Origin of the sequence: Mycobacterium sp. MAC_080597_8934 (assembly GCF_000523975.1) — a bacterium.
Classification (GTDB): Bacteria; Actinomycetota; Actinomycetes; order Mycobacteriales; family Mycobacteriaceae; genus Mycobacterium; species Mycobacterium avium.
Map to the genome: position 1 here is coordinate 113228 of NZ_JAOS01000001.1, position 55566 is coordinate 168793.

Annotated in this window: 55 protein-coding genes, 1 tRNA gene and 3 pseudogenes (2 of these 59 only partly in view); 36 read left to right on the forward strand and 23 right to left on the reverse strand. The window is 70.5% G+C overall.

Annotated features, from left to right (window positions below):
* Together NF20_RS00550 and NF20_RS25820 are read left to right on the forward strand one after the other, a co-directional pair.
* Positions 1 to 333: the 3' end of a HemK2/MTQ2 family protein methyltransferase gene (locus NF20_RS00550; RefSeq protein ID WP_023900385.1), read on the forward strand. 357 nt of this gene lie to the left of the window's left edge; only the last 333 of its 690 coding nucleotides appear in the window; its start codon lies beyond the left edge, outside the window; the stop codon is at positions 331 to 333.
* Positions 330 to 575 (forward strand): CDGSH iron-sulfur domain-containing protein, encoded by a 246-nt coding sequence (locus tag NF20_RS25820; RefSeq protein WP_003873325.1) that lies wholly within the window; start codon positions 330 to 332, stop codon positions 573 to 575. Before NF20_RS00550 ends, NF20_RS25820 begins: the two co-directional genes overlap by 4 nt.
* Here NF20_RS25820 and NF20_RS00555 read toward each other — a convergent pair.
* From NF20_RS00555 to NF20_RS00580, 6 genes are read right to left on the reverse strand one after another with little or no spacing between them, the layout of a single operon-like run.
* The gene (locus tag NF20_RS00555; protein WP_023900384.1) at positions 511 to 1542 is read right to left on the reverse strand and encodes an iron-containing redox enzyme family protein; all 1032 of its coding nucleotides are present in this window, start codon (positions 1540 to 1542) and stop codon (positions 511 to 513) included. The genes NF20_RS25820 and NF20_RS00555 overlap by 65 nt on opposite strands.
* A 42-nt stretch (positions 1543 to 1584) precedes the next feature.
* Positions 1585 to 3795, reverse strand: coding sequence for a SpoIIE family protein phosphatase (locus NF20_RS00560; RefSeq protein WP_033717189.1), 2211 nt, complete (start codon positions 3793 to 3795; stop codon positions 1585 to 1587).
* Entirely contained in the window at positions 3792 to 4364 is a 573-nt protein-coding gene (locus NF20_RS00565) for a SpoIIE family protein phosphatase (RefSeq protein WP_023900383.1), read from the reverse strand. The genes NF20_RS00560 and NF20_RS00565 overlap by 4 nt, the downstream gene beginning before the upstream one ends.
* A gap of 46 nt (positions 4365 to 4410) precedes the next feature.
* On the reverse strand, positions 4411 to 4821 hold the full coding sequence (locus tag NF20_RS00570) for an anti-sigma regulatory factor (RefSeq protein WP_003877046.1): 411 nt from the start codon (positions 4819 to 4821) through the stop codon (positions 4411 to 4413).
* Complete coding sequence (locus NF20_RS00575; protein ID WP_003873320.1) at positions 4811 to 5200, reverse strand: STAS domain-containing protein; 390 nt, start codon at positions 5198 to 5200, stop codon at positions 4811 to 4813. Before NF20_RS00575 ends, NF20_RS00570 begins: the two co-directional genes overlap by 11 nt.
* 22 nt (positions 5201 to 5222) lie before the next feature.
* A complete protein-coding gene (locus NF20_RS00580; protein WP_003873319.1) occupies positions 5223 to 6125 on the reverse strand; it encodes an STAS domain-containing protein in 903 nt (300 codons plus the stop codon).
* A 170-nt stretch (positions 6126 to 6295) separates the two neighbouring features.
* On the opposite strand from NF20_RS00580, the gene NF20_RS00585 reads away from it, so the two are divergent.
* Entirely contained in the window at positions 6296 to 6664 is a 369-nt protein-coding gene (locus NF20_RS00585) for an STAS domain-containing protein (protein WP_003873318.1), read from the forward strand.
* Between the two features lie 32 nt (positions 6665 to 6696).
* On the forward strand, positions 6697 to 7218 hold the full coding sequence (locus tag NF20_RS00590; protein ID WP_003877049.1) for a DUF6328 family protein: 522 nt from the start codon (positions 6697 to 6699) through the stop codon (positions 7216 to 7218).
* A gap of 13 nt (positions 7219 to 7231) precedes the next feature.
* On the opposite strand, the gene NF20_RS00595 is transcribed toward NF20_RS00590, so the two are convergent.
* Entirely contained in the window at positions 7232 to 7942 is a 711-nt protein-coding gene (locus NF20_RS00595) for an HAD family hydrolase (RefSeq protein ID WP_050593710.1), read from the reverse strand.
* A 144-nt stretch (positions 7943 to 8086) separates the two neighbouring features.
* Here NF20_RS00595 and NF20_RS00600 point away from each other — a divergent pair, with 144 nt between their 5' ends.
* From NF20_RS00600 to NF20_RS00610, 3 genes are all read left to right on the forward strand, one after another.
* Positions 8087 to 8404, forward strand: coding sequence for a hypothetical protein (locus NF20_RS00600; protein WP_023900381.1), 318 nt, complete (start codon positions 8087 to 8089; stop codon positions 8402 to 8404).
* Between the two features lie 122 nt (positions 8405 to 8526).
* A complete protein-coding gene (locus tag NF20_RS00605) occupies positions 8527 to 8829 on the forward strand; it encodes a DUF4193 domain-containing protein (protein WP_003873314.1) in 303 nt (100 codons plus the stop codon).
* 102 nt (positions 8830 to 8931) lie between these two features.
* A complete protein-coding gene (locus tag NF20_RS00610) occupies positions 8932 to 9525 on the forward strand; it encodes a restriction endonuclease (RefSeq protein ID WP_023900380.1) in 594 nt (197 codons plus the stop codon).
* Between the two features lie 49 nt (positions 9526 to 9574).
* On the opposite strand, the gene NF20_RS00615 is transcribed toward NF20_RS00610, so the two are convergent.
* Positions 9575 to 10264: a GAF and ANTAR domain-containing protein gene (locus tag NF20_RS00615; RefSeq protein ID WP_009974685.1), complete on the reverse strand. Its 690-nt coding sequence runs from the start codon at positions 10262 to 10264 to the stop codon at positions 9575 to 9577.
* A 263-nt stretch (positions 10265 to 10527) separates the two neighbouring features.
* Between NF20_RS00615 and NF20_RS00620 the strand changes: the two genes are divergently transcribed.
* From NF20_RS00620 to NF20_RS00630, 3 genes are read left to right on the forward strand one after another with little or no spacing between them, the layout of a single operon-like run.
* Complete coding sequence (locus NF20_RS00620; RefSeq protein ID WP_003873311.1) at positions 10528 to 11088, forward strand: hypothetical protein; 561 nt, start codon at positions 10528 to 10530, stop codon at positions 11086 to 11088.
* Positions 11089 to 11106: 18 nt separating this feature from the next.
* Positions 11107 to 12432, forward strand: coding sequence for a Dyp-type peroxidase (locus NF20_RS00625; protein ID WP_023900379.1), 1326 nt, complete (start codon positions 11107 to 11109; stop codon positions 12430 to 12432).
* On the forward strand, positions 12429 to 13442 hold the full coding sequence (locus NF20_RS00630; protein WP_023900378.1) for a hypothetical protein: 1014 nt from the start codon (positions 12429 to 12431) through the stop codon (positions 13440 to 13442). Before NF20_RS00625 ends, NF20_RS00630 begins: the two co-directional genes overlap by 4 nt.
* A gap of 21 nt (positions 13443 to 13463) precedes the next feature.
* Here the strand turns inward: NF20_RS00630 and NF20_RS00635 are convergent.
* The 4 genes and pseudogenes from NF20_RS00635 to ponA2 form a co-directional block, all read right to left on the reverse strand.
* Positions 13464 to 13537 (reverse strand) — tRNA-Pro (locus NF20_RS00635).
* A gap of 61 nt (positions 13538 to 13598) precedes the next feature.
* Positions 13599 to 14701 (reverse strand): annotated as a pseudogene (locus tag NF20_RS00640) (PLP-dependent cysteine synthase family protein).
* Entirely contained in the window at positions 14698 to 15711 is a 1014-nt protein-coding gene (locus NF20_RS00645) for a metallophosphoesterase (RefSeq protein ID WP_023900376.1), read from the reverse strand. The pseudogene NF20_RS00640 and the gene NF20_RS00645 overlap by 4 nt, the downstream one beginning before the upstream one ends.
* A 57-nt stretch (positions 15712 to 15768) precedes the next feature.
* Complete coding sequence (gene ponA2, locus NF20_RS00650; RefSeq protein WP_010948847.1) at positions 15769 to 18198, reverse strand: transglycosylase/D,D-transpeptidase PonA2; 2430 nt, start codon at positions 18196 to 18198, stop codon at positions 15769 to 15771.
* A 363-nt stretch (positions 18199 to 18561) separates the two neighbouring features.
* Between ponA2 and NF20_RS00655 the strand changes: the two genes are divergently transcribed.
* Positions 18562 to 18912: a WhiB family transcriptional regulator gene (locus NF20_RS00655; RefSeq protein ID WP_009974690.1), complete on the forward strand. Its 351-nt coding sequence runs from the start codon at positions 18562 to 18564 to the stop codon at positions 18910 to 18912.
* A 62-nt stretch (positions 18913 to 18974) separates the two neighbouring features.
* Here the strand turns inward: NF20_RS00655 and NF20_RS00660 are convergent, their stop codons facing one another.
* Both NF20_RS00660 and NF20_RS00665 read right to left on the reverse strand, forming a co-directional pair.
* Positions 18975 to 20117 (reverse strand): ArsA family ATPase, encoded by a 1143-nt coding sequence (locus tag NF20_RS00660; protein ID WP_009974691.1) that lies wholly within the window; start codon positions 20115 to 20117, stop codon positions 18975 to 18977.
* Positions 20114 to 21136: an ArsA-related P-loop ATPase gene (locus NF20_RS00665; RefSeq protein ID WP_003873303.1), complete on the reverse strand. Its 1023-nt coding sequence runs from the start codon at positions 21134 to 21136 to the stop codon at positions 20114 to 20116. Before NF20_RS00665 ends, NF20_RS00660 begins: the two co-directional genes overlap by 4 nt.
* A gap of 67 nt (positions 21137 to 21203) precedes the next feature.
* On the opposite strand from NF20_RS00665, the gene NF20_RS27030 reads away from it, so the two are divergent.
* The 3 genes from NF20_RS27030 to NF20_RS00675 are packed head-to-tail and all read left to right on the forward strand — an operon-like array spanning position 21204 to position 22642.
* Positions 21204 to 21365, forward strand: coding sequence for a DUF4177 domain-containing protein (locus tag NF20_RS27030; RefSeq protein WP_003873302.1), 162 nt, complete (start codon positions 21204 to 21206; stop codon positions 21363 to 21365).
* Positions 21366 to 21842, forward strand: a complete 477-nt coding sequence (locus NF20_RS00670) for a RidA family protein (RefSeq protein WP_009974693.1) — start codon at positions 21366 to 21368, stop codon at positions 21840 to 21842.
* Positions 21839 to 22642, forward strand: a complete 804-nt coding sequence (locus tag NF20_RS00675; protein ID WP_023900375.1) for an MBL fold metallo-hydrolase — start codon at positions 21839 to 21841, stop codon at positions 22640 to 22642. Before NF20_RS00670 ends, NF20_RS00675 begins: the two co-directional genes overlap by 4 nt.
* Positions 22643 to 22886: 244 nt before the next feature.
* Here the strand turns inward: NF20_RS00675 and crp are convergent, their stop codons facing one another.
* Together crp and NF20_RS00685 are read right to left on the reverse strand one after the other, a co-directional pair.
* Positions 22887 to 23561: a cAMP-activated global transcriptional regulator CRP gene (gene crp, locus NF20_RS00680; protein WP_003877056.1), complete on the reverse strand. Its 675-nt coding sequence runs from the start codon at positions 23559 to 23561 to the stop codon at positions 22887 to 22889.
* A 104-nt stretch (positions 23562 to 23665) separates the two neighbouring features.
* Positions 23666 to 24061 (reverse strand): hypothetical protein, encoded by a 396-nt coding sequence (locus tag NF20_RS00685; protein WP_003873298.1) that lies wholly within the window; start codon positions 24059 to 24061, stop codon positions 23666 to 23668.
* A 173-nt stretch (positions 24062 to 24234) separates the two neighbouring features.
* Here NF20_RS00685 and nth point away from each other — a divergent pair, with 173 nt between their 5' ends.
* Genes nth through marP form a run of 4 tightly spaced genes read left to right on the forward strand, consistent with a single transcriptional unit; the run spans position 24235 to position 27661 of the window.
* Positions 24235 to 24915 carry an endonuclease III gene (nth, locus tag NF20_RS00690; RefSeq protein WP_031354274.1) on the forward strand — a complete coding sequence of 227 codons (681 nt, stop codon included), beginning with the start codon at positions 24235 to 24237 and terminating at the stop codon, positions 24913 to 24915.
* A gap of 24 nt (positions 24916 to 24939) precedes the next feature.
* Positions 24940 to 25608, forward strand: coding sequence for a TlpA family protein disulfide reductase (locus tag NF20_RS00695; protein ID WP_033711990.1), 669 nt, complete (start codon positions 24940 to 24942; stop codon positions 25606 to 25608).
* 29 nt (positions 25609 to 25637) lie between these two features.
* Complete coding sequence (locus tag NF20_RS00700; RefSeq protein ID WP_009974698.1) at positions 25638 to 26456, forward strand: NUDIX hydrolase; 819 nt, start codon at positions 25638 to 25640, stop codon at positions 26454 to 26456.
* 11 nt (positions 26457 to 26467) lie between these two features.
* Entirely contained in the window at positions 26468 to 27661 is a 1194-nt protein-coding gene (marP, locus tag NF20_RS00705; RefSeq protein WP_003877060.1) for an acid resistance serine protease MarP, read from the forward strand.
* Here the strand turns inward: marP and NF20_RS00710 are convergent.
* Together NF20_RS00710 and NF20_RS00715 are read right to left on the reverse strand one after the other, a co-directional pair.
* Complete coding sequence (locus tag NF20_RS00710; protein WP_033711988.1) at positions 27654 to 28619, reverse strand: alpha/beta fold hydrolase; 966 nt, start codon at positions 28617 to 28619, stop codon at positions 27654 to 27656. The two genes, marP and NF20_RS00710, sit on opposite strands and share 8 nt — an antisense overlap.
* Complete coding sequence (locus NF20_RS00715; protein WP_009974700.1) at positions 28620 to 29159, reverse strand: phage holin family protein; 540 nt, start codon at positions 29157 to 29159, stop codon at positions 28620 to 28622.
* 193 nt (positions 29160 to 29352) lie between these two features.
* On the opposite strand from NF20_RS00715, the gene NF20_RS00720 reads away from it, so the two are divergent.
* Positions 29353 to 30051: a S1 family peptidase gene (locus NF20_RS00720; protein WP_003873291.1), complete on the forward strand. Its 699-nt coding sequence runs from the start codon at positions 29353 to 29355 to the stop codon at positions 30049 to 30051.
* A gap of 91 nt (positions 30052 to 30142) precedes the next feature.
* Here NF20_RS00720 and acs read toward each other — a convergent pair whose 3' ends face one another.
* Positions 30143 to 32095: an acetate--CoA ligase gene (gene acs / locus NF20_RS00725; RefSeq protein WP_033712049.1), complete on the reverse strand. Its 1953-nt coding sequence runs from the start codon at positions 32093 to 32095 to the stop codon at positions 30143 to 30145.
* Positions 32096 to 32209: 114 nt separating this feature from the next.
* Here acs and NF20_RS00730 point away from each other — a divergent pair, with 114 nt between their 5' ends.
* The 6 genes from NF20_RS00730 (at position 32210) to NF20_RS00755 (ending at position 38649) form a co-directional block, all read left to right on the forward strand.
* On the forward strand, positions 32210 to 32752 hold the full coding sequence (locus NF20_RS00730; protein ID WP_003877064.1) for a DUF4232 domain-containing protein: 543 nt from the start codon (positions 32210 to 32212) through the stop codon (positions 32750 to 32752).
* A 93-nt stretch (positions 32753 to 32845) separates the two neighbouring features.
* A complete protein-coding gene (locus tag NF20_RS00735; protein WP_170937426.1) occupies positions 32846 to 34462 on the forward strand; it encodes a peptide ABC transporter substrate-binding protein in 1617 nt (538 codons plus the stop codon).
* A gap of 1 nt (position 34463) precedes the next feature.
* Complete coding sequence (locus NF20_RS00740) at positions 34464 to 35390, forward strand: ABC transporter permease (protein WP_023869864.1); 927 nt, start codon at positions 34464 to 34466, stop codon at positions 35388 to 35390.
* The gene (locus NF20_RS00745) at positions 35383 to 36258 is read left to right on the forward strand and encodes an ABC transporter permease (RefSeq protein ID WP_033711984.1); all 876 of its coding nucleotides are present in this window, start codon (positions 35383 to 35385) and stop codon (positions 36256 to 36258) included. The genes NF20_RS00740 and NF20_RS00745 overlap by 8 nt, the downstream gene beginning before the upstream one ends.
* Positions 36255 to 37901 (forward strand): dipeptide ABC transporter ATP-binding protein, encoded by a 1647-nt coding sequence (locus NF20_RS00750; RefSeq protein ID WP_033712047.1) that lies wholly within the window; start codon positions 36255 to 36257, stop codon positions 37899 to 37901. Before NF20_RS00745 ends, NF20_RS00750 begins: the two co-directional genes overlap by 4 nt.
* Positions 37891 to 38649 carry a hypothetical protein gene (locus tag NF20_RS00755; RefSeq protein ID WP_003877070.1) on the forward strand — a complete coding sequence of 253 codons (759 nt, stop codon included), beginning with the start codon at positions 37891 to 37893 and terminating at the stop codon, positions 38647 to 38649. Before NF20_RS00750 ends, NF20_RS00755 begins: the two co-directional genes overlap by 11 nt.
* A gap of 466 nt (positions 38650 to 39115) precedes the next feature.
* On the opposite strand, the gene NF20_RS00760 is transcribed toward NF20_RS00755, so the two are convergent.
* Positions 39116 to 39973, reverse strand: a complete 858-nt coding sequence (locus NF20_RS00760; RefSeq protein WP_003877071.1) for an HAD-IB family hydrolase — start codon at positions 39971 to 39973, stop codon at positions 39116 to 39118.
* 511 nt (positions 39974 to 40484) lie between these two features.
* On the opposite strand from NF20_RS00760, the gene ssd reads away from it, so the two are divergent.
* The 7 genes and pseudogenes from ssd (at position 40485) to NF20_RS00795 (ending at position 44983) form a co-directional block, all read left to right on the forward strand.
* Positions 40485 to 41537, forward strand: coding sequence for a septum site-determining protein Ssd (ssd, locus tag NF20_RS00765; protein ID WP_011723573.1), 1053 nt, complete (start codon positions 40485 to 40487; stop codon positions 41535 to 41537).
* Positions 41534 to 42709 (forward strand): TadA family conjugal transfer-associated ATPase, encoded by a 1176-nt coding sequence (locus tag NF20_RS00770; protein WP_003873281.1) that lies wholly within the window; start codon positions 41534 to 41536, stop codon positions 42707 to 42709. The genes ssd and NF20_RS00770 overlap by 4 nt, the downstream gene beginning before the upstream one ends.
* Positions 42706 to 43507, forward strand: a pseudogene (locus NF20_RS00775) (type II secretion system F family protein). The gene NF20_RS00770 and the pseudogene NF20_RS00775 overlap by 4 nt, the downstream one beginning before the upstream one ends.
* A gap of 7 nt (positions 43508 to 43514) precedes the next feature.
* Positions 43515 to 44113 (forward strand): annotated as a pseudogene (locus NF20_RS00780) (type II secretion system F family protein).
* 18 nt (positions 44114 to 44131) lie between these two features.
* A complete protein-coding gene (locus NF20_RS00785; protein WP_003873278.1) occupies positions 44132 to 44332 on the forward strand; it encodes a DUF4244 domain-containing protein in 201 nt (66 codons plus the stop codon).
* Complete coding sequence (locus NF20_RS00790) at positions 44329 to 44658, forward strand: TadE family type IV pilus minor pilin (protein WP_179151741.1); 330 nt, start codon at positions 44329 to 44331, stop codon at positions 44656 to 44658. Before NF20_RS00785 ends, NF20_RS00790 begins: the two co-directional genes overlap by 4 nt.
* Positions 44659 to 44689: 31 nt before the next feature.
* A complete protein-coding gene (locus NF20_RS00795) occupies positions 44690 to 44983 on the forward strand; it encodes an Rv3654c family TadE-like protein (protein ID WP_009974714.1) in 294 nt (97 codons plus the stop codon).
* On the opposite strand, the gene NF20_RS00800 is transcribed toward NF20_RS00795, so the two are convergent.
* Complete coding sequence (locus tag NF20_RS00800) at positions 44980 to 46017, reverse strand: PAS domain-containing protein (protein ID WP_003873275.1); 1038 nt, start codon at positions 46015 to 46017, stop codon at positions 44980 to 44982. The two genes, NF20_RS00795 and NF20_RS00800, sit on opposite strands and share 4 nt — an antisense overlap.
* A gap of 131 nt (positions 46018 to 46148) precedes the next feature.
* The gene (locus NF20_RS00805) at positions 46149 to 48479 is read right to left on the reverse strand and encodes a DEAD/DEAH box helicase (protein ID WP_033713038.1); all 2331 of its coding nucleotides are present in this window, start codon (positions 48477 to 48479) and stop codon (positions 46149 to 46151) included.
* Between the two features lie 248 nt (positions 48480 to 48727).
* Between NF20_RS00805 and cspA the strand changes: the two genes are divergently transcribed.
* From cspA to topA, 3 genes are all read left to right on the forward strand, one after another.
* Positions 48728 to 48931, forward strand: coding sequence for a cold shock protein CspA (gene cspA, locus NF20_RS00810; RefSeq protein WP_003419650.1), 204 nt, complete (start codon positions 48728 to 48730; stop codon positions 48929 to 48931).
* 188 nt (positions 48932 to 49119) lie between these two features.
* Positions 49120 to 49710, forward strand: a complete 591-nt coding sequence (locus NF20_RS00815) for a hypothetical protein (RefSeq protein WP_011723615.1) — start codon at positions 49120 to 49122, stop codon at positions 49708 to 49710.
* A 204-nt stretch (positions 49711 to 49914) separates the two neighbouring features.
* Entirely contained in the window at positions 49915 to 52713 is a 2799-nt protein-coding gene (gene topA / locus NF20_RS00820; RefSeq protein ID WP_033713039.1) for a type I DNA topoisomerase, read from the forward strand.
* On the opposite strand, the gene NF20_RS00825 is transcribed toward topA, so the two are convergent.
* Complete coding sequence (locus NF20_RS00825) at positions 52710 to 54371, reverse strand: adenylate/guanylate cyclase domain-containing protein (RefSeq protein WP_010948854.1); 1662 nt, start codon at positions 54369 to 54371, stop codon at positions 52710 to 52712. The genes topA and NF20_RS00825 overlap by 4 nt on opposite strands.
* A 98-nt stretch (positions 54372 to 54469) precedes the next feature.
* Here NF20_RS00825 and NF20_RS00830 point away from each other — a divergent pair, with 98 nt between their 5' ends.
* Positions 54470 to 55566 carry the 5' portion of a DNA polymerase III subunit delta' gene (locus NF20_RS00830; protein ID WP_003873269.1) on the forward strand. The gene runs 109 nt beyond the window's last position, so only the first 1097 of its 1206 coding nucleotides appear in the window; its start codon is at positions 54470 to 54472; its stop codon lies off the right edge, out of view.

The following is a 55566-nucleotide window of genomic DNA, read 5'->3' on the forward strand; positions in this document are numbered from 1 at the left end:
GTGCTGGACGAGCTCGGCCCCGTGACCGGGCCGTCGTGGGCGTGGAACGCGGGCCGGGACGGCCGGCTGGTCCTGGATCCGTTGTGCGAGTCGGCGCCGAAGCTGTTGCGCGACGGCGGATCGCTGCTGCTGGTGCACTCGGCGCTGGCCGGTGTGCAGCAGTCGCTGGATTCCCTGAAGTGGGCCGGAATGGATGCGAAAGTGATTGCCTCCAAGTGGATCCCGTTCGGTCCGGTGATGTTGTCGCGGGCGCACTGGCTGGAGGACGTCGGCCTGATCCCGCGCGGGCGCCGCGAAGAGGAGCTGATCGTGATCCGGGCGGAAAAGCGATGAGCCCCACCAGGGTTCAGGTGGTGCCCAACGGACCGGTGCTGGTCTCGGGGCCGGTGCGCATCGAGATGCCCGGCGGCGAGGTGGTCGAGTCGGACCGTTTCATGGTGGCGATCTGCACCTGTCGGCGCAGCCGCCGATATCCGTTGTGCGACACCAGCCATCGCCGATGCCGCCAGCTCAAGGACTCGGCCGGTCCAGCGGCCGCCGCAACGACGACCGACCCTGCTGCCACGACGCCATGATCGTGTCCGCCAGGCGGTCCTCGACCGCCGCGTGCGCGCGGATCCCGAAGACGACGTCGCGCTGCAGCTCCGGTTCGCGCGCCACCAGATCGCCGACCACATCGAGGCGCACCACCTGCTCGTGCACCGCATCCGCCTCCACGTGCTCGCTGTAGAACGTGATGCAGGCCGGCGGCGCCTGCATGCGCTGCAGGGCGCGCACCATGCGCGCCGATCCCGGCGGGGAGGTGATCTCGGTGGCGGCGAAGTGCCCGATCGCGGCGCCGCGCAGCGCGCGGTGCAACCCGAACAGCGACATGAGGTTGACCACCGCCAGCGACTCGGCGGGCACCGCGTCGATGTAACCCCAGTAGGTGGTGTCCAGGCCGGCGGCCGCCAGCAGATCGGCGAACAGCTGCTGGTGCAGGCGCGGGCCCTGGCCGGCGCCGTACTCGTCGAACTCGACCGCCACGAACGCCGCCTTGGCGGTGCCCGTCAGCCGGGGGATGGCCCACGCGTGCGGGTCGCCCTCCTTGAGGTGATACAGCGAGCGGTGCACGAAGTACTCGCACATCTGCTGCCAGCTGCCGCGGTCGCGCAGGTGATACGACGGGCCGGTGCCCTCGACGGGCTCGGCCGCGATCGCGTTCATCTCGTCGGCCGCCGTCCGGTCGGGGTCGATGGGTCCGACGTCGCGACGCACACCGGCCAAAAACACCCGTTCCAGCTCGGCGCGCAGCGCCAGCAGCGCCGGATTCCACTCCCATGCGGGGTCGACGCCGGTGAAGCCGCGGTAGTGCAGCTCGTAGCACATGGCCAGGGCCAGCTGCAGATCCAGCCCGTACGGGTCGGAGTCACGCACCGACGCGCCGATGCGCGCCAGGTGGTCGACGGACGGGGGCCCGGTCAGCGCGCAGCGGACGGCCGTCGACAGCGGCCCGTGCGCGGACGGCAGGACGGGTTGCGTCGGGATCGATGTGCGGGTCACGCCGGTGACTACCCGTTTCGGAAGCCGGTTAATCGAAGCCGGTCATTCGGCGGGCCGCAGGAACGTGATGTCGGCGACGGTGCCGGTGGCGCTGGTCCGCAGTTCCATGGCCTGGCTGAGCGCCTTCATCAGCGGCAACCCCCGCCCGCTGTTGACCGGATTGGCCGCCGGCGTCTTCCACGAACCGTAATCGGTGATGCGGGTGTGCACTTCGCCCTCGCCCAGGCGGGCGTCGAGCACCATGGTGCCGGCGACGAAACCCCGGTAGGCGTGCTCGACGCAGTTGGTGCAGGCCTCGTTGACCACCAGCACGATGTCGGCGGCCAACTCGCCGGTGATGCCGGCGGCGCCCAGCCAGTCCGCCAGTCGGTGCCGGATGCGGACCAATTGGTCTGCGGTGGCGGCGGTTTCGATGCGCAACGGTGACTGCTGATGCCGGTAGATCACCATCGCCACGTCGTCGTCGTAGCCCGCGGCCGGGGCCAGCTCGCGCAGCACCTCGTCGGCGACGGTGTCCAGGGGCAGCGTCATCGTCTGCGCCAAAACCTCTGCCGCACGGCCGATTCCGTCGTCAATCGGCTCGTGCTTGCGTTCCACCAGCCCGTCGGTGAACAGCATCAGGGTCGACCCGGGCGGCAGCAACCGGGTGGCCTGGGGGCGGGGGTCCTCGCGGCGCACGGCCAGCGGCACCGAGGCGGCGTCGGTCAACAGGGTCGTCGTCCCGGGCTCCGGTCCGGCCAGCACGGCCGGCATGTGCCCGGCGTTGCTGTACTGCAGCACGCCCGTCTCGGTGTCCAGGATCGCGAGAAAAACGGTGGTGCAGTAGGCATTCGGGATCAGCGACGCCGCCGAGTCGAGCTGATCGAGCAGCACCGCGGGCTCGGCGCCGTTGATCAGCAGCGCCCGCGCGGAACTGCGCAGCTGTCCCATGATCGCCGCGGCCGGCAGGCCGCGGCCCACGCAGTCGCCGACCACGATGCCGATCCGGTGGTCGCCGATCGGCAGCACGTCATACCAGTCGCCGCCGATCTCGAGCGGCGGCACCGCGGGCTCGTAGCGCACCGCGAATCCGGGTGGGGGCTGCACCGGCGGCAGCATGGCGCGCTGCAATGTCAGCGACGTCTCGCGGGCGTTCTCGAACTGGCGGACGTGCTGCAGGGCCAGGCTGAGGTGCCCGATCAGCACGGTGACCAGCAGCCGGTCCTCCCCGCTGACCCAGCGCGGGGTGCGCAACTCCAGCCACAACGCCAGGTCCCCGGCCCCGGAGAGCACCGCGACCAATCCCCGTGATTTGCCCGGGTTATCCGGGTGATCAACGGTTTTCGCCGTCAACGGCAGCTGATGGCGCGCCTCGGCGAAGGTGTCGCGCAGCCACGGATCCAGCTCGCGCCACGACGACGCCGCCGGCCGGCCGGCCACCTGGACCGCCGGGTCGCCGTCGCCGCTGGGCCAGGACACCGCGACCACCCGCTGCACGTCGATGGCCGCGCTGCACTCATCGAGGGTGATGGACAGCAGCTCGTCCACGCTCTTGGCCACCGCCACCGCGGTGGCCAGCCGCAGCACCGCGCTCTCCCGGGCGGCGAAGGCGCGCTCGGCCGTGACGTCGCGGATGGTGCCGACGTAGGCGTCGCGGTCGCTGCCGGAATCCTTGACCGCGTTGATGCTCACCTTCACCCAGGCCAGATGCCCGTCGGCATGGCGAATCGGTGTCTCGTACTCGGCGCTGCCGGTGCGCAGCACGACGCCGATCTGTTCGCTCGCGGTCTTGGGGTCGACCAGCCACGGGTGCGGCCACCGGTAGGGCAGGCCCTCGGCGGGGAACCCGAGGATCTCGATGAAGGCGTTGTTCACCTCGATCACCGAACCCTCGTGGTCGGCGACGAAGAACCCTTCCTGCAACGAATTCACTAGTGCGTTGCGGAATTTGTCGCGGTCGGCCAGCCCCTCGGCGCGGGCCCGCTGCTCGGCATAGCGCCGGTTGCCGTCGATGAATCCCCGGGTCGCGACGTCCAGCGGGACCAGCAGCTGCAGCAGGAACTCCAGCGCGATCGGCGCGTCGATGCGCACGTCCTGCGAGATCTCGAAGACCAGCCGGACGTGCTGCTCGATGATCTCGAGCAGGCTGATCTGCTCCTGCAGGGCGCGGCGGCCCAGCTCGTGCCCGACCGCCAGGCTGGCCTCGTCGCGGCTCGCCAGATAGGCACGCAGCGCACGGGCGTACTGATCGTGAAAGTCGTTGTCATCACTCATGTCGAGGCTCCCCGGTGCCGGGCGGCCAGCACCATGGCGTCGTCGGTCTCCTTGGCGTCCTTGCCCAGCAGGCCTTCGGCGATGGCGAGGGCGGGGGCGGCGAAGTCGATGTGGTCCAGGTAGTCGTCGATGATCCCGTCGGTGCGCATCACCAGCAGGTCGCCGGGCCGTATCGAAACAACTTGCGCCGGCCGGATTTCCGGTATCCGGTAGCCGACGATGCCCCCGGCCAGGCGTGCGCTGGACCGGACTTCGGTGCCGGTGGGCGCCTTGGCCACCAGATGCGCGGTGACGTTGCCGACCCCGGTCCAGGTCAGCGTGTTGGCCGCAAAGTCGATCCGCGCCAACGTCATTGCCACGCCCCGGGTGCCTTCCAACGCGCGATGGCAGAGCTGGATCAAGACTTCTATGGGTTCGGCGCCCGCGGCGGTCACCGTGTCGACGGCGCGCAGCGCGGCTTCCGCCGCGGGCGGCCCGTGACCGAGACCGTCCACCAGTGCGAACAGCGCCGCCTCGCCGTCGATGTCGACGGCGATACCGCGGTCGCCCGAGGTGTATTCGCTGGGCAAAGGCCTTCCAGCCCTTGCCCATTCGATGGGTCCGAACCGGCCGCTGTCACGCACGAGGGGGAACCCATTTCCACATTTCGATGACCGTTCCCTGGCCCAGGGTGGACTCGACCACCAGCCGGTCCATCAGGCGGCGGGCGCCCGGCAGGCCCATGCCCAGCCCGCGGCCCGTCGAGTAGCCGTCCTCCATCGCGCGTTCGATGTCGGCGATGCCGGGACCCTCGTCCTCGGCGCGCACCACCAGCGCCTTGCGGCCCTCCCGGTCGGCGACGGCGACCCGGACGGCGCCGCGGCCGGCGTAACTGGTGATGTTGCGGGCGATTTCGGAGATCGCCGTGGCGATCATCGTGACGTCGGTCAGGGAGAATCCTAAGTCAAGTGCGAGCTGGTGTCCGGCTTTGCGGGCTTCGACGATGTCGTCCGGGTTGTCGATGGCGACGACGATATCAGCCGCCACCGTCGCGCCCGATCGTCGGTTTCCGTTGCGCCAGTTGGCGATTCAGTAGCGCGATGCCCTCTTCCAGGTCCAGCGCGGTGTTCATGTCATCGAAGGCCAGGCCCAGCTGGACCATCGCGAAGGCGACCTCGGGCTGCAGCCCGACGATCACCGTGTCCGCGCCGCGCAGCCGGGTCATGTGCGCGATGGTGCGCAGCGACCGGGCCGCGAACGAATCCATCACGTCGATGGCGGTGACGTCGACGATGATGCCCTGCGCGCGGAACCGGCTGACCCGCTCCATCAGGTCATAGCGCAGCCGTTCGGCGTCGGAGTCGGACAGCGCCGCCTGCACCGAGGCGATGAGGATCGCACCCTGTTTCAGGATCGGTACGGGCATGGGGCGCTCGGGTTCCTAACCGTCACCCGGTTTGCTCGCCGGTACGAGTCACCTCGTAGCCCAGGAGCCGCTCGGCCTCCTCGATGCCGCCCTGCAGGTCACCGACGGCGTTCATCTTGGACAGATCCAGACCGATCGTCACCAGCGTCAGCGCGATCTCCGAGGACAGGCCGGTGATGATCACGCTGGCGCCCATCAGCCCCGATGCGTCCACCGTCTGCACCAGGTGGTTGGCCACCGTGGAGTCGATCGTCGGCACACCGGTGATGTCGATGACCACCACCTTGGCCCGGTTGGCGCGGATGGCCCGCAACAGCTGTTCGGTGACCTGGCGGGCGCGCTGCGAATCCAGCACGCCGATGATCGGCAGAATCAGCAGCTGCTCGCGCACCTGCAGCACCGGCGTTGACAGCTCGCGGATCGCCTCCTGCTGCTGGCGGATGATGCGCTCGCGTTCCTGCACGAACGACACGGCCACGGTGTTGGCGATCCGGTTGGCCGCCGGCTCGTAGGCGTCGAGCACCCGGTTCAGCATCTCGAACTCGGTCTGGTACTTCTCGAACAGCGAGCGGGCCAGCACGTCGCGCAGCAGCAGCACGATCCCGACCACCTCGTCGGTCTCCACGCCCCGCGGGATGATGCGTTCGGACAGGTCGCGCGCGTAGGCCTGCAGCGCCTCGACGCTACCGGTCTCGAGCACCTCGACGTAGTTGTCGTAGACGGCCGTCGCCTCGGAGAAGAGCTCCTCGGGCGTCATCGCGGTGAGCAACTCGGCCTCGGTGATGCGGCGGGCCCACTCCTCGCGCAGGATGGTCCGATTCTGCCGCAGGTGCTGAACCAGCTGCGGGAGCAGCCCCTCGCTGGAGATACCGACGGTCTGCGCTGCGGTGCCGGTACTGTTGAAATCCGACGGCGAATCTGACATATGGCCTCCCAAGGCCTTCCGAGCCGAGTCGCGCCCCGCGGTGCGCAGTTGCCTTTTGCGAGACTAGCCTGGCTTGTCGCGGGGCACGTGTAGAGGGCATATTCTTCTCGCAGTTCGCCAATCCAGGCTAGGGTTGAACCACGCCACGGTCCCGGGACAAAGGATTGCCATTGTCAGCTCCTGATTCGATTACCACGTTGGTTGAGGACCACGACGGGGTTTCCGTGGTCAGCGTCAGCGGAGAAATCGATTTGGTCACGGCTCCGGCCCTGGAACAGGCCATCGGCGCGGTCGTCGCGGACAGCCCGCCGGCGCTGGTCATCGACCTGTCCGCGGTGGAGTTCCTGGGCTCGGTCGGGCTGAAGATCCTGGCCGCCACCTACGAGAAGCTGGGCAAGGAAACCGGGTTCGGCGTGGTCGCCCGCGGCCCGGCCACCCGCAGGCCGATCCACTTGACCGGCCTGGACAAGACCTTCCCGCTGTATCCGACGCTCGACGACGCGTTGACCGCGGTGCGGGACGGCAAACTCAACGGCTGACCCCCGGCGTCGGTTGGCTGCTATGGATTCGGTTGGCTGACAACGTGTCTGGCGGAGACGTCGACGATCCGCAGGAAGACCAGCGGTGGGACCGCCGCGAACGCGGCGAGACCGAAGTGCAACGGCTGGACCGCAATTGGAACAGCCTGCTGCAGGAGCTGCGGGTGGTCCAGACCGGGGTGCAGCTGCTGACCGGCTTTTTGCTGACGCTGCCGTTCCAGCAGCGTTTCGACGTGCTGGGCCCGCCGATGCGGGTCGCCTACCTGGCCACCGTGGTGTTCTCGGTGTGCGCGACCGTGTTGCTGATCGCGCCGGTGGCCATGCACCGGATCCTGTTCCGCCGCCACCGGCTGCAGGTGCTGGTCTCGGCGGCGCACCGATGCGCCTACGCCGGGCTGGGCGCGCTCGGCCTGGCGCTGATCGGCGTGACCACCATCATCTTCGCCGCGGTGGCCGGGCGGAACGTGGGCCTGGTCGCCGGGGCGTGTGCGCTGCCGCTGTTCGTGCTGTTCTGGTTCGTGCTGCCGCTGCTGCTGCGCACCCGCGGCATGTGACGGCCGCGGGGGCTCAGCCGCCGCGCGCCAGCGCGGCGATCCGGGTGGACTCCAGGTGATCGAGCAGGTCCTGCGGGTCGGCGAAGACCGGGTCGGCGCCGGCCGCCCGCAGCTCGTCGCGGGCGATGCCGCCGCTGCACAGCCCGATGCACGCCAGCCCGGCGCCCCGCGCGGCGTGCGCATCCCAGACGGCGTCGCCGACGAACACGGCCTCCTCGGCGCGCACCCCGGCGCGGTCCAGGGCGACCCGCACGATGCCCGGCTCGGGTTTGGCGGTGTCGACATCGCGGGACGACGTGGTCGCGGCGATGACGTCGTCGCAGTCGAGCACCTTGCGCAGGATCTCCAGTTCGTCCTCGGGCGCCGAGCTGGCCAGCACCACCTGCAGTCCCAGGTCGGCGACCCGGCGCAGCAGGGCCCGCGCCCCCGGTAGCGGCTTGAGCAGCGGCGTCAGCTCCCGGTAGTAGCGGCTGTGCTTGTCGCGCAGCCGCTCCCCGACGTCGTCGGGCGCGTCGCCGGACAGCGTCCGCACCAGCGTGCTGCCGTCCATGCCGATGCAGCGGTGGATTTGCCAGGACGCGACGGCGATGTCCTCGTCGTCGAACGCGCGCTGCCAGGTGTGCACGTGCAGGTAGTTGGAGTCCACCAGGCTTCCGTCCACGTCGAACAGGACGGCGGGCGCACCCGCCCCGGCGCTCAGCGCAGGCTCCGCGGTGTCATGCATCCGGCATACCCGGCACGGGCGCGGCTGACACGCCGGCGTTTAGCTCCCCGGACGGCGGGTACGCACTGCGGAGATCCGCCCTGATGGCCCGAGTACCGTCGTGTCACGCGAATATCGCTGGCACACAATGATTCTCGACGAGGAATGACGTTGGACCACCGCAACAGCGACCCAGTCGATCACGCGCGCACCTTCCGCCAGCACGCCGGCGAAACCTTCACCTACGGCGCCAATGTGCCCGGATTGGCCGGTTCGGCGGTGGCGGTCGTCGCAATAACAGTCGGCGTGTTCGCCGTGGCGGCCGGACACCTGACCGGCGGCGCCATCGCCCTGATCGTGGCCGCGGTGGTGGGCGCGGTGAGCGCGGGCTGGCTGCTGCGCACCCACCGCAAGGTGCGCGACGCCGAACTGCGCTGGCACGCCGAGCATTCCGACCAGCCGCCACCCCCGCCCAGCAGCTGAGCGGCGCCGGGTGAAATTTCTGCGCCGAATCGGTGTAAGGCGTGCGCGGACGGGGTACTGCCTGCGCCACGGGTGAGGACAGCGAAAGTGCGTCAACCCGTTCCGAGCAGGAAGGAACTCCGATGGCGACCACCACTGACTACGACGCACGCCGCGTATCCGACAACGACACCCCGGACAAGTCCTCGCTGCGCGAGCTGGCACCCGCCCTGCACGGGGCCGGCACCACCGTCGTCGACGACGACCCCGACGACGTCCACTTCTTCGAACTCCCCGGCGCCGACCTGTCCGGCGAAGAGCTGTCGGTGACCGTGATCCCGCAGCGCGCCGACGAGTTCACCTGCTCGAGTTGCTTTTTGGTGCAGCACCGCAGCCGGTTGCGGCGCTCCGCCGCCGGGCTGCCGGTCTGCGCCGATTGCGCGTAACGCGCGGCGGCCCGCCGTGCCCGCCCCGGGCGGCTGCGCCGATTTGTCACACGGTTGCGCTACGTTTTCGGGCAAAGCCGGCCGCGTAGACGTTGAGGGGTCATGGACAAGGCACTCGGGGCGCTGCTCCTGTTGGGGCTGGGCGTGCCTTGGTATTTCACCCAACACGCCACCGGCAGCCTGCCCGCGGGTTGTGCGGCCGGGCTGGCCGGCCTGGCCGCGGCGGTCGGCGCGCTGTGGTGGCTTTCCCTGCAGCGGGACCGGTTGCGGGCCGATGCCCACCGCCGCCGCGACGTCAAACACGCCCGCGCGGGGTTGCGTGCCATCGACCGGATGTCCGGCGCGGAGTTCGAGGACTTCGTCGCGGCCCAGCTGCGCGTCGCCGGCTACGTCGTCACCCCGACGGCGGGCACGGGCGACTTCGGGGTGGACCTCATCGCCAAGAAGGACGGCGTCCGCATGGCGGTCCAATGCAAAAGGCTGGCGAAGGCCGTCGGGGTGGCCGCCGTGCAACAGGTCGTCGCCGGGGCACGCCAGCACGGCTGCGACCACACGGTGGTGGTGACCAATCAGACGTTCACCAAGGCGGCCCGCCGGTTGGCGATCACCCACCGCTGCCGGCTGGTGGGGCGGACCCAGCTGCGCAGCTGGACGCGGGTCGCACCCATCCCGGTGCGGGGTCCGCGGGTGTCGTGAACGCCGTTGCGCCACAAAGACTTACGCACTTTCCGGCACCCGGGAGGCCTCATCGTTGGGTGGTGTCGTCGATGACGCGGCGGGCGATGTCGCGCAGCGGGGTGTTCATGCTCTGCGAGAGTTTGATCAGCGTGTTGAACGCGGTTTCGTCGTCGAGCTCGTAGCGTTCCATCAGGATGCCCTTGGCCTGTCCGATCATGTCGCGGGTGCTCAGCGCCTCCTTGAACTGCTGGGTTCGCACCACGTTGCTCCACGCCAGCGAGCCCAGCGTGGCAAACAGGGCGGCCATCCGGCGGGAGTCGTCCGAGAAGGCGTGCGGGCGTTCGGCGTAGAAGTTCAGCGCCCCCATGCTCAGCTCACCGGCGTACATCGGCAGCGACAGGATGCTGCGGATCGGAGTGCGCGCCAGGGCGTCGGCCTGGTACTTGGGCCAGCGCGAGTCGGTCCGCAGGTCGTCGACCACCACGACCTTGCGAGTCCAGGCGGCATGCAGGCAGGGCCCTTCCAGATACCGTTGCTGGAACTCGTCGAGCAGCCGGGCGCAATCGTCGGTGACCGAGGGCGTGCTGACCTCGTTCTGCCGGCTCGTCACCGTGATCCCGGCCTCCTGGGCGCCCGGCACCCACCGGGCCGACGCGGCGGTCAGGTCGTCGAGCACCTGCGGAAAATCCGCGGTGTCCGCCGAGTAGATGGCGCGCAGAACGTCGTTCAGCAGGGTGAGATCGTCAAAATTGGTCACTGAGTGTCGCCCTCATGAGTTCGAGACCGGTGGCAGGCAATACCCGTGCCGTTTTGAGCAGCCTGCGGTCCCGCGAGGCAATCACGTGCAGTGTTTGACGGCGACGAATGTCAATGCTGTTTGCTCAGCATTACGGTGAGATCCACTATATCGCCCCGTGTTACGGGGATGTTCGCACCCGGCACCGGCCCGTCCGGCAATCCGCTTCCGCGGGCGGCGTCGAGTGGTAGCGTCCGGCGCACCGGCCCGACCTGGGAGCGACGATGGTGGCAACCGAACACGAGTGGAGCAAACCCGCGGCCCTGGCCATTCCCAGGGAGGGCTACTTCGAGCTCGAACGCGGTCGTTACGGGCCGCTGTATCCCCGCACCCCGGCCTGCTACGGCTTTTCCATCATCGCCAAGGTCAAGGAGGGCCGCGAGGAAGCCGTCCGCGCCTACGGCAAACAGATCGAAGAGGCCATCAAGGCCGATCCGCACGTGCTTGCCGCGCTGCGGCTCCACTACCTGCGCTGGTTGCTCTTCGACGTCGGATCGGGACTGCACTTCCAGTACCAGGGCATCTTCGACACGGACTTCGACAAGTACACCGAGGACGCGGTGCAGCTGTTCAGTCAGACCGGGATCACCACCGTCTTCACGAACCTCGAGGGGTTTCCCGAAGACTGGCGGGAGAACCCGGACGCCTTCGTCAAGTTCGTGCGTGAGCACCAGTGCCCGAGCTTTCTGGAGTACGGGGAGTATCCCTACGTCACCGCCGACGAGATCAAAAAGGCGTTACGGCTCAAGGCCGCCTTCCAGACCATGCTGGATCAGATGCAATGACGTCGGTCAGAGTCTGAGATGCTCGAGCTCGACGACATCCAGCACATCCTGCTGACCCGAACCCCGGCGCTGACCGGACGCTACGAGTTTCTCTCGTTCGACGATGCAACCGCCGGGCGGGCGTGGCTGTCCGCCCTCGTCGATGTCGTGCAGTCCGCGGCGTCGGTACGCGACGCCATGGACAGCGCCAAGCGATGGGTCACGCTGGGTTTCACCTGGAACGGCTTGCGGGCGCTCGGGGTTCCCGGGGACGCCCTTGCCAGCTTTCCGGAAGAGTTCCGGCAGGGCATGGCCGCCCGGGCGGACATTCTCGGGGACACCGGACGCAATCATCCCGACAACTGGGTGGGCGGATTGGCCGGCGCGGACCTGCACGCGATCGCGATTCTGTTCGCGCGAGACGACGCCGAACATGCCCGCGCCACCAACGCCCACGACGACCTGCTGAAAAGGTGCCGAGGTGTGCGCAGGTTGTCACACCTCGACCTGAACGCAACGCCTCCGTTCAACTACGCCCACGACCACTTCGGCTTCCGGGATCGCTTGTCGCAGCCGGTGATCGAAGGATCCGGCGAGGAACCCACCCCCGGCTCGGGTGCGCCGCTCAAGGCCGGGGAATTCATCCTCGGCTATCCCGATGAAGTCGGCCCGGTGGCCAATCAGCCCGAGCCGGAGGTGCTGTCGCGCAACGGAACATATGCGGCGTACCGCCGGCTGCGCGAACACGTGGCCGTCTTCCGCGACTACCTCCGTTCCGTGGCCGGCGCGGATGGGCAGGAGGAGTTGTTGGCGGCAAAACTCATGGGCCGCTGGCGTAGCGGTGCCCCCCTGGTGCTCGCCCCCGACGAAGACGATCCCGAGTTGGGCGCAGATCCGCTGCGCAACAACGACTTCAACTACAAGGAGATGGACCCCTTCGGCTACGCATGCCCGCTGGGCGCCCACGCCAGACGGCTCAACCCGCGAGACACCGCGCACAACATGAACCGGCGCCGGATGATTCGCCGTGGGGCGACCTATGGTCCGGCGCTTCCCGAAGGCGCTCCCGACGACGGCGAGGATCGTGGGATCGCCGCGTTCATCATCTGCGCCAGCCTGATCCGGCAGTTCGAATTCGCGCAGAACGTCTGGATAAACGACCGCACATTCCACGAACTCGGCAACGAGCACGACCCGATCTGTGGAACCCAGGACGGCACACTGGATTTCACCATACCGAAGCGACCGATTCGCCGGGTGCTCAAGGGACTGCCGGCGTTCACGACGCTGACCGGTGGGGCGTACTTCTTCCTTCCGGGCATCAACGCCATGCGATACCTCGCGGCGCTCGGCGAACGGTCATGAGCACCCGGCCGCCCGCGCGCACCTACAACCAAGCTCACCGGGTGCGCCCGCACACCGGCGGACGGCGGATCAGCATCTACTGGACGTGGAGCTATCCGTGGGAATCGCAGCGCGACATTCAGACCCTGGACAACCGCTTCTCCACCATGACCGAAGTGCGCAGGGCGGCCTGGCCCCGATACGAGGGGCCCGACTGGGACGACGCCCACTTCCTGCAGGGCATCGCCGGCACCTTGGAGCTGTTCCACCGCTCGACGCTTGCGTTCCAGGAGCTGGCCGGCGAAGCAACCGGTCAGCAGGTGGCGGTGTTCCAGCGCGTCGACCAGGCCGGCTACCGGCTGGTGATCGACGAGCGGATATTGGCCGACACCGACACCCTGATGGTGTTCGGGCTGGACCATCTCGCCGGGGAAGACGAGGCCGAGCCCGGGGAGATCTCGGCCATCCGTGCCTGGCTGGAACGCGAGGGCACCTGCCTGCTGCTGGCCCCGCACCACGACGTCGGCGGCACCGACGACATGGCCCAGCGGCAAGTCGAATACCTGCACCACGGAGATCCGCTCGTGCCGCGGCAACAACGGTTTTCGGCCTACACCCGCTCGCTGATGAAGGGGCTCGACGTTCCCGTCCGCAACAGGTGGGGCCTGCATCCGGCCCGGGTGGCCGCAACCGGTCAGATGGCACCGCTGACCTGCTCTCGCGACCTGGACGCGCCCGGGCTGCTGGACGATGTCACGACGCTGAACTTTCACCCGCATCTGCCGCACTACGAGCTCACCGCCCCGGAAAGCGACGGGCTACGGGTGCTGGCCACCCAACGCGTCGACCCGGCCCGGCCCCATCCCTTTACCGAGGCGGGCAACAGCGAATTCAACGCGTTGATCTGGATGCCGCCGCACGCCGAACGAGCCGGTGACATCGTGCTCGTCGACTCGACCAACTTCACGACGCTGTTCGGCGGGTCCGACAGCCTCAGAAACTTCTGGCACAACCTGGCCACGATGAGGTGAAGGACCCGCCGCTCACACGAGTCGGGGTGGCGGGATTTGAACCCACGGCCTCTTCGTCCCGAACGAAGCGCGCTACCAAGCTGCGCCACACCCCGCTTGAAGCTCCGACAGCCTATCGCACCGGGCTGGCGGCTGGCCAAACCGCGGTGTGCCGGGTCACTGCCACGCGCAACTGCGCTCGAATTCGGCCAGCGCCGCGGCCGGTCCGGCCGGATCCAGCCCCTGCGCCGCCACCCACTCGTCGTCGAAGTAGGTGTCGGCGTACCGGTCGCCGCTGTCGGCAAGCAGCGTGACCACCGAACCGCCGCGGCCCTGCGACACCAGCTCGGCCAGCAGGCCGAACGCCCCCCACACGTTGGTGCCCGTCGAGGCCCCACCCGCCGGCCCAGCACGGCGCTGACGTGGCGGGCGGCGGCGACGGAGGCCGCGTCCGGCACGGCGACCATGCGGTCGACCACGCCGGGCAGAAACGACGGCTCGACCCGCGGCCGGCCGATGCCCTCGATCCGCGACGACCGGGACGCCACCACGTCGTCCCGGCCTTCGGCGTAGGCCGCGAAGAACGCCGAGTGCTCTGGGTCGACGACGCACAGCCGGGTGGCGTGCCGCCGGTAGCGGATGTAGCGGCCGATGGTCGCGCTCGTCCCGCCGGTGCCCGCTCCGACCACGATCCAGGCCGGCACGGGGTGTTTCTCGTCGCGCATCTGCTCGAAGATCGATTCGGCGATGTTGTTGTTGCCGCGCCAGTCGGTGGCCCGCTCGGCGTTGGTGAACTGGTCCAGGTAGTGCCCGCCGGTCTGCCGGGCCACCCGCTCGGCCTCGGCGTACACCTGGCTGGAATCCGCGACGAAATGGCAACGGCCGCCTTGTGATTCGATCAGCGCCACCTTGGCCGCGCTGGTCGACTCCGGCATCACGGCGACGAACGGCAGCCCCAGCAGGGCCGCGAAGTAGGCCTCGGACACCGCCGTCGACCCCGACGACGCCTCGACCACCGTGGTGCCCTCGCCGATCCAGCCGTTGCACAGCGCGTACAGGAACAGCGAGCGCGCCAGCCGGTGCTTGAGGCTGCCGGTGACGTGCGTCGTCTCGTCCTTGAGGTACAGCGCGACGTCGGCGTCGCCGGCCCAGGCCGACGGCAGCGGGTAGCGCAGCAGATGGGTGTCGGCGCTGCGCCGCGCATCGGCCTGGATCAGCCGGATCGCGTTGTCCGTCCAGTCGCGTGGCAGGTTGCGGACCGCGATCCGGGTCCGCGTCACCGCACCGAAGCTGTTGGCTGCGAACGGCTCAGGTCGCTGACCGCGTCGCGGTCGCCCATCGGGGTGGCGATCAGCGTCAGCAGGGTGGCCTCCGGCCGGCAGCAGAACCGCACCGGCGCGTACGGCGAGGTGCCCATGCCCGCGGAGACGTGCAGCTGCATGTGCGCGCCCCAGCGGGACGGCCCCTTCGCGCGCGAGCGGTCCAGCCCGCAGTTGGTCACCAGCGCCCCGTAGAACGGCAGGCACACCTGGCCGCCGTGGGTGTGCCCGGCCATCACCAGTTGGTAGCCGTCGGCGGCGAACCGGTCCAGCACCCGCGGCTCCGGCGAATGCGTCAGCCCCAGCCGCAGGTTGGCCGCCGGGCTGGCCGGCCCCGCGATGGTGTCGTAGCGGTCCCGGTCGATGTGCGGGTCGTCCACGCCCGCGGCCGCGACGTGCAGGCCCGCCACCTCGAACTCGCGCCGGGTGTGGGTGAGGTCGAGCCAGCCGCGCTCGGTGAACGCGGCCCGCAGGTCCTGCCAGGGCAGCGGCTCGCCGCGGACCCGGTGCGACGGGTTGGTGACGTAGTTCAGCGGGTTCTTCAGGTGCGGGCCGAAGTAGTCGTTGCTGCCGAACACGAAGACGCCCGGCCGCGACAGCAGATCCCCCAGCGCCTGGATGACGGCCGGCACGGCCTTCGGGTGGGCCAGGTTGTCGCCGGTGTTGACCACCAGATCCGGTTCCCAGCCGGCCAACTCGCGCAGCCACGCCTGCTTGCGGCGCTGGCCGGGCGTCATGTGCAGGTCGCTGATGTGCAGCACCCGTACCGGTGTCGAGCCCGGACTCAACACGGGCATGGTGATCTCGCGCAGCACGAACGCGTTGCGCTCGATGATCGCGGCGTACCCCAGGCCGGCGACCGTCGAACCGAGCGCCGCCGCGCCGGTACGCAACAGGATGGGCAGGGCTCGGCGCCGGCCGCGAGGCGGCCCGGAGCGGCGCCGGGCAATCGAGACGTGAGCATCAGCCATGAATCGCAGCCTACTGCCGGTCGCCGACTGGCCGCGTAACCCGCGCGTCACGGCCCGTTACGGCGGCGGCTGCCCGGGCGCCGGCGGCGGCGGCGCCAGCAGCGGAATGGTGATCGGCGGCAGCCCCGGAATCTCGACCACCTGCGAACCGACCGGCGGGGGCGCGCCCTCCGGCGGTGGCGGCGGGGCCGGCGGGATGCCGTTGCTGACCTGGATGGTGATGATCGACCCGGGAATCGTCGCGCCGCTCGGTGTCGTGCCGACCACCTCGCCCTGCTTGGCGCTGCTGTTGACGAAGTTGTTCTGGTCGGCGACCTGGAAACCCGCCTCCTTGATGCGCTGCCGCGCCGCGTCGATGTCCAGGCCCGCCACGCTGGGCACCCGCGACCCCGGCGCGCCGTCCACGTAGCGGGGGTCGGTGGGCGGCAACTGCACCGGACCGAAATTGGTGGCGATCGGCTTCATCGCGGTGAACCAGGTGCGGGCCGGCTCGTTACCGCCGTACAGGTCGCCCTCGCCGCAGTGGCGCAGCGGGGCCGAACACAGGTCCGTCGGATTCGGCGAGTCGTCGTAGATGTAGTTGGCCGCCGCGTAGTGGTTGGTGAAGCCGACGAAGCCCGACGACCGGTGGGCTTCGGTGGTGCCCGTCTTGCCGGACATGGGCAGGTCCCAGCCCGCGGCGCCGGCCGAACCGGCCGCCGTGCCGCCGCCCACCGCGTCCTTGCTCATCGCGTTGGCCATCGTGTTGGCCAGGCCCTCGGGCACCACCTGATCGCAGGTTTCGGTGGTCACCGCCACCTCGTTGCCCTTGCGGTCGATCAGCTTGTCGATCGGATTGGGTGGGCACCAGGTGCCGCCGGAGGCCAGGGTGGCCGCGACGTTGGACAGCTCCAGCGCGTTCACCTCGATCGGGCCCAGCGTGAACGAGCCGATGTTCTGGCGTTTGACGAAGTCGGCCAGGCTCTCGTTGCTGTCGGGGTTGTAGTCGCGGGCGGTGCCGGGGTCGGCGTAGGAGCGCAAGCCCAGCTTGATCGCCATGTCCACCGTGCGCGTCACCCCGACCTGCTGGATCAGTTTGGCGAACGCGGTGTTGGGCGAGGTGGCCAGCGCCTCGGTGACGTTCATCGAGCCCTTGTAGTTGCCGGCGTTGACCACGCACCAGGTGTCCTTCGGGCAGCCCTTGGCGCCGCCGCTCCCCATGCCCTTGGCCTGGAACCGGCCCGGCACCTCCAGCGTGGCGTTGATGCCCATGCCCATGTCCAGCGCCGCGGCCGTGGTGAAGATCTTGAACACCGATCCCGCGCCGTCGCCGACCAGCGAGAACGGCTGCGGGCGCATGGTCTGCCCGGCGTCGACGTCCAGGCCGTAGGTGCGGTTGCTGGCCATCGCCATCACCTTGTGCGACGTCTTGCCGGGCTGGATCACGCTCATCACGCTCGAGATGCCGGGCAGCGTCGGGCTGGCGAACTTGTCGATGGCCGCCTTGACCGGGATCTGCACGTCGGGGTCCAGCGTCGTCTTGATCAGATAGCCGCCCCGGGCCACCTGCTCCTTGCTGATCCCGGCGCGCGAGAGGTACTCCTGCACGTAGTCGCAGAAGTACGCCCGGTCACCGGCCGCGATGCAGCCGCGGGGCAGCTCGTTGGGCTGCGGCAGGATGCCCAGCGGCGCGGCCTTGGCGGCGCGCAGCGCGTCGGCCTCCTGCGGGATGTTCTCGATCATGGTGTCCAGCACCAGGTTTCGGCGGGCCAGCGCGCCTTCGGGGTTGGTGTAGGGGTTGAGCGCGCTGGTCGACTGCACCATGCCCGCCAGCAGCGCCGCCTGCTGCCAGTTCAGGTCGGAGGCGTTGATGCCGAAGTAGGTCTGGGCGGCGTCCTGCACCCCGAACGAGTTGTTGCCGAACGACACCAGGTTCAGGTACCGGGTCAGGATCTCGGGCTTGGTGAAGGTCTTGTCCAGCGTCAGCGCCATCCGGATCTCGCGCAGCTTGCGGGCCGGGGTGGTCTCCACCGCCGCCCGCTTCTCGGCGTCGGTCTTCGCGGTCACCAGCAGCTGGTAGTTCTTGATGTACTGCTGCTCGATGGTGGACCCGCCGCGGGTGTCGACGTCGCCGCGGGCGTAGCCGGCCAACCCGGTCAGGGTGCCTTTCCAGTCCACCCCGTTGTGGTCGGCGAACCGCTTGTCCTCGATGGACACGATCGCCAGCTTCATCGTGTTGGCGATCTTGTCGCTGGGCACCTCGAAGCGGCGCTGCGAATACAGCCAGGCGATGGTGTTGCCCTTGGCGTCGACCATCGTCGACACCGCCGGCACCTCGCCCTCGAGCAGCTGCGCCGAGCCGTTGGCGACCACTTCCGAGGCGCGGTTGGACACCAGTCCTATTCCGCCGGCGACGGGAAACAGCAGCGCGGTGGCCACCACACTGGCCAACAAACAGAACCCCGCGAGCTTCAAAACCGTGAGCGCGGCCGGGGGGCGGTCTGACATGGCTACTACAGTAGCGGCCCGCAGTCACGCCGCCACGCTGCAAGTTCACCGATTAATCGGGCCGATCGGGGGGCCGGCGGCGCGGGCGCTGAGCAGCACGAAAATTTGCAGTTGCGTCAGCGATCCGGATCGAACATGGTGTGCGAGATCACTTCTTCGCCTATCCTTCGGAGCGAGACGGGACGCCCGTCCCAAAAAAAGCGTTATCGGACTGTTGCGCAATTGGCAGCTGACCACCTAACTTAGACACACGGTGAGATTCAGGTAACACCGAAGCACACAGTGTGGCGTAGATCGCAAGGGTTGGATCTGCACCCCAGGAGGGCGGTCGCGACGGGCGACCGGTAGGGAAGGGAACAGTTCGTGTCACCAACACGGCCGGCGGCGCGTAGGACAAACATTGCAGCCGCTCAAGGGGTACTTCGCAGTGTCGATGCCGAGGAGCGCATCGCCTGGGTCTCGAAGGCACTGTGCCGGACCACCGATCCGGATGAACTGTTTGTGCGCGGTGCCGCCCAGCGCAAGGCCGCAGTGATCTGCCGGCACTGCCCCGTCATGCAGGAATGCGGGGCGGACGCGCTGGACAACCGGGTCGAGTTCGGGGTCTGGGGCGGCATGACCGAGCGGCAGCGCCGCGCGCTGCTCAAGCAGCACCCCGAGGTGGTGTCCTGGGCGGACTTCTTCGACAAGAGGAGAAACCGCAGCGCCGGGTGACCGGCGCCGCCGACCGCCCGCTGTTCGTGATTACGGTACTGTTACGCCCGATCCCGGGCCGTTCAGCGGGCGGTTGCCCGGTTCGACGTGATCTGGTCGGCCAGCGCGCGCAGCGCTTCCAAGTCCGAAACATCAAACGGCAGTGAGGGAACGCCGATCACCGGCACGTGCGGGTTGGCGCCGGTGAAGCGGGACAGCAATCGGATTTCCCGCTTGGCGGTCTGCGCCCGATCGGCGTGAATCCTCAGCACGGCCGCGGCCAGCGAGGTGGTTTCGGGGTCGCCGTCGTGCTCGAGCATCTCGGTGCCGTCGATCGCCCGCTCCGCGGGCAGCGAGCACAGCGGCGGATGGGTGCGGTTGAGCACCAGCCCGGCCAGCGGCATCCCTTCCTGGGACAGCCGGTCGACGAAGAAGGACGCCTCGCGCAGCGCGTCGGGCTCGGCCGCCGACACCACCACGAACTGGGTGCCCCGCCGTTTCAGCAGCGCGTAGGTGCGGTCGGCCTTTTCCCGGAAGCCACCGAAGGTGGCGTCCAGCGACTGCACGAACGCCGCGGCGTCGGCGAGCATCTGTGAGCCCAGGATCGTCGACATCGCCTTCATCGCCAAACCCATTGCGCCGGTGACCAATCGGCCGATTCCGCGGCCCGGCGCCAGCAGCAGCCGCCACAGCCGGCTGTCCATGAAGCTGCCCAGCCGTTTCGGGGCGTCCAGGAAGTCCAGCGCGTTGCGCGACGGCGGCGTGTCCACCACCACCAGATCCCAGCGATCCTCGGCCAGCAGCTGCCCCAGCTTCTCCATCGCCATGTACTCCTGCGTGCCGGCGAGTGAGCTGGCGACGGTCTGATAGAACTGGTTGTCCAGAATCGCTTGTGCGCGACCGGGTCCGGAGTACTGGACCACCATCTCGTCGAAGGTGCGCCGCATGTCGAGCATCATCGCGTGCAGCTCGCCGGGAACCTCGGCGGCCAGCGGCACTCGTTGCGGCGTGTTGCCGAGGTCGTTCACGCCCAACGCCTGGGCCAGCCGCTTGGCCGGGTCGATCGTCAAAACGCAGACATTGCGCCCGTATTCGGCGGCGCGCAGCGCGATGGCGGCCGCCGTGGTGGTTTTACCCACCCCACCCGCACCGCAGCACACCACCACCCGGTTGGTGGTGTCGGCCAGGATAGCCGCCATATCAAGCTGTTTGGGTGTGGTACTCATCGAACTCCTTGCTGGGCAAGCGATTCCGATAGCTCGTAGAGGCTGCCCAGGTCGACGCCGTCGGAGATCGCCGGGAGTTCCAGCCGGGCCACGTGCAACGCGTCGAGCTGCTGTGCGATCTCGGCGCGGGTGGCGATCACCGTCGCATGCTCGATGGTCTCCGTCAGCAGGCCGGCGAAGTCTTTGTCGTCCAACGTGATTCCGGCTTTTTGCAGCCCAGCCCGCACCGCGTCGGCGTCGATGTCGCCCTCGGCGGCCTTCGCCAGATCGGCGGGCTGCAGGTAGGCGGGAATGTTGCGGTTGACGATCACGCTGCCGATGGGCAGCTGCATCTCGGCGAGTTCCTCGATGGCTTCCAGCGTCTCCTGCACGGGCAGCGCCTCCAGCAGGGTGACCAGGTGGATGGCGGTCTGCTCGGAGTGCAACAGCCGGACCACGCCGTCGGCCTGCGAGTGCACCGGACCGCCCTTGGCCAGATCGGACACCGCCTTGGTGACGTCGAGGAAGCGGGCGATCCGCCCGGTCGGCGGGGCGTCGACGACGATCGCGTCGTACACCGGCAGCCGGTTCTTGTCGACGCGGATCACCGTCTCTTTGATCTTGCCGGTGAGCAGCACGTCGCGCAGGCCGGGCGCGATCGTGGTGGCGAACTCGATGGCGCCGATGCGGCGCATGGCCCGGCCCGCGATGCCCAGGTTGTAGAACATGTCGAGGTATTCCAGGAACGCGGCCTCGATGTCGATGGCCAGCGCGTTGACCTGGCCGCCCCGCTCGGCGGTCGCGATCTTCACCTCTTGATAGGGCAGCGGCGGAACATCGAAGAGCTGCGCAATGCCTTGGCGGCCTTCGACTTCCACGAGCAGCACCTTGCGGCCCCCGGCTGCCAGCGTCAGCGCCAGCGCGGCCGCGATGGTCGATTTGCCGGTACCGCCCTTGCCCGTCACGAAATGCAAGCGGGCCTTGGTCAAGCGCGCCGGCCAGCCGACGGCAGCTCCGCCGCTCGATGTGGTTGCCACCATCGCATGCTAGCCCGACCGGGCATTGGCCTGGCCGGAGCGGTTCACCGGCGACCGATAAGCTCGCGGGATGAGCCAACCGACCGCATGGGAATACGCCACCGTCCCACTGCTGACGCACGCCACCAAGCAGATCCTCGACCAGTGGGGTGCCGACGGCTGGGAGCTGGTGTCCGTACTGCCCGGCCCCACCGGCGAGCAGCACGTCGCCTACCTCAAGCGCCCCAAGTAGATGAGTGCTGCACCGTCCTGGAAGGCCCGGCTCGCCGAGCTCGGTCTGACGCTGCCGGAAGTGGTTGCGCCGCTGGCCTCCTACGTCCCCGCGGTGCGCACCGGCAACCTGGTCTACACCGCCGGCCAGCTGCCGATGCAGGACGGCAAGCTGGCCGCCACCGGCAAGGTGGGCGCCCACATCACCCCGGACGAGGGCCGCGCGCTGGCGCGGATCTGCGCGCTCAACGCGCTGGCCGCGGTCGACGCGCTGGTGGGCATCGACGCGGTGACCCGGGTGGTCAAAGTCGTCGGGTTCGTCGCCTCCGCACCCGGGTTCAACGGCCAGCCCAGCGTCGTCAACGGCGCCTCTGACCTGCTCGCCGAGGTGTTCGGCGAACACGGCGCGCATGCGCGCTCGGCGGTCGGTGTCGGTGAGCTGCCGCTGGATGCGCCGGTGGAAGTGGAGCTGATCGTGGAGGTCGGCGCGCGGCCGTGACCGAGGTTGCCGAGTCGCCGACCCATCCCGCATACGGCAGGTTGCGGGCGGTCACCGACACGGCCTCGGTGCTGCTGGCCGACAATCCCGGTTTGCTGACGCTGGAGGGCACCAACACCTGGGTGCTGCGCGGGCGGGGCAGCGACGAGCTGGTGATCGTGGACCCCGGGCCGGACGACGACGAGCACATCGCGCGGATCGCCGCGCTGGGCCGCATCGCGCTGGTGCTGATCAGCCACCGGCACGGCGACCACACCGACGGCATCGACAAGCTGGTCGAGCGCACCGGCGCCACCGTGCGCTCGGCGGGCAGCGGCTTTCTGCGCGGCCTGGGCGGTGAGCTCACCGACGGCGAGGTGATCGACGCGGCCGGGCTAACGATCAAGGTGATGGCCACGCCCGGGCACACCGCCGATTCGCTGTGCTTCCTGCTCGACGACGCCGTGCTGACCGCCGACACCGTGCTGGGCCGCGGCACCACCGTCCTCGACAAGGAGGACGGCAGCCTGACGGACTACCTGGAATCGCTGCGGCGGCTGCGCGGCCTGGGCCGGCGGGCGGTGCTGCCCGGCCACGGCCCGGACCTGACCGACCTGGAAAGCGTCGCGCAGGGCTACCTGGAACACCGGCGGGAGCGGCTGGACCAGGTGCGGTCGGCGGTGCGGGAGCTGGGCGAGGACGTCAGCGCCCGCCGGATCGTCGAACACGTCTACGTCGATGTCGATGAGAAGCTGTGGGACGCCGCCGAGTGGTCGGTGCAGGTGCAGTTGAATCACCTGCGCTCGGAGCCATCGACGTAACCGTCTTGGCGTGAGTCACTCCGGCCCCATGGGTCCCGGCCCCGAAGGGACGGAATGCGTCAGAGTTCCGCTAGCGCCGCCGCTAGCGGATTTCGACGTCACCTGATGGGTGACGCGGCGGTGCAGCTGAGGCTGATGTGGCGAAGGACGAACGGTCCGGGCGCTTAGCGCGCCCGGGCTTCGCCCGCGCTTACCTCGCTCGGTGTGGGAGGCTCGCTCGGTTGCGCCCGGGCTTAGCCCGCGCTTACCTCGCTCGCCGCGCCAGCCGCTCGGAGTCCGAGATCAGCACGCTTTTGCCCTCCAGCCGGATCCAGCCGCGGTGGGCGAAATCGGCCAGCGCCTTGTTCACCGTCTCCCGCGACGCCCCGACCAGCTGCGCGATCTCTTCCTGGGTCAGGTCGTGGGTGACCCGCATGGCGCCGCCCTCCTGGGTGCCGAAGCGCTGCGCGAGCTGCAGCAGCTGCTTGGCCACCCGGCCGGGCACGTCGGTGAAGATGAGGTCGGCCAGGTTGTTGTTGGTGCGGCGCAACCGGCGGGCCAGCACCCGCAACAGCTGTTCGGCGATCTCGGGGCGGTCGGCGATCCACGCGCGCAGCGCGTCGCGGTCCATCGACACCGCGCGCACCTCGGTGATGGTGGTGGCGCTGGACGTCCGCGGGCCCGGGTCGAAGATCGACAGCTCACCGAACATGTCCGAGGGGCCCATGATCGTCAGCAGGTTTTCCCGCCCGTCGGGCGAGCGGCGACCGATCTTCACCTTGCCCGAGACGATGATGTACAGCCGATCCCCCGGTTCCCCTTCGGCGAAGACGGTGTGTCCGCGGGGGAAGTCGACGGGTTGGAGCTGCTTGGTCAGTGCGGTGACTGCGCTGGGCTCAACCCCTTGGAAGATTCCTGCCCTTGCCAGGATCTCGTCCACGTTGCCTCTTCAACTTTCGCAAGAAATTAATGTGATACGGGCAGGCTAACCCCTTGCTCGCGTGACGAGTCTAGAGGAACGCCATTGTGTCTAACGTGCCAACGCTACACACGATTGGCGTGTCGAGGTGCCCTAAACTGCGGATTGACGTGCGAATGGCCGCCGATCCTGGTCGGCAGCGTCATCTCGTCGGGGTCGACGAAGCCGGCGGCGAAGGACGGCGCGGCGTGCCGCGGACCGCCGCTGCGCCCGCCCGGCGCCGGACCGGCGGATTGCTGGGCCTCGCGCCGGTGCAGGTATTCCAGGGCCTCGGGCATGCCCTCGGCGGCCAGCGTGTGCATGTCCACGCCGCCGGTGCGCTCGAGGAACTCGTCGACATCGGCCACCGCGGCCGGATCCCGGACGAGCTCCTTTTCCAGCCGCCCCAGTCCCAGCGCCGCCAGCATCAGCAGCACCGGTACACCGGCCACCAGCAACCACGACACACGAAGAGTAAACATGGCCTTGCATGAACACGAGGTCTCGGCCGGATCACGAAATAAGTACTCTGTCGTAGGTGACAACGGCTAAGTCGTCGGGGCGTGCGAAGTCGACCCCGGCCCCGCCCGGCGAGGCCGCCGCCCGGCGCTGGTCGACCGAATCCCGAGTTGCCTTGGTGCGACGGGCGCGGCGGATGAATCGCATTCTGGCACAAGCGTTTCCGGAAGCGCACTGCGAGCTGGACTTCACCACGCCGCTGGAGCTGACGGTCGCCACCATCCTGTCGGCGCAGAGCACCGACAAACGGGTGAACCTGACGACGCCGGCCTTGTTCAAGCGCTACACCTGCGCGCTGGATTACGCCCAGGCCGACCGCGACGAGCTGGAGAACCTGATCCGCCCGACCGGCTTCTTCCGCAACAAGGCCTCCGCGCTGATCCGTCTCGGCCAGGCCCTGGTGGAACGGTTCGACGGCGAGGTGCCCGCCACCATGGCCGAGCTGGTCACCCTGCCCGGTGTGGGCCGCAAGACCGCGAACGTCATCCTGGGCAACGCCTTCGGTGTCCCCGGTATCACCGTCGACACCCACTTCGCTCGGCTGGTGCACCGCTGGCGCTGGACCGCCGAGAAGGATCCGGTCAAAATCGAGCACGCCGTAGGCGAGCTGATCGAACGCAGCGAGTGGACCATGCTCAGCCACCGGGTCATCTTCCACGGCCGCCGGGTGTGTCACTCGCGCAAACCGGCCTGCGGGGTGTGCCTGCTCGCCAGGGACTGCCCCTCGTTCGGGCTGGGCCCCACCGAACCGCCGCTGGCCGCGCAGCTGGTGCGCGGGCCGGAAACCGAGCATCTGCTCGCCCTGGCCGGGCTGTAACCGCGCCGACAGCACGGGGACCGCATGCCCATCCCGAGGCCGACGCTGACCCGGAAGGTTCGCTGGCACATCGCGATTTTCGCGGTGGTGGTGGCGCTGATCGTCGCGCTGCTGGCCCAGCTGCGTGACGACGCCGCGACGCCCGGCCCGGCGGCCACCGGCCGGGCGGTGGCCGACCGCGAACACCGCGACGCCGACACCCCGGCAGCGCTGGCCGGTCCCCGACAGCGCGCCGACCTGCCGCCGTGTCCGGCCGCGGGAACCGGTCCCGGCCCGGCGGCGCTGCGCGGCGTGACGGCCGAGTGCGCCGCCGACGGTTCGGTGGTCGACGCCGGCCGCGCGGTGGCCGGGCGCCGGGTCGTGCTCAACTTCTGGGCCTATTGGTGCGCGCCGTGTGCGGCCGAACTGCCCGCGATGGCCGAGTATCAACGACGGGCCGGAGCGGAGGTGACGGTGCTGACGGTGCATCAGGACGAGAACGAGACCGCGGCCCTGCTGCGACTGGCCGAGCTCGGCGTTCGGCTGCCGACCCTGCAGGACGGTCGGCGCCGGGTCGCGGCCGCGCTGCGGGTGGTAAATGTGATGCCCGCGACGGTGGTGCTGCGGCCGGACGGTAGCGTTGCCCAGACGCTGCCGCGTGCTTTCAGCACGGCCGACGAGATCGCGGCCGCGATCGGGAACGACAGGGGATAAGCGGAAAAATTGAACCGACTGGAGGGGCCGTGAGTGCTGGGGGTTCGCCCCTGCGGAATGGGGACCCCGCCCCGGCGCGTGGGACCGTTCCGCTGACGCCTGACGCCTGCCCGTCCTGGCTGCGTCCGCTGGTCGACAACGTCGACGACGTCCCCGACGCGGCCCGGCGCCGGTTGCCGGCCGACGTGCTGGCGATGATCACCACCAAGGCCGCGTCGGCGCTGACGAGCGTGCGCGGCGCCGCGCGGGAAGCCGCGGTGCTGGTGCTGTTCTCCGGCCCGGAATCCGGGCCGCCCGGCGGGGGCCCGCCCACCGACGCCGACCTGCTGGTCACCGTGCGGGCGTCCACGCTGCGCCACCACGCCGGGCAGGCGGCGTTTCCCGGCGGCGCCGCCGATCCCACCGACGACGGCCCGGTGGCCACCGCCCTGCGCGAGGCCCGCGAGGAGACCGGGATCGACGTGAGCCGGCTGCATCCGCTGGCCACGATGGAGAAGATGTTCATCGCGCCCTCGCAGTTCCACGTCGTGCCCGTGTTGGCGTATTCGCCCGACCCCGGGCCGGTGGCCGTGGTCAACGAGGCCGAGACCGCGCTGGTGGCGCGAGTTCCGTTGCGCGCCTTCATCAATCCCGCCAACCGGCTGATGGTGTACCGCGGCGACTTGGGCCGCCGGTGGGCCGGGCCGGCGTTTCTGCTCAACGAGATGCTGGTGTGGGGCTTCACCGGCCAGGTGATCTCCGCGCTGCTCGACGTCGCGGGCTGGGCCCAGCCCTGGGACACCTCCGATCAGCGGGAGTTGGACGCGGCGATGGCGCTGGTCGGCGAGCGGGGTGACGCACTCGAATGAACCTGAATTCGATGACCCCGTCGCAGTGGCTGGACGTCGCGGTGCTGGCGGTGGCCTTCATCGCGGCGATCTCGGGCTGGCGGTCCGGCGCGTTGGGGTCGCTGCTGTCGTTCGTGGGGGTGCTGCTCGGCGCGATCGCCGGGGTGCTGCTGGCGCCCCACCTCGTCAGCCACATCGCCGCGCCGCGCGCGAAACTGTTTGCGGCACTGTTCTTGATCCTGGCGCTGGTGGTCATCGGCGAGGTCGCCGGCGTGGTGTTGGGGCGCGCGGTGCGGGGCGCGATCCGCAGCCGGTCCATCCGCACCGTCGACTCGGTGATCGGGGTCGGCGTGCAGCTGGTCGTGGTGTTGACCGCGGCGTGGCTGCTGGCGACGCCGCTGACCCAGTCCAAGGATCAGCCCGAGCTGGCCGCCGCGGTGCGCGGTTCCCGAGTGTTGGCCAAGGTCAACGAGGTTGCCCCGCCGTGGCTCAAGACGGTGCCCAAGCGGCTCTCGGCGCTGCTGAACACCTCCGGGCTGCCCGCGGTGCTCGAGCCGTTCAGCCGCACCCCGGTGATCCCGGTCGCCTCACCCGATCCCGAGCTGGCCAGCAACCCCGTGGTGCAGGCCACCGCGCCCAGTGTCGTCAAGGTGCGCAGCCTGGCGCCCAGTTGCCAAAAGGTGTTGGAGGGCAGCGGATTCGTGATCGCGCCCGACCGGGTGATGACCAACGCGCACGTGGTGGCCGGTTCCAACAGCGTGCAGATCTACGCCAGCGGCAACCCGCTGGACGCCACCGTGGTGTCCTACGACCCGTCCGTCGACATCGCGATCCTGGCCGTCCCCAACCTGCCGCCGCCGCCGTTGCCGTTCGCCCAGACCGAGGCGAAAACCGGGGCCAGCGTGGTGGTGCTGGGTTATCCCGGCGGCGGCAACTTCACCGCGACCCCGGCCCGGATCCGCGAGCTGATCAAGTTGAGCGGACCCGACATCTACCGCGACCCGGCGCCGGTCACCCGCGACGTGTACACCATCAGAGCCAGTGTGGAGCAAGGCAATTCGGGTGGACCGCTGATCGACCTGAACGGCCAGGTGCTCGGGGTGGTGTTCGGCGCGGCCGTCGACGACCCCGACACCGGCTTCGTGTTGACCGCCGACGAGGTCGCCGGTCAGCTCGCCAAGATCGGCGAGACCAAGACGGTGGGCACCGGGTCCTGCGTCAGTTGACGGCCGGGCCGTGCACGTCCTCGAGGAAGCTCGTCAGGTGCCGGTTGATCTCCTCCGGCACCTCTTCGTGGCTGAAATGCCCTGCGCCCGCGACGGTTACGTAGCGGCCCTGCGGTGCGTAACGCCGGGTCCGGTCGACGGGGTCGGCCAGCACGTAGGGGTCTTCCTCGCCGCGCAGGTGCAGCAGCGGCACGCCGAGCTGCCGGCGCATCGACCGGAGGAACCGCCGTCCCTCGTCGCGCAGCTGGCTGCGCACCGCCCAGCGCTGGTACTCCAGCGCGCAGTGCGCCGCCGCCGGGATCTGAATGGCCGTGCGCAGATGGCCGATGGTCTCGGAAAAGTCTTCGGACGCAAGCCATTTCGCGCAGCTGCGGCTGCGGACCAGGCGCTCGATCTCCGCCCCGCCGTCGCGGGTCAACAGCCGCTCGGGCCACAGCGGCACCTGGTATCGCAGCAGTGTCGGCAGCAGCGCCCGGGCCTGGTCGCGGCGCGTCAACGTGGACTGCCGCAACGCCGCCGGGTGCGGTGAGCTGATCAGCGCGACGGCCGACACCAGCCGCGCGTGCAGCAGCGCGGTGGCCCAGCAGGCCAGGCCGCCGTCGGCGTGGCCGACCAGCGTCGCCGAGGAGTGCCCGAGCGCGCGGATCAGCCCGGCCGCGTCGCCGGACAGGGTCCAGCCGTCATAGCCGCGGGGCGGCTTGTCGCTGCCGCCGTAGCCGCGCAGGTCGACCGCGACCACCCGGGCGCCGGTCAGCCCGCGCAGCTGATGACGCCAGGACCACCAGAACGATCCGAAGCCGTGCAGCAGCATCACCAACGGCCGCGCCGTGGCGGGCAGGCCGCGGGCGTCGCCGACGGGCAGGGCCTCGACGACGTGAAAGCGGATGCCGTTGGCGTGCACATCCAGATGGCGCCACGGCCCGTCGATGCGGGTTACCGACGGATCCGGCGGCGCCATCTACCAACCCGACGGGTCCGCGGCGGCGCCGTCGCCGGGCTTGGCGTGCTTGCCGTGGCTTTCGGTCAGCGCCCGCGCGCCGGCGGCCTTGTCGTGCCCGGGCGTGAGCGCGGTGCGGGTCTCCTTGACCGACTCGATGGTCTGGCGCGGCCCCCGGATCCGGCGCACCTTGAGGAAGCCCAGCAAAGCCAGCACCGCCCCGACCACGACCTGGACCCCGAACACGATCAGGAACGCCACCCAGCGCCACAGCCAGGTGTCGAGCAGCTCGGCGACGAAGAAGAAGAAAAAGAAGGTGGAGTAGAACAGCACCACCAGCGCGGCGATGAAGAAGACGCTGCCGGTGAGCCCCTTCTTGACGTCCCGGGTGATTTCGGCGCGAGCCAGTTCGACCTCGGCGCGCACCAGGGTGGAAACCTGGGTGGTCGCGTCCTTGATCAGGTCACCGATCGTCGGCTCGGCAGGCTTGGCATGCGGGTCGGTCAACGGGATCGTGGTCAGGGTGCTGGGCACCCCGTTCTTGCCCTCGACTTTGCTCACAGACGGTCCTCTTTCGTCGTTGCCCGGCTCGCTGTCGTCGCGGTTTATGTTGCCACGTGGCGGCCGGACAGAAGAAGCCAGACGATTCCGGCCGATCTCGTGGCACCGGGCTCGGTGCCACGAACAAGACGTCCGGGCCGATTACACTCGGCCAAGCCGGTCGCGGGATCCGGCCGACCGATAGGAGTGGGTTGTGCGGAGGGCACACCGATGCTGCCTGGTGGCGATGGTTGCCCTGCTCGTGGCGGTGACGGGTTCGCATCCCCGCGCCGCCGCGGCGGACGTCAGGATCCCGCTGGGCGGTGGGGCCGGCATCGTGGTCAACGGCGACACCATGTGCACGCTGACCACCATCGGTGGCGACGCCGCCGGCGACCTGATCGGCTTCACCTCGGCGCACTGCGGCGGCCCGGGCGCGCAGGTGGCCGCCGAGGGCGCGGAGAACGCGGGCATCCTGGGCACCATGGTCGCCGGTAACGACAACCTCGACTACGCGGTGATCAAGTTCGATCCGGCCAAGGTGACCCCGGTGGCCAACTTCAACGGGTTTTTGATCAGCGGCATCGGTCCCGACCCGGCCTTCGGCGAGATCGCCTGCAAACAGGGCCGCACCACCGGCAATTCGTGCGGCGTCACCTGGGGCATGGGTCAGACCCCGGGCACCATCGTGATGCAGGTGTGCGGCCAGCCGGGTGACTCGGGCGCGCCGGTCACCGTCAACAATCAGCTGGTCGGGATGATCCACGGGGCGTTCAGCGACAACCTGCCGACGTGCGTCATCAAGTACATCCCGCTGCACACCCCGGCGGTGGTGATGTCGTTCAACGCGATCCTGGCCGACATCAACGCCAAGCACCGGCCGGGCGCCGGGTTCGCCCCGCTGCCGGGCTGAGGAATTGGCCGAACGTCACGCCAGAGTGACGCCGGCCGTCGAGCGTCACGCCAGAGTGACGCCCGGCGAGGGGCTGGGGCGCGCGCGCCGACTACTTCGCCGCCCGGATCGCGTCGAACACCCCGGGGTCGAGCAGCGTTGAGGTGTCGCCCAATTCGCGGTTCTCGGCGATGTCGCGCAGCAGCCGGCGCATGATCTTGCCGCTGCGGGTCTTGGGCAGCTCGGGCACCACGTGCACCTCCCGCGGCTTGGCGATCGGCGAGATCTCCCGGGCCACCTCGGCGCGCAGCTCGTCGACGATCCCGTCGTGCACCTGGTAATCGGCGCACAGCACGACGAACGCGCAGATGGCCTGGCCGGTCGTGGCGTCGGTGGCGCCGACCACCGCCGCCTCGGCGACGCCGTGGTGTCCGACCAGCGCCGACTCCACCTCGGCGGTGGACAGCCGATGCCCCGACACGTTCATCACGTCGTCGATGCGCCCGACCACCCAGATGGCGCCGTCGCGGTCGTAATAGGCGCTGTCCCCGGCGAAATACCAGCCCTGCTCGGCGAACCGCGACCAGTAGGTCTCGACGTAGCGGTCGGGGTCGCCCCAGATGCCGCGCAGCATCGACGGCCACGGTTGGTCCAGCACCAGGTAGCCGGTGACGTGCTCGCCGTGGTGGATGCCCGGCACCAGCTGGTCGCCGTGGTCGTCGACGATCCTGGCCGAGATGCCCGGCAGTGGCCGCATCGCCGAACCCGGTTTGGCCGCAGCGACTCCGGGCAGCGGGGAGATCATCGTGGCGCCGGTCTCGGTCTGCCACCAGGTGTCGACGATCGGCAGCCGGTCGGCGCCGATCACGCTGCGATACCAGCGCCACGCCTCGGGATTGATCGGTTCGCCGACCGAACCCAGCAGCCGCAGGCTGGACAGGTCGTGCGCGTCGGGGATTTCCCGCCCCCACTTCATGAACGTGCGGATCAGCGTAGGCGCGGTGTAATAGATTGTCACGCCGTACTTTTCGATGATCTCGAAATGCCGGTGCTGGGTCGGTGTGTCCGGGGTTCCCTCGTAGAGCACCTCGGTGACCCCGTTGGCCAGCGGGCCGTAGACGCCGTAGGTGTGTCCGGTGACCCAGCCGATGTCGGCGGTGCACCAGAACACGTCGGTGTCGGCCTTGATGTCGAAGACGTAATAGTGCGTGTAGGCGGCCTGGGTCAAATAGCCGCCGCTGGTGTGCACGATGCCCTTGGGCTTGCCGGTGGTGCCCGAGGTGTACAGCAGAAACAGCGGCTGCTCGGCGGGGAACGGCTCGGGGGTGTGTTCGGGCGCGGCGGCGTCGACGACGTCGTGCCACCACAGGTCGCGGCCGTCGGTCCAGGACACGTCAATTCCGGTGCGCCGCACCACCACAACGTGCTCGACCGGGCTGTCGGGGTCGGCGACCGCCTCGTCGGCGGCGTCCTTGAGCGGCGCGGGCTTGCCGCGGCGGAACTGCCCGTCGCTGGTGATCAGCAGCTTGGCCGCCGCGTCGGCGATGCGGGCCTGCAGCGCCTTGGCGGTGAAGCCGGCGAACACCACGCTGTGCATGACGCCCAGCCGCGCGCAGGCCAGCATCGCGATCACCGCCTCGGGGATCAGCGGCAGATAGATGGCGACGCGGTCGCCGGCGACCAGACCGAGATCGGTCAGCGCGTTGGCGGCCTTGCACACCTGCGTGTACAGCTCGGAATAGGTCAGACTGCGCTGATCGCCGGGAGATTCGCCCTCCCAGTGGATGGCGACCCGGTCGCCGTGGCCGGCCTGCACGTGGCGGTCCACGCAGTTGTAGGCGACGTTGAGCGTGCCGTCGGCGAACCACTCGGCGAACGGCGCCCGGGACCAGTCCAGCACCCTGGTGAACGGTGTGGCCCAGGACAACCGGTTGGCCTGCTCGGCCCAGAACGCCAGCTGGTCCCGCTCGGCCTCGCGGTACAACTGCTCATCCGCATTGGCCTGCTCGACGAACTGCGGCGGCGGCGGATACGACGCGGGGCTTGCGGTGTTGCTGGCGGTCACGGGCTTCACTCCTGGGTCGAGGCGTCAACCGTCAGAGAGCCTAGCCTCACAAGGTGAAAAGCAAAGCCTTCGAATCGACGTCGAAGGGCGCCGGCGTGCCGGATAATCACCGCTGTGCCGGGTCACTCGCGGGGCCTTCGCCGATCAGTCGCCAGCTTTGCCGCGCTGGCAACGAGTTACGCCGCCGCCACCGCGGCGGGGTGGCCCGCCGCGGCCCTGCCGGCCGACACCACGGACACGCCGACGCCGTGCTGGTCGGATCAGATCGCGGTGACGGCCGCACCGGCGCAGGGCGCGGTCGGCCACCGCGCGGTGACGCTGGTGTTCACCCTCGCCGGCGGCGCCGAACCGTGCACGCTGACCGGATACGCCGCGGTGGACTCGGGTGCCGGCGGCGCGCTCGTCCACGCGCAGCCCACCCCGCGCGGATACCTGGGCGGGCTGCCGGCGGGCGTCGATGCGCCGCCCACCGTCATCCTGTCGATCTCCACGCAGGGCCAGGCGATCGTCGAGGGCGTCGCCGTCGACGCCGACGGGCAGCCGTGCCCCACCTACACCGATCTGCTCGTCAACCCGCCCGACACCACCGCGGTGGTGACGGTGCCGGCCACCATCGAGGCCTGCGAGCTGCAGGTGCATCCGATCACCGCGGTCTGAACGACGTCCGTCGCCTCTGGTCGGGCAGTAGACGCGCGCGGGCACTTCACCGCCGCGCCGCTTCACGCCCTAGGGTCGGGTGTCATGCGTGGGATGCGGACCCCGGTGGCCGTGCTGGCCACGGCCGCCGCCGCGCTGCTCGTGGTCGCCTCGCTGGCCGGTTGCGGCGGCGGGGTGCTGAGCCCGGACCTGGTGGTGGTCAACGGCGGCGAACCACCGAACCCCCTCGTTCCCACCGGCACCAACGACAGCCAGGGCGGCCGCATCCTGGATCGACTCTTCGCCGGGCTGATGTCCTACGACGCCGCCGGCAACCCCGCACCCGAGGTGGCCCAGTCGATCGAGAGCGGCGACAACGTCAACTATCGCATCGTCTTGAAACCCGGCTGGAGGTTCACCGACGGCTCGCCGGTGACGGCCCATTCCTTCGTCGACGCCTGGAACTACGGGGCGCTGAGCACCAATGCCCAACTGCAGCAAAGCTTTTTCAGCCCGATCGACGGGTACGACGCGCTGGCCGCCGGGCAGCCGCAGCAGACCACCATGACCGGGCTGCGGGTGGTCAACGACCTGGAGTTCACCGTCCGGCTCAAGGCCCCGACCGTGGACTTCAAACTGCGGCTTGGCCACAGCGCATTTTATCCCCTGCCGCAGGCCGCCTTTCGCGACATGGCCGCATTCGGGCGGCACCCGATCGGCAACGGCCCGTACCAGCTCGCCGACGGCCCCGACGGCCCGGCGTGGGAGCACAACGTGCGAATCGACCTGCGGCCCAACCCCGATTACCACGGCAACCGCAAGCCCCGCAACAAGGGGCTGAGGTTCGAGTTCTACGCCAACCTGGACACCGCCTACGCCGATCTGCTCTCCGGCAACCTCGATGTGCTCGACACCATCCCGCCCAGCGCCCTGCCGGTCTACCGGCGCGACCTGGCGGACAGGGTCACCACCGGGCCGGCCGCGATCAACCAGAGCCTCGACACCCCGCTGCGGCTGCCGCACTTCGGCGGCGAGGAGGGCCGGCTGCGCCGCCTGGCGCTGTCGGCGGCCATCAACCGGGCGCAGATCTGTCGGCAGATCTTCGCCGACACCCGCAGTCCGGCACGCGATTTCACCGCCCGGTCGCTGCCCGGCTTCGACCCGAACATCGCCGGAAGCGACGCATTGGACTTCGACCCCGAGCGGGCCCGCCGGCTCTGGGCGCAGGCCGACGCGATCTCGGCGTGGAGCGGCAGCTACCCCATCGCCTACAACGCCGATGCGGGACACCAGGATTGGGTGGACGCCGTCGCCAACGGCATCAAGAACGTGCTGGGCATCGATGCGCTCGGCGCGCCGCAGCCCACCTTCGCGGGTTTTCGAACCCAGATCACCAACCGCAGCATCGGCTCCGCGTTCCGCGCCGGCTGGCAGGGCGACTACCCGTCCATGATCGAATTTTTGGCCCCGCTGTTCGCCACCGGCGCCGGGTCCAACGACGTCGGCTATTCCAGCCCGCGGTTCGACGCCGCGCTGAAAACCGCGGAGGCCGCGCCCGACCTGCCGCAGGCAGCAGCGCTGGCCAACGACGCGCAGCGAATTCTCTTCCACGACATGCCCGTTGTTCCGCTGTGGAACTACATCAGTGTGGTCGGATGGTCGGCGGAGGTCAGCCACGTGACGGTCACCTGGAACGGGCTGCCCGACTACGAGAACATCGTCAAGGCTTGACATGGGTTGGTACATCGCACGCCGGATCGCCGTCATGGTGCCCGTATTTCTGGGGGCCACCCTGCTGATCTACGCCATGGTTTTCCTGCTGCCCGGCGACCCGGTGGCCGCGATCGCCGGTGACCGCCCGTTGACGCCCGCGGTGGCCGCGGCGCTGCGGGCCCGCTACCACCTCGACGATCCGTTCCTGGTGCAGTACCTGCGCTACCTCGGCGGGGTGCTGCGCGGCGACCTGGGCCGGGCCTATTCCGGGCTGCCCGTCAGTGATGTTCTGGCACATGCCTTTCCGGTCACCCTGCGGCTGTCGTTGATCGCGCTGGCCGTCGAGGCGGTGCTGGGCATCGGGTTCGGGGTCATCGCGGGACTGCGCCAGGGCGGTCTGTTCGATTCCGCGGTGCTTATCACCGGCCTGGTCATCATCGCGGTCCCCATCTTCGTGCTGGGGTTCTTGGCGCAGTTCGTGTTCGGGGTGCGGTTGGGCATCGCGCCGGTGACGGTGGGCAACGCCGCCACCTTCACGCGGTTGCTGTTGCCCGGAATCGTGCTGGGCTCGGTGTCTTTCGCCTACGTGGTGCGGTTGACCCGGTCGGCGGTGGCGGCCAATGCGCACGCCGATTACGTGCGCACCGCCACCGCCAAGGGATTGTCACGGCCCCGGGTGGTGACGGTGCACATCCTGCGCAATTCGCTGATCCCGGTGGTGACGTTCCTGGGGGCGGATCTGGGCGCGCTGATGGGCGGGGCCATCGTCACCGAAGGCATCTTCAACATCCACGGCGTGGGTGGGGTGCTCTACCAGGCCGTCACCCGGCAGGAGGCCCCCACCGTGGTGTCCATCGTGACGGTGCTGGTGCTGATCTACCTGGTCACCAACCTGGTGGTGGACCTGTTGTACGCCGTGCTGGACCCCCGGATCCGTTATGGCTGAACGGATCAGGGCCCGGGGCGGATTCTGGCGCGAGACGTGGCGCCGGCTGCGGCGACGCCCGAAGTTCATCGGCGCGGGCCTGCTGATCCTGGTGATCCTTGCCGTGGCGCTGTTCCCCGCGCTGTTCACCGCCGCCGATCCCACCTACGCCGATCCCGCCCAGAGCCTGTTGCCGCCGTCGCGCGCGCACTGGTTCGGCACCGATCTGCAGGGCCACGACGTGTACGCCCGCACCGTGTACGGGGCGCGCGCCTCGGTCACCGTCGGGTTGGGCGCCGCGGCGATCGTCTTCGTGGTCGGCGGCGCACTGGGCGCGCTGGCCGGCTTCTACGGCGGCTGGATCGACGCGGTGGTCTCCCGGGTCACCGACGTGTTCTTCGGGCTGCCGCTGCTGCTGGCCGCGATCGTCCTGATGCAGGTGCTGCACCACCGCACGGTGTGGACGGTGATCGCGATCCTGGCGTTGTTCGGCTGGCCCCAGGTGGCCCGGATCGCGCGTGGGGCGGTCCTGGCGGTGCGCGCCAGCGACTACGTGCTTGCAGCTAAAGCGTTGGGCATGAGCAGGTTTCAGATCCTGATCCGGCACGCGCTGCCGAACGCGCTGGGGCCGGTGATCGCGGTGGCCACCATCGCGCTGGGTCTTTTCATCGTCACCGAGGCAACGTTGTCCTACCTCGGCGTGGGGCTGCCGCCGTCGTTGGTGTCGTGGGGCGGCGACATCAACCTCGCCCAGACGCGGCTGCGGGCCGGTTCGCCGATCCTGTTCTATCCGGCCGGCGCGCTGGCGGCGACCGTGCTGGCCTTCATGATGATGGGCGACGCGCTGCGCGACGCCCTCGACCCGGCGTCGCGGGCGTGGCGGGCATGACCACCCCGCTGCTGTCGGTCGAGGGCCTGCATGTCGGGTTCGGCGAGCACGCCGCGGTGCGCGGCCTGGATTTGCGGGTACTGCCCGGCCAGACCGTCGCGGTGGTGGGCGAGTCCGGGTCGGGGAAATCCAGCACCGCCGCCGCGATCCTGGGACTGTTGCCGCCCGGCGGTCGAATCACGGCCGGGCGCATCATGTTCGACGGTGTGGACATCTCGGCCGCCGACCGCCGCGCACTGCGCTCGATGCGCGGCCGGCAGATCGGCTACATCCCGCAGGACCCGATGACCAACCTGAACCCGGTCTGGAAGGTCGGCTTCCAGATCCGGGAAGCGTTGCGGGCCAACACCTCCGACCGCGACACCCGGCGTCGCGCAGTGCAGCTGCTGGAAGCGGCGGGAATGCCGGACCCGGCGAAACAAGCGGCCCGCTACCCGCACCAGCTGTCCGGCGGCATGTGCCAACGCGCGCTGATCGCCATCGGGCTGGCCGGGCGGCCGCGGCTGCTGATCGCCGACGAGCCGACCTCCGCGCTGGACGTCACGGTGCAGCGCCAGGTGCTCGACCACCTGCAGCGGCTCACCGCCGAACTCGGCACGGCCGTGCTGTTGATCACCCACGACCTGGCGCTGGCGGCGGAGCGCGCCGAGTCGGTGGTCGTCGTGCACGACGGTGTCGTGGTGGAATCCGGTGCGGCGCAGTCGATTCTGCAGGAACCGCGGCACGAGTACACCCGCCGGCTGGTGGCCGCCGCACCGGCGCTGACGGTCGGCGGCGGCGCGCGCACCAGCCCGCGGCAGCCGGACCGCACGCAACCGCAGCCCGCCGACATCCTCGTCGCCTCCGACTTGACCAAGCTGTACCGGGAGCCGCGCGCAACACCGTGGCGGCGCAGCGAATTTCGTGCCGTCGACGCGGTGTCGTTCCGGCTGCGCCGGGCGCGCACGCTGGCGATTGCCGGAGAGTCGGGGTCGGGGAAGTCCACCCTGGCGTTGATGGTGCTCGGCCTGTTGCCGCCCACCTCGGGCACCGTGGTTTTCGACGGCACCCGCATCGACGACACGTTGTCGGGCGACCAACACCTGGCCTTCCGCCGCCGGGTGCAGCCGGTGTTCCAAAACCCTTACAGCAGTTTGGATCCCATGTACTCGGTGTTTCGCGCCATCGAGGAACCGTTGCGGATCCACCGCGTCGGTGACCGCAGGCAACGCGCCAAGGCGGTGCACGACCTCGTCGACCAGGTGGCGCTGCCGTCGTCGGTGCTGGACCGGCTGCCCCGCGAATTGTCGGGCGGGCAGCGGCAACGGGTGGCGATCGCCCGCGCGCTGGCGTTGCGGCCGCAGGTGCTGGTCTGCGACGAGGCGGTGTCCGCGCTCGACGTGCTGGTGCAGGCGCAGATCCTGGAGCTGTTGGCCAGGCTGCAGGCCGATCTGGGGCTGGCGTATCTGTTCATCAGTCATGACCTGGCGGTGATCCGCCAGATCGCCGACGACGTCCTGGTGATGCGCGCCGGGCGGGTGGTGGAGCAGGCGCCCACCGAAAAGCTGTTCACCGCCCCGGCCCAGGACTACACCCGGCAGCTGCTGGATGCCATCCCGCGACCGCGGCGCGGCGGAGATAGGTTGTCAAGCTGTGACGGCTGATCCACTGGCGCCCCTGATGGAGCTGCCCGGCGTCGCCGAGGCGAGCGACCGCGCCCGCGACGCGCTGGGCCGCGCGCACCGGCACCGGGCCAACCTGCGCGGCTGGCCGGTGACCGCCGCCGAGGCGGCCCTGCGGGCTGCCCGCGCGTCGTCGGTGCTCGACGGTGGGCCGGTTCGGCTGGAGGATCTCGCCGAGGCCGGGCAGATCAGCGATCCGGTGTTCGCCGGCGCGCTTCGGGTGGCCCAGGCGCTCGAGGGCGGGGAAGGTCCGGTGGTCGGCATCTGGCGGCGGGCGCCGCTGCAGGCGCTGGCCCGGCTGCACATGCTGGCCGCGGCCGACCAGGTCGATGACGAACGGCTGGGGCGCCCGCGGGCCGATGCCGGCGTGGGGCCACGGTTGGAGTTGTTGGCGGACTTGGTGAATGGCCGCACCCGGGTGCCGGCGCCGGTGCTCGCCGCCGTCGCGCACGGCGAGCTGCTGACGCTGCGGCCGTTCGGCAGCTGCGACGGCGTGGTGGCCCGCGCGGTGTCGAGGTTGGTCACCATCGCCAGCGGGTTGGACCCGCACGGGTTGGGGGTGCCCGAGGTCAGTTGGATGCGTCAACCCGCGGCGTACCGGGATGCCGCGCGCGGCTTCGCCGACGGCACGCCCGAGGGGGTCGGTGCCTGGCTGGTGCTGTGCTGCCGGGCGATGCGCGCCGGCGCGCAAGAGGCGTTGTCGATCGCCGACTCGATGTCGAATCGATAGCTGCCGGGGGTAGCTGACGGGCCGTTGGATCGGCGTCGGAATCGGGCCCGAAAAATGTAGAGCGGGCGACGTTCCGAATGTTCGGTCCGCCGCCCGCTAGCACGGGACTCGGTTACCAAGCGTGCACCTCGGGGCTGCGTGGGTTGGCCTCGGCGATCTCACGACGCTTCCGGTTGCAGCCCCACCCAAAGGGCCGTCGACACCTTCCGCAATTCGCAATTACGCAGGCCCGCAACACTTCTGCCATTTTCGCGGCTATGACTCCGCGTGGGTGCCGAGCACCGTGCTGGGCGCCCGGATCGGGAGATCGAACCTTCTCTTCCGGATCGACCTTGGCCTCACCGGGCTTCCGTGGTTCCTTTGTACTACTAGACCCTGCGCACAGCAAGGCCCAAATGTCCCCAATGCCGCGAAACGAAATGACCCGTGCGGCCAGTGCGTTTGCTGTGCGGGCGCGGTCGGTCGGCTAGAACGAGTAGCGGCGCAGCAGCGAGTAGGTGACCGCGCCGGCGGCCAGCGCGCTGATGCCCACCGCGGCGGTGGTGGCGATGGCGGCGCCGGACGGCGCGGGGATACGGTCCCGCAACGACACCGGCCGGGAGAACGACATCACCGGCCAGCCGCGTTCCAGCGCTTCGCGGCGCAGCCCGCGGTCGGGATTGACCACGCTGGGGTGGCCGACCGCCTCGAGCATCGGCAGGTCGGTGATCGAGTCGGAGTAGGCGTAGCAGTGCTCCAGCGGGTACCCCTCGCGGGCGGCCAGCTCGCGGATCGCCTGGACCTTGCCCTCGCCGTAGCAGTAGAAGGCGATCTCGCCGGTGTACCGCCCGTCCTCGACGACCATGCGGGTGGCCATCGCGTGGGTGGCGCCCAGCGCCCGCGCGATCGGCGCGACGATCTCCTCCCCGGAGGCCGACACCACCACGACGTCGCGCCCGCACAGCTTGTGCGCGGCGATCAGGTCGGCGGCCTCGGCGAACACCAGCGGGGTGACGATGTCGTGCAGCGTCTCGTTGACGATCGACTTGACCTGTTCGACGTCCCAGCCGGTGCACATGTTGGTCATGTGCGCCCGCATCCGATCCATCTGGTCATGATCGGCACCGGAGAGCAGATAGATGAACTGCGCGTAGCTGGACTTGAGCACCGCGCGCCGGTTGAGCAGGCCCTGAGCGAAAAACGGTTTGCTGAACGCCAGCGTGCTGGACTTGGCGATGATCGTCTTGTCCAGGTCGAAGAAGGCCGCCGTGCGGGCGTGCGGGACGCCACTCGGCGCTGACTGCTCGGGGGCTGACTGCTCCGCGGCCGGGTCGAAGACGGTCACCGCCCCAGCATAGGTCGACGGTCCCGCCCGGCCGCGATCCCGCACCGGAAATGGCCGCTCAGGGCCGTGCCGTGGGCCGATGAGGCAGTGTTTTCGCGGCTCAACGTGTTTTTTCGGAAAATGATCTATTGCGTTACTGCCGACTGTCATGTGTATAGTAAGCATTACTCGGCCTGAGCCGAGGGTGTATCAGCCCGACCCCCCGGGGCTGATGCACGACGACCCTCGCCTCCTCCCCCCCTGGCGGGGGTCGTCCCTTTTCTCGGGTCTTTCCGGGCTGTTTCCCCCGGGTTTCGGGCGCTCCGACCGGTGCTGGGCGGGTTGCGGAGAATCGGCCCGCCGTCGCTGGCGGTGCGCGCCCGCGCCGGGTTTGTGCACAGTGGCGTCTCTATCCCCAAATCCGCATCTGGCACTGGTGTGCCAACGTCACGGCCCGCACAGTGAACGGATGACTGGCGGCTCCGGGGCCCAGTGCCCCGATTACCCGGCGGGTTCGGCGGGTGTGTTGGCGATGCTGGCCGAACCCGAGCTGCGCGCCGAGCTGGATCGGGTGGCGGCCGCCGCCGGGGTGCGGGTGGTGCACGCCGGCGACGCGGCCGCGGTGAGTCGTAAGACCTGGGCGGCGGCCGCGGCCGTCGTGCTGGACGCTGCGGCGGCGGCGCGCTGCGGGCGCTGGGCGCTGCCCCGCCGCGATCACGTCACGGTGCTGACGGCGGCCGAACCCGCGACGACGACGTGGGCGGCGGCCGTGCGCATCGGCGCCGCGCGGGTGCTGCGGCTGCCCGAACACGAAGCCGACCTGGTCGGTGAGCTCGCCGAGGCGGCCGAATCGTCGCGCGACGACGGGCAACGCGGGCACGCGGTCGCCGTCATCGGAGGCTGCGGCGGCGCCGGGGCCTCCCTGCTCGCGGTCGCCCTGGCCCAGGCCGCCGGCGACGCGCTGCTGGTGGACCTCGACCCGTGGGGCGGCGGGATCGAGCTGTTGCTCGGCGGCGAGAACACCCCGGGGCTGCGCTGGCCGGACCTGGCGCTGCAGGGCGGCCGGCTCAATTGGGCGGCGGTGCGCGATGCGTTGCCGCGGCACCGCGGCGTCAGCGTGCTGTCGGGAACCCGGCGCGGTCACGAGGTGGACGCCGGGCCGGTGCACGCCGTCGTCGACGCCGGCCGCCGCGGGGCGGTCAGCGTGATCTGCGACCTGCCCCGCCGATTCACCGACGCCGCGCAGGCCGCCTTGGGCGCCGCCGATTTGGTGGTGGTGGTGAGCCGCTGCGACGTGCGCGCGTGCGCGGCGACCGGGGCGCTGGCCCCGGTCCTGGCCGCGGTCAACCCCAACGTGGGCCTGGTGGTGCGCGGGCCATCTCCGGGCGGACTGCGGGCCGCCGAGATCGCCGGCATCACCGGGCTGCCGCTGCTGGCGGCCATCAAGGCGCAGCCGCAACTCGGCGCGCAGGTGGAGCGCGTCGGCCTGCGGTTGGGGCGGCGGTCCGCGCTCGCGGTGGCGGCCCGCCAGGTGCTGGGCGTGCTGCCGCCGGCCGGTGCGCGGCGAAAGGGCAAGGCGGCGTGAGCAGTTCGCTGATCGACCGGGTCCGCGAGCGGCTGGCCGGCGAAACCGTGCCGCTGGGCGCCCCGCTGCCCGCGTCGGTGGTGGCCGCCGCGATCCGGGCCGAGTCCGGCGGGATGCTCGGTGACACCGAGGTGCTGGCCAACCTGCGCACCCTGCAGACCGAGCTCACCGGCGCCGGCATCCTGGAACCGCTGCTGTGCGCGGACGGCACCACCGACGTGCTGGTCACCGCGCCGGACGCGGTCTGGGTGGATGACGGTAACGGCTTGCGGCGCAGCGAGATTCGCTTTCCCGACGAGGCCGCGGTGCGCCGGTTGGCGCAGCGGCTGGCGCTGGCGGCCGGCCGGCGTCTGGACGACGCGCAACCGTGGGTGGACGGCGAGCTGACCGGCATCGGCGCCGGCGGGTTCGCGGTGCGGTTGCACGCGGTGCTGCCGCCGGTGGCGGCCGCCGGCACCTGCCTGTCGCTGCGGGTGCTGCGGCCGGCCAGTCAGGACCTGGCGGCGCTGAGCGCCGCGGGCGCGATCGAGCCGGCCGCCGCGGCGCTGGTCGCCGACATCATCGCCGCGCGGTTGGCGTTTTTGGTGAGCGGGGGAACCGGCGCCGGCAAGACAACGCTGCTGGCCGCCATGCTGGGCGCGGTACCGCCGGACGAACGGATCGTCTGCGTCGAGGACGCCGCCGAATTGGCGCCGCCGCACCCGCATCTGGTGAAGCTGGTCGCACGGTGCGCCAACGTCGAAGGCGTCGGCGAGGTCCCGGTGCGCCAGCTGGTCCGCCAGGCGTTACGGATGCGGCCCGACCGCATCGTGGTCGGCGAGGTCCGCGGCGCCGAGGTGGTGGACCTGCTGGCCGCGCTGAACACCGGGCACGACGGCGGCGCGGGCACCGTGCACGCCAACAACCCCGGCGAGGTGCCGGCCCGGCTGGAGGCCCTCGGTGCGCTCGGCGGGCTCGACCGTGCCGCGCTGCACAGCCAACTCGCCGCCGCCGTGCAGGTGCTGCTGCACGTCGAGCGCAACCGCGCCGGCCGGCGGCGACTCAGCGAAATCGCCGTGCTGCAACGGGTTCAGGAACGGGTGCGCTCGGTCACGGTGTGGCACGCCGACCGGGGGATGACCGAGGCCGCCCCGCTGCTGCGGCGGGTGCTGGAAAACCGGATGCCGTCATGACCGGGCCGGTGGTGGGTGCGTTGCTGCTGGCGGTTGCCCTCGTCGTCGGGCCGCCCTCGCCGCGGCGCCGGCTGGGCGCGGCGGTGACGGGCAGCCGGCGGCCATCGGCGCGCCGGCTCGCGGGGCTGGGCTGGGTGGCCGCCGGCGCGGCTGCGCGGCCCTGGCCGTGCTGCCGTTGCCGAGCGTGCTGGCCGGCGCGGTGGTGGCCGCGACGGCGGGTCTGCGGCATCGCCGCCGCGGCCGGATCCGCCGCGCCGCCGGCGAGGCCGGGCACTGGAAACGGCGCTCGACGTGCTCGTCGGCGAGCTACGGGCCGGCTCGCATCCGGTGCGCGCGTTCGACGTCGCCGCCGGCGAGACCGCCGGCCCGGTCGCGGTGGCGCTGCGCTCGGTGGCAGCCCGGGCCCGGCTGGGCGCCGACGTCGCGGCCGGCCTGGCCGCCGCGTCGCGCGGCTCGGCGCGGCCCGAGCACTGGCAGCGGCTCGCGCTGTGCTGGCGGCTGGCCGGCGACCACGGGTCGGGCATAGCCACCCTGATGCGCGCCGCGCAGCGGGATATCGCTGAGCGGCAACGGTTCTCGGCCCGGGTGTCATCGAGCCTGGCCGGCGCGCGGGCCACCGCGGCGATCCTGGCCGCCCTGCCGGTGCTCGGCGTGCTGCTCGGCCAACTGATCGGCGCCCGGCCGCTGGATTTCCTGCTGGGCGGGCAGGTGGGTGGGTGGCTGCTGCTCGTCGGCGCGACGCTGGCCTGCGCCGGGCTGCTGTGGGCCGACCGCATCGTCGATCGGGTGATGGCATGACGCGCAGATGGATCTAGCGGCGGTGTTGCTGGCCGCGGCCGTGCTGATGGGCCCCGGCCCCTCGCTGACGCGCCGGCGTGCCGGCACGCCGGCGCGGCCCGGGGCCAAGGCGTGAGCCGGGCCCGGGGCGGGGCGCGGCCCGATCCGCTGGCGATCGCCTCCTGTCTCGACGTGCTGGCGGTATGCCTGGGCGCGGGGATGGCGGTGTCAGCCGCCGCGGCGGCCGCGGTCCCGTCCGCCCCGGCGCAGTTGGGGCGGGTGCTGCGCCGCGCCGCCGACCTGCTGGCGCTCGGCGCCGATCCCGCCGTCGCATGGTCGGTGCCGCCAGACCCGCCGGGCGGCCCGGCCGACCCGCAGATCGACGCGCTGCTGCGGTTGGCCCGGCGTTCGGCGGCCTCGGGCGCGGCGCTGGCCGGCGGCGTCGCCGAGTTGGCCGACCAGTCCCGCAGCGACGCCGCCCATACGGCCGCCGCCGCGGCGGAGCGGGCCGGGGTGCTGATCGCCGGGCCGCTGGGTCTGTGCTTCCTGCCGGCGTTCGTCTGCCTGGGCATCGTCCCGGTGGTGGCCGGGCTGGCCGGCGACGTGCTGCGGTCCGGGCTGTTGTGAAAGGAAAGGAAGCCATTGATGCGCAAGGTGTTTCGCGAATTCTCGGCTCGTGTGGCGGTGCTAGTGGCCGACGAGTCGGGCATGTCGACCGTCGAGTACGCCATCGGCACCATCGCGGCGGCCGCCTTCGGGGCGGTGCTCTACACCGTGGTCACCGGCGATTCCATCGTGTCCGCGCTGACCAACATCATCGGTCGCGCGCTCAACACCAAGGTATAGCCGGCTGTGCCGGCGCCAGCACCGTCGAGGCGGCGCTGGGCATCGCCTCGCTCGTCGTGGTGCTGGTGGCCTGCCTGGCCGGAATCACCGCGGTTGCGATGCAGGTGCGCTGTGTCGACGCCGCCCGCGAGGCCGCCCGGCTGGCTGCTCGCGGCGACGAACGCTCCGCCACGGCGGCCGCGGTCCGGCTCGCGCCCGCGGGGGCGCGGGTCGACCTGCGCCGCGACGGCGACCTGCTGGTGGCCACCGTTGTCGCGCATTCGAAACTGTTGCCCGCCCTCGATATTCGGGCCCAGGCGGTCTCGGCGGCCGAGCCGGCACGGTGAGCGCGGGTCGGCCACCCTGGTCGCGGCCTGGATGGTGGTGGTGCTGCTGTCGGCGACCGGTGCCGCGGTCTACCTCGGTGCCGCGGTGGTGGCGCGGCACCGGGCCCAGGCGGCGGCCGATCTGGCGGCCCTGGCCGCCGCGGCCCGGTTGCCGTCGGGAGCCGATGCGGCCTGCGCCCGGGCCGCGGCCGTGGCCCACTCCATGCGGGTCGACGACATCGGTTGTGTCGCAGACGGTCTCGACGTCGTCGTCACGGCGCGGGTGGCGGTCGGCGCCGTCGGCACCGCCGTCGCCGCCGCGCGGGCGGGCCCGGCGACCGGCTAAGGCGTTCCGCCGGTGGCTTGCGGCAGGCCCGCGGCGGCCAGCTCTTCCTCGGTGGGCAACCGCAGCGAGACCAGCCCGGCGTAGGCGTCCGGCTCGAGTTCCACCCGGTTCACCGTGATGTGCACCGGCACCCAATCGCCGTCGTGCCCGGCCAGCCGCAGCACCCTGCTGGTGGCGCCCCCGCTGAATTCCTCTGTCATGGCCGACATCACGGCGTGGTCGTCGGGGTGGACCCGGGGCTTGCCGGTCTCGCTGCTGCGCCAGTCGTAAAAGGTGCACGGCTCGTCCAGCCATTTCAACAGCGTCCAATTGTTGAGATCGATCAGCGCGCGGTGCACCCCGGCCTGGGCCAGCCCGGACAGGATCCGCTGCGCCAGATCGTCGGTCGACACCGCGGGCCCCTTCTGCTCGGCCTGCCAGTTGATCGCCCGCGCCACCAGGTGTTCCCGGCCGTCGGGCCCCGGCTCCAAGATGGTGCGCGCCACGAAACCGATCCGAATGGCCTCGCCCCGCCAGTCGGTGAGATCCCAAGTGCTGCACAGTGTTTGATCGGGTTTGGCCTTGACCGCCATGGCCAGCACCTTGGTTTCGTTCGGGTTGAGCTCACGCGACGGGAGATCCTCGGCGAACGCCCGGCCGAACGTGACCTCGACCTCGGGGTTCTTGCCGCTGTTGATCAGCGATTCGCGGGTGTCGGTGGCCACCCCCAGCGTCAGGTCCCATTTCAGCGGCCCGGGAATCGGCCGCTCCGGCGGCTCGATGTCCGACGGCCCGGTCCACACGTGCACGCCGTGGATGAATCCGTCGGACATCACCACCGGTTCGGTGCGGATGACGCGGTCGCGCTTGGGGGTGATGCTGGTCAACGCCTGGCCGGTCTGCACCGACTCGGCGATCGCCGTCCGAACCGCGGAGAGGTAGGGGCTGCGGCGCAGGAACGTGGTGATCGGCACGAGATTCTTGAGCTGACGGCCCTGCGCCACAACGGTGGGATCACCCCCGAGCGTCTCCACGAGCAACCAGTCGTGGGCCATGCGGACGATTTTACGGTGACCGGGCGGGTCCGGGGCAGGCCCGGGTGAACCGGCCCGCGGATTTCGCCGCCCGCCCCTGCGCCGAGGCGCGACTGAACCTGGCCCGCGGATTTCGCCGCCCGCCCCTGCGCTCAGCGCGGCCCTCGGTCCAACTCCGCGAGGACCAATCGCAACACCCGCGCCGCGCCCGCCTTGTCGAGCGGGTCGTTGCCGTTGCCGCACTTGGGCGACTGCACGCACGACGGGCAGCCCCGGGGGCACTCGCACGCCTCGATGGCGGCGGCCGTCGCCCCCAGCCAGGTGCTGGCCCGGCGAAAGCCCCGCTCGGCGAATCCGGCCCCACCGGGGTGACCGTCGTAGACGAAGACGCTGGGCAGGCCGGCGGGTTCGGGTCCCACCGCGGTGGACAAGCCGCCGATGTCGCCGCGGTCGCAGCTGGCCACCAGCGGCAGCAACCCGATCGCCGCGTGCTCGGCCGCGTGCAACGACCCGGGGATGCGCGGGCCGTCAATGCCGTTGTCCCGCAACGCTTCCTCGGTGATGGTGTACATCGCCGCGGTGGTGGCCAGCGTGTGCTCCGGCATGTCCAGTTCGATGAAGTCGATCACCTCCCCGGACAGGCGGCGGCGCAGGTAGCCCACCACCCGGTGGGTGACCCGCACCGGCACCAGGCCCAGGGTGACCGGCCCGAAGACCAGCCGCTCCCCGGCGCCGGTGACGGCGATGTCGGTGATTTCCCGCGCGAACGTCGCATACCCGGGATCCTCGGCGTGCACGAACGCGATGCCCTCCTGCAGATCCAGCGAGTCGACGACGTAGCTCTCGCCCTGATGCAGGTAGACCGCGCCCGGATGGACCGACGCCGGCGCCTGCCCGGCGCCGGCGCTGCCCAGCAACCGGCCCGTGTCGGCCTCGAGGATGACGACCTGGCCGCCCGCTCCCCGGATGTCCACCGCGGCGTGCGGCTGCAGGCCGGGCGCCGGGAAGTACTTCCCGTTCCGCCGCCGCAGCAGCCCGTCGTCCACCAGGCCCTCGGCCACCTCGGTGGCGTGCAGCTCGCGCACCTCCGCCTCCTGCAGCGGCAATTCCGTTGCCGCACACAGCAATTGCGGACCCAGAATGTAGGGGTTGCGCGGGTCGATCACCACCCGCTCGACCGGCTTGCCCAGCAGCGCGGCCGGGTTGTGCACCAGGTAGGTGTCCAGCGGATCGTCCCGGGCGATCAGCACCACCAGCGCCCCCTGGCCGCGCCGCCCGGACCGCCCGGCCTGCTGCCAGAACGAGGCGACGGTGCCCGGGAAACCGGCCAGCACCACCGCGTCCAGCCCGGCGATGTCGACCCCCAACTCCAGCGCGTTGGTGGTGGCCAGGCCCCGCAGCCGGCCCTCGGCCAGCGCCCGCTCGAGGGCTGTGCGGTCCTCGGCGAGATAGCCGGCGCGATAGGACGCCACCTGCGCCGACAACTCCGGGGCGATCTCGTCCAACCGGGCCTGCGCGCCGAGCGCGGTCAACTCGGCCGCCCGGCGCGACCGGACGAATGTCAGCGTCTGCGCACCCTCGGCGATCAGGTCGGCCATCACCCGCGCCGCCTCCGCACCGGCGGAACGGCGCACCGGCGCACCGTTCTCGCCCACCAGATCGGCCCGCAGCGCCGGCTCCCACAACGCCACCGTCCGCGCCCCCTGCGGGGAACCGTCTTCGGTGACCTCCCGCACCGGCAGCCCAATCAACTCGGCGGCCGTCGCGCCGGGCGAATCCGTTGTCGCGCTGGCGAAGATCACCGTCGGCGCGCTGGCGTACCGGGCGCACAACCGCAACAGCCGGCGTAGCACCATCGCGACATGGGAACCGAAAATCCCACGGTAGTAATGACATTCGTCGACGATCACGAAGCGCAGGCCGCGCAACAGCACCGCCCAGCGGGCGTGGTTGCGCAGCGTCGACAGATGGATCATGTCCGGGTTGGAGAACACCCAGCGGGACCGCTCCCGCGCGAAGCGGCGCACCTCGGTGGGGCTGTCGCCGTCGTAGGCGGTGGGGGCAACCGCGAAACCGGGTTCCCGCAGCCGCGGAATCGCCGCGGTCAACGCGTGCGCGGCGCGTAACTGGTCGTGGCCGAGCGCCTTGGTCGGCGACAGGTAGAGCACCCGGGCCCGCGGGTCGGTGGCCAACGCGTTGAGCGCGGGAAGCTGATAGGCCAGCGACTTGCCCGACGCGGTGCCGGTGCTGACCACCACGTGACGGCCCGACCAGGCCAGGTCGGCGGCCGTGAACTGATGCGACCAGGGTGATTTGATCCCGCGCGCGGCGAACGCGCCGACCACCTCCGGCTCGGCCCACGCCGGCCAGTCGTGCGGCCGGCCACGGCGCGGCGGCAACTCGGCCACATGACGCAGCGGCTGCTCGTCGGCGGCGCTCCCGGCGAGCGCGGCGGCCAGCAGCTCACTGCCGAAACTCGCCATCTCGCCCCTCGTGGAACCGCCCGGCGACGCAAGTCTGTCGCCGACGCGATGAACATGGTTGACTATTTGCGGTCGCAGCTTCTGTGTTCGTGTCAAACTTTCGCAGGATCGACGTTGCGGCCGCGGTTCCTGCGAGGTTAATCGGTCGGGTGAAGTTCCGGCGACTGAGCGAGGTATGGCGGTCGTACCAGGACCCGGGGCATCGAAAGGCGATGCCCCGCACCCAGAAGAAAAGGAAAGATCGAGAGATGCCACAGGGAACTGTGAAGTGGTTCAACGCGGAGAAGGGCTTCGGGTTCATCGCTCCCGAAGACGGTTCCGCTGACGTGTTTGTCCACTACACGGAGATCCAGGGAACGGGCTTCCGCACCCTTGAAGAGAACCAGAAGGTCGAGTTCGAAATCGGCCACAGCCCTAAGGGCCCCCAGGCCACCGGAGTCCGCTCCCTGTAGGCGAGCAGACCTGAAACGGATACCCCCCGTGCAGTCCCGCCCAGCGGGCCCGGCCGGGGGGTTTCCTCTTTTCTCTAGTTTTCTCCAGGGGTTTCATCCCTGGTGATCTCCCGCGGCCCGAGTCGGCGCGCCCGCAACGCCGATTGCCTCAAGACGCGAACGGCAGACCTGGCCTACTGTCGGATGGCGTGAGCCAGCTTTCCTTCTTCACGGCGGAGTCGGTGCCCCCCGCGGTCGCCGATCTCTCCGGGGTGCTGGCGGCGTCCGGGCAGATCGTCATGGTGGGGACCCCGGAACCCCACGGCGCCCGGCTGTCGGTGGTGGTCGACCACACCTGGCGCGCCGAGGCGCTGGCGGACATGATCTCCGAGGCCGGCCTGGTGGCCGAGATCGGCCGGACCGACGAGGACACCCCGCTGGTGCGCACCGCGGTGGATCCCGCGCTGAGCCCGCTGGCCGTCGAATGGACGCGCGGCGCCGTGAAGACCGTCCCGCCGCGCTGGCTGCCCGGGCCGCGCGAGTTGCGGGCCTGGACGCTGGCCGCCGGCAACCCCGAGGGCGAGCACTATGTGCTGGCGCTGGATCCGCACGCACCCGACACCCACTCGCCGCTGGCGTCGGCGTTGATGCGGGTCGGCATCGCGCCCACGCTGATCGGCACCCGCGGCGGGCGGCCGGCGCTGCGGATCAGCGGCCGCCGCCGGCTGTCACGCCTGGTAGAGAACGTGGGAGAGCCGCCCGACAGCCCGGAGGCGTCGGCGCACTGGCCGCGCGTGTAGCGGGCGGACGGACCCCGGATCCGGCCCGCCGCCGGGCCCGCCGGTTTGCGCAGGCGAGCCTCCGGGTGCGAAATTGTCAGGTGCCGCAGGGCGAAGGAACGGTCGCGTACTGTGAATTTCACCGGAATTTTCGTAGCCGACCTGTCATTCTTCCTGCAGGTGGTCTCGCAGGGGGGACCAATCAGGGATGGAGCGTAAGGGCAGTTGGCTGACCCGAAACTGAAGGAAAACACCAGCGGCGGGAACGGCAGCCGCCGGCGACTCGTGATCGTCGAGTCGCCCACCAAGGCGCGCAAACTGGCCAGCTACCTGGGCTCGCGGTACATCGTCGAGTCGTCGCGCGGGCACATCCGCGACCTGCCCCGCGCCGCGGCCGACGTGCCGGCGAAATACAAGTCGGAGCCGTGGGCGCGGCTCGGCGTCAACGTCGACGCCGACTTCGAGCCGCTGTACATCATCAGCCCGGAGAAGAAGCACACCGTCAGCGAGCTCAAGGGCCTGCTCAAGGACGTCGACGAGCTCTACCTGGCCACGGACGGCGACCGCGAGGGCGAGGCCATCGCCTGGCACCTGCTGGAAACCCTCAAACCCAACATTCCGGTCAAGCGGATGGTGTTCCACGAGATCACCGAGCCGGCCATCCTGGAGGCCGCCGAGAACCCGCGCGACCTGGACATCGACCTGGTCGACGCGCAGGAGACCCGGCGCATCCTGGACCGGCTGTACGGCTACGAGGTCAGCCCGGTGCTGTGGAAGAAGGTCGCGCCCAAGCTGTCGGCGGGCCGGGTCCAGTCGGTGGCCACCCGGATCATCGTGCAGCGCGAGCGCGACCGGATGGCGTTCCGCAGCGCGTCCTACTGGGACATCGTGGCCCAGCTGGACGCCAGCGTGTCCGACCCCCAGGCCTCCCCGCCCACCTTCGCGGCCCGGCTGACCAGCGTGGACGGCCTGCGGGTGGCGACCGGGCGGGACTTCGACTCGCAGGGCCAGCTGCGCAAGGCCGACGAGGTGATCGTGCTCGACGAGCCCCAGGCGACCGAGCTGGCCGCCGGGCTGCAGGGCGCCCAGCTGTCGGTGGCCTCGGTGGAGGAAAAGCCCTACACCCGCCGGCCGTACGCGCCGTTCATGACGTCGACGCTGCAGCAGGAGGCGGGCCGCAAGCTGCGGTTCTCCGCCGAGCGCACCATGAGCATCGCCCAGCGGCTCTACGAGAACGGCTACATCACCTATATGCGTACCGACTCGACCACGCTGTCGGGTTCGGCCATCAACGCCGCGCGCACCCAGGCGCGTCAGCTCTACGGCGAGGAGTACGTCTCGCCGTCGCCGCGCCAGTACACCCGCAAGGTGAAGAACGCGCAGGAGGCGCACGAGGCGATCCGTCCGGCCGGCGAGACGTTCGCCACCCCGGACGCGGTGCGCCGCGAGCTCGACGGCGACGAGTTCCGGCTCTACGAGCTGATCTGGCAGCGCACGGTGGCCTCCCAGATGGCCGACGCGCGCGGTACCACGCTGAGCCTGCGGATCGGCGGCCAGGCCGGGGACCGGCAGGTGGTGTTCTCCGCGAGCGGGCGCACCATCACCTTCCCGGGCTTTTTGAAGGCCTACGTGGAGACCGTCGACGAGCTGGCCGGCGGCGAGGCCGACGACGCCGAGAGCCGGCTGCCGCAGCTGACCCAGGGCCAGCGGCTGGACGCCATCGAGCTCACCCCCGACGGCCACGCCACCAACCCGCCGCCGCGCTACACCGAGGCGTCGTTGGTCAAGGCGCTCGAGGAGCTGGGCATCGGCCGCCCGTCGACCTACTCGTCGATCATCAAGACCATCCAGGACCGCGGCTACGTGCACAAGAAGGGCAGCGCCCTGGTGCCGTCCTGGGTCGCGTTCGCCGTCACCGGTTTGCTGGAGCAACATTTCGGCCGGCTGGTGGACTACGACTTCACCGCCGCGATGGAAGACGAGCTGGACGCGATCGCCTCGGGCCAGGAGCGGCGCACCGACTGGCTGAACAACTTCTACTTCGGCGGCGAGCACGGCGTGGCCGACTCGATCGCCCGCTCCGGCGGCCTGAAGAAACTCGTCGGCGTCAACCTGGAGGGCATCGACGCCCGAGAAGTCAACTCCATCAAGCTCTTTGACGACGAGCAGGGCCGCCCCGTCTACGTCCGGGTGGGCAAGAACGGGCCCTACCTGGAGCGCATGGTAACCGGCGACGACGGCGAGCCCACCCCGCAGCGGGCCAACCTCAACGACTCGCTGACCCCCGACGAGCTCACCCTCGAGGTGGCCGAGCAGCTGTTCGCCACGCCGCAGGAGGGCCGGGTGCTGGGGGTGGATCCGGCGACCGGCCACGAGATCGTCGCCAAGGACGGCCGTTACGGGCCGTATGTGGCCGAGGTGCTGCCCGAGCCGCCGCCCGACGATGACGACGGCAGCGGCGCGCCCGCCAAGAAGGGCAAGAAGCCCACCGGGCCCAAGCCGCGCACCGCGTCGCTGCTGCGCACCATGGACCTGCAGACGGTCACCCTCGAGGACGCGCTGCGCCTACTCTCGCTGCCCCGGGTGGTGGGGGTCGACCCCGAGACCGGTGAGGAGATCACCGCGCAGAACGGCCGCTACGGCCCATACCTGAAGCGCGGCAACGACTCTCGCTCGCTGGCCTCCGAGGAGCAGCTGTTCGACATCACCCTCGAGGAAGCGCTGAAGATCTACGCCGAGCCCAAACGCCGCGGCCGGCAGGGCGCCGCCGCGCCGCCGCTGCGGGAGCTGGGCGCCGATCCGGCGACCGGCAAGCCGATGGTGATCAAGGACGGCCGGTTCGGGCCGTACGTCACCGACGGCGAGACGAACGCGAGCCTGCGCAAGGGCGACGACGTCATGTCGCTCACCGACCAGCGCGCCGCCGAGCTGTTGGCCGACCGCAGGGCGCGCGGCCCGGCGAAGCGGACCGCCAAGAAAACCAGCCGCAAGGCCCCGGCCAAGAAGGCGGCCAAGCGCGGTTAGCCGCTCACCTCGCTGGAAACCTCTTGCGGCGCAACCTCTTCGGGGGTGGCCAGCTTCACCGGTCGGGCCAACTGGGTGGGAGCGGTGCGGCCGCGCAGCTCGACGACCTCGCCGACGTCCCAGCACAACGCCTCCGAATCCAGCGCGCCGCTGACTGCGATCGCCGACGCCAGCACGTGGCCGGGCTCGAGTTTGGCCAGCTCGGTCAGCCGGGCGGCCTCGTTGACCGGGTCGCCGATCACGGTGTACTCGAACCGGGCCTGCGCGCCGATGTGGCCGGCGATGGCGCGGCCGGCCGACACCCCGATGCCGAACTCCGCCGAACCGATCACCGGCAGCAGCGCGTCGTGCAACTCCCGCGCCGCGGCCAGCGCCCCGCCGGGGGAGTCGGGGTGCTCGATCGGCGCGCCGAAGATGGCCAGCGCGGCGTCGCCCTGGAACTTGTTGACGAAACCGCCATGCTTGCCAACGGTTTCCACCACCACCCGGAAGAACTCGTTGAGCAGGTGCACCACCTCGGCGGGCGGGCGGGTGGCGGCCAGCTGGGTGGAGCCGACCAGGTCCACGAACAGCACCGCGACATCGCGTTCCTGACCGCCCAGCTCGGTGCCGCGCTCCAGCGCGCGGCGGGCCACGTCCTCGCCGACGTAGCGGCCGAACAGGTCGCGCAGTCGCTGCCGCTCGGACAGGTCGCGGACCATGTCGTTGAAGCCGGCCTGCAGCAGGCCCAGCTCGCTGGCGTCGTAGATCTGCATGTGCGCGTTGTAGTTTCCGCGCTGCACCTCCGAGAGCGCCCAGCGCAGCTGGCGCAGCGGGTCGGCGATCGACATGGCCACCAGCAGCGTGCTGACCAGCCCGATGCCCAGCGCCGCGACCGCCAGCAGCAGGATGGGGGTGAACAGCTTCTCCGGCGTGGCATGCAGCAGCGAGGTCTTGTCGGCCACCACCGCCAGCACGATGGCCAGCACCGGCACCGCGGTGGACAGCATCCAGGTCAGGATCTGGCGCAGGATGACGCCGGGCGCCTTGACGTTCTCGGGCACCCCGCTGCGCAGCGCGGCGACGGCCACCGGGCGCAGTACCCGCTCGCACTGCAGGTAGCCGATGATCGCGGTGGCCGCGGCGCCCAGCCCGGTGGCCACCGCCACCACCGGCGCGGCGAACCGGGCCACCGACCAGCTGGCGATGATGAACACCACGCCGCCGATGCACCAGATCACCATGCTGGTGACGGTGCGGTAGAACGGCATGCGCAGCGCGCGGATGCGGGCCAGTTCGGTGGCGGCCGGGTCGGATTCGGCCAGCAGGTTGTCCCGGCGCTGCCACCGGAACACCGGCATCAGCAGCGTCAGGTTGACCACCGAGGCGGCGAGGAACAGCACCACCAACGACGTCGCGAACACCGCCAGGTTCACCACCGGCAGGTCCTGAAGCTGGATGCGGTCTTCGGGCGGCAGGGCGTAGCGCAAGAAGCCGAGCACGAACAGCGCGCCGATGATGTCGGCCTGCATCATGCTCAGCCAGAACAACGGCCACGGTGTGCGCACCACCCAGCGGGCGAATGCGCTGATCCGCCCCGGTAGTGCCGCCGCTGTTGTCACGATCCCACCGTATCGGGCGGCGGCGACGTCCCGGAAACTAAATTGCGTTCTCGGCAGGTCATTTCGGCGGCCGCGACGGCGGCGAAGATAACGGAATGGTCGCGGTATGGTGGCCGATCGGTATCTGTCGGGCGGTCGCAGTAGGTTAGGCGCTGATGTCCGGGGTGTTTACGCGGCTGGTAGGCCAGGACGCGGTGAAGGCCGAGCTGCTCGGCGCGGCCCGGGCCGCCCGCGGTGACGCGGGCCACAGCGACGCGGGCGCCGGGACTATGACACACGCCTGGCTGATCACGGGCCCGCCGGGGTCCGGACGCTCGGTGGCGGCGCTGTGCTTCGCGGCCGCGCTGCAATGCACCGCGGACGGCGAACCGGGTTGTGGCCGCTGCCATGCCTGCACGACGACCCTGGCCGGCACCCACGCCGACGTGCGCCGGGTGGTTCCCGAGGGCCTGTCGATCGGCGTCGACGAGATGCGCGCGATCGTGCAGATCGCCGCGCGGCGCCCGGCCACCGGGAATTGGCAGATCGTGGTGATCGAGGACGCCGACCGGTTGACCGAGGGGGCTGCCAACGCGCTGCTGAAGGTGGTCGAGGAGCCGCCGCCGTCGACGGTGTTTCTGCTGTGCGCGCCGTCGGTGGACCCCGAGGACGTGGCGATCACGCTGCGGTCCCGGTGCCGGCACGTCGCGTTGGTGACTCCGTCGACCGAGGCGATCGCCCGGGTGCTGGTCGACAGCGACGGCCTCACCCCCGAGACGGCGGACTGGGCGGCGTCGGTCAGCGGCGGCCACGTGGGCCGGGCGCGGCGGCTGGCCACCGACCCCGAGGCGCGGCAGCGCCGGGAGCGGGCGCTGGGCCTGGTGCGCGACGCGGCCACGCCGTCGCGGGCCTACGCCGCGGCCGAAGAGTTGGTGGCCGCGGCCGAGGCGGAGGCGGTGGTGCTGACCGCCGAGCGCGCCGAGGCCGAGACCGAGGAGCTGCGCACGGCGCTGGGCGCCGGCGGCACCGGCAAGGGCACCGCGGGCGCCATGCGCGGGGCGGCCGGGGCCATCAAAGACCTTGAGCGGCGCCAGAAGTCGCGTCAGACCCGGGCGTCGCGGGATGCGCTGGACCGGGCGCTGATCGACCTGGCGACCTATTTCCGGGACGCGCTGATGGCCTCCTCCGGCGCCGGGGCGGTGCGGGCCAACCACCCGGACATGGCCGAGCGGGTCGCGGCGCTGGCCGCGCACGCGCCGCCCGAGCGGCTGCT

What these genes read in the sequence shown, in the direction of transcription:
- NF20_RS25820 (WP_003873325.1), top strand. Translation starts at nt 330, where the DNA reads ATGAGCCCCACCAGGGTTCAGGTGGTGCCCAACGGACCGGTGCTGGTC.
- NF20_RS00560 (WP_033717189.1), bottom strand. Translation starts at nt 3,795, where the DNA reads ATGAGTGATGACAACGACTTTCACGATCAGTACGCCCGTGCGCTGCGT.
- NF20_RS00575 (WP_003873320.1), bottom strand. Translation starts at nt 5,200, where the DNA reads ATGCCCGTACCGATCCTGAAACAGGGTGCGATCCTCATCGCCTCGGTG.
- NF20_RS00580 (WP_003873319.1), bottom strand. Translation starts at nt 6,125, where the DNA reads ATGTCAGATTCGCCGTCGGATTTCAACAGTACCGGCACCGCAGCGCAG.
- NF20_RS00595 (WP_050593710.1), bottom strand. Translation starts at nt 7,942, where the DNA reads ATGCATGACACCGCGGAGCCTGCGCTGAGCGCCGGGGCGGGTGCGCCC.
- NF20_RS00600 (WP_023900381.1), top strand. Translation starts at nt 8,087, where the DNA reads ATGACGTTGGACCACCGCAACAGCGACCCAGTCGATCACGCGCGCACC.
- NF20_RS00605 (WP_003873314.1), top strand. Translation starts at nt 8,527, where the DNA reads ATGGCGACCACCACTGACTACGACGCACGCCGCGTATCCGACAACGAC.
- NF20_RS00610 (WP_023900380.1), top strand. Translation starts at nt 8,932, where the DNA reads ATGGACAAGGCACTCGGGGCGCTGCTCCTGTTGGGGCTGGGCGTGCCT.
- NF20_RS00620 (WP_003873311.1), top strand. Translation starts at nt 10,528, where the DNA reads ATGGTGGCAACCGAACACGAGTGGAGCAAACCCGCGGCCCTGGCCATT.
- NF20_RS00625 (WP_023900379.1), top strand. Translation starts at nt 11,107, where the DNA reads ATGCTCGAGCTCGACGACATCCAGCACATCCTGCTGACCCGAACCCCG.
- NF20_RS00630 (WP_023900378.1), top strand. Translation starts at nt 12,429, where the DNA reads ATGAGCACCCGGCCGCCCGCGCGCACCTACAACCAAGCTCACCGGGTG.
- NF20_RS00645 (WP_023900376.1), bottom strand. Translation starts at nt 15,711, where the DNA reads ATGGCTGATGCTCACGTCTCGATTGCCCGGCGCCGCTCCGGGCCGCCT.
- ponA2 (WP_010948847.1), bottom strand. Translation starts at nt 18,198, where the DNA reads ATGTCAGACCGCCCCCCGGCCGCGCTCACGGTTTTGAAGCTCGCGGGG.
- NF20_RS00660 (WP_009974691.1), bottom strand. Translation starts at nt 20,117, where the DNA reads ATGAGTACCACACCCAAACAGCTTGATATGGCGGCTATCCTGGCCGAC.
- NF20_RS00665 (WP_003873303.1), bottom strand. Translation starts at nt 21,136, where the DNA reads ATGGTGGCAACCACATCGAGCGGCGGAGCTGCCGTCGGCTGGCCGGCG.
- NF20_RS27030 (WP_003873302.1), top strand. Translation starts at nt 21,204, where the DNA reads ATGAGCCAACCGACCGCATGGGAATACGCCACCGTCCCACTGCTGACG.
- NF20_RS00670 (WP_009974693.1), top strand. Translation starts at nt 21,366, where the DNA reads ATGAGTGCTGCACCGTCCTGGAAGGCCCGGCTCGCCGAGCTCGGTCTG.
- NF20_RS00685 (WP_003873298.1), bottom strand. Translation starts at nt 24,061, where the DNA reads ATGTTTACTCTTCGTGTGTCGTGGTTGCTGGTGGCCGGTGTACCGGTG.
- nth (WP_031354274.1), top strand. Translation starts at nt 24,235, where the DNA reads ATGAATCGCATTCTGGCACAAGCGTTTCCGGAAGCGCACTGCGAGCTG.
- NF20_RS00695 (WP_033711990.1), top strand. Translation starts at nt 24,940, where the DNA reads ATGCCCATCCCGAGGCCGACGCTGACCCGGAAGGTTCGCTGGCACATC.
- marP (WP_003877060.1), top strand. Translation starts at nt 26,468, where the DNA reads ATGACCCCGTCGCAGTGGCTGGACGTCGCGGTGCTGGCGGTGGCCTTC.
- NF20_RS00710 (WP_033711988.1), bottom strand. Translation starts at nt 28,619, where the DNA reads ATGGCGCCGCCGGATCCGTCGGTAACCCGCATCGACGGGCCGTGGCGC.
- NF20_RS00735 (WP_170937426.1), top strand. Translation starts at nt 32,846, where the DNA reads ATGCGGACCCCGGTGGCCGTGCTGGCCACGGCCGCCGCCGCGCTGCTC.
- NF20_RS00740 (WP_023869864.1), top strand. Translation starts at nt 34,464, where the DNA reads ATGGGTTGGTACATCGCACGCCGGATCGCCGTCATGGTGCCCGTATTT.
- NF20_RS00745 (WP_033711984.1), top strand. Translation starts at nt 35,383, where the DNA reads ATGGCTGAACGGATCAGGGCCCGGGGCGGATTCTGGCGCGAGACGTGG.
- NF20_RS00750 (WP_033712047.1), top strand. Translation starts at nt 36,255, where the DNA reads ATGACCACCCCGCTGCTGTCGGTCGAGGGCCTGCATGTCGGGTTCGGC.
- ssd (WP_011723573.1), top strand. Translation starts at nt 40,485, where the DNA reads ATGCTGGCCGAACCCGAGCTGCGCGCCGAGCTGGATCGGGTGGCGGCC.
- NF20_RS00785 (WP_003873278.1), top strand. Translation starts at nt 44,132, where the DNA reads ATGCGCAAGGTGTTTCGCGAATTCTCGGCTCGTGTGGCGGTGCTAGTG.
- NF20_RS00795 (WP_009974714.1), top strand. Translation starts at nt 44,690, where the DNA reads ATGGTGGTGGTGCTGCTGTCGGCGACCGGTGCCGCGGTCTACCTCGGT.
- NF20_RS00800 (WP_003873275.1), bottom strand. Translation starts at nt 46,017, where the DNA reads ATGGCCCACGACTGGTTGCTCGTGGAGACGCTCGGGGGTGATCCCACC.
- NF20_RS00805 (WP_033713038.1), bottom strand. Translation starts at nt 48,479, where the DNA reads ATGGCGAGTTTCGGCAGTGAGCTGCTGGCCGCCGCGCTCGCCGGGAGC.
- cspA (WP_003419650.1), top strand. Translation starts at nt 48,728, where the DNA reads ATGCCACAGGGAACTGTGAAGTGGTTCAACGCGGAGAAGGGCTTCGGG.